Origin of the sequence: Micromonospora sp. WMMD998 (genome assembly GCF_029581235.1) — a bacterium.
In the GTDB taxonomy this organism is placed as follows: domain Bacteria; phylum Actinomycetota; class Actinomycetes; order Mycobacteriales; family Micromonosporaceae; genus Micromonospora.
Window position 1 is genome coordinate 527672 of sequence record NZ_CP120740.1, and the last position, 57671, is coordinate 585342.

At 72.8% G+C, this 57671-nt stretch carries 43 protein-coding genes (2 of these 43 running past the window's edge); 21 read left to right on the forward strand and 22 right to left on the reverse strand.

Annotated elements, in window-relative coordinates; translation table 11 throughout:
• The 4 genes from O7619_RS02505 to O7619_RS02520 all read left to right on the forward strand — a co-directional run.
• Positions 1-306, forward strand: partial view of an ABC transporter ATP-binding protein gene (locus tag O7619_RS02505; RefSeq protein WP_282285416.1) — the end only. It extends 582 nt beyond the left edge of the window; only the last 306 of its 888 coding nucleotides appear in the window; its start codon lies off the left edge, out of view; its stop codon occupies positions 304-306.
• Complete coding sequence (locus O7619_RS02510; RefSeq protein ID WP_282285417.1) at positions 303-1895, forward strand: hypothetical protein; 1593 nt, start codon at positions 303-305, stop codon at positions 1893-1895. The genes O7619_RS02505 and O7619_RS02510 overlap by 4 nt, the downstream gene beginning before the upstream one ends.
• Before the next feature lie 155 nt (positions 1896-2050).
• Entirely contained in the window at positions 2051-3412 is a 1362-nt protein-coding gene (locus tag O7619_RS02515; RefSeq protein WP_282285418.1) for a potassium transporter TrkG, read from the forward strand.
• Positions 3405-4088: a TrkA family potassium uptake protein gene (locus tag O7619_RS02520; RefSeq protein ID WP_282285419.1), complete on the forward strand. Its 684-nt coding sequence runs from the start codon at positions 3405-3407 to the stop codon at positions 4086-4088. The genes O7619_RS02515 and O7619_RS02520 overlap by 8 nt, the downstream gene beginning before the upstream one ends.
• A 46-nt stretch (positions 4089-4134) precedes the next feature.
• On the opposite strand, the gene O7619_RS02525 is transcribed toward O7619_RS02520, so the two are convergent.
• On the reverse strand, positions 4135-4929 hold the full coding sequence (locus O7619_RS02525) for a potassium channel family protein (protein ID WP_282285420.1): 795 nt from the start codon (positions 4927-4929) through the stop codon (positions 4135-4137).
• Positions 4930-5041: 112 nt separating this feature from the next.
• Positions 5042-5494 carry a MarR family transcriptional regulator gene (locus O7619_RS02530; RefSeq protein ID WP_282285421.1) on the reverse strand — a complete coding sequence of 151 codons (453 nt, stop codon included), beginning with the start codon at positions 5492-5494 and terminating at the stop codon, positions 5042-5044.
• Between the two features lie 84 nt (positions 5495-5578).
• On the opposite strand from O7619_RS02530, the gene O7619_RS02535 reads away from it, so the two are divergent.
• Both O7619_RS02535 and O7619_RS02540 read left to right on the forward strand, forming a co-directional pair.
• Positions 5579-6493 (forward strand): ABC transporter ATP-binding protein, encoded by a 915-nt coding sequence (locus O7619_RS02535; protein WP_282285422.1) that lies wholly within the window; start codon positions 5579-5581, stop codon positions 6491-6493.
• Positions 6486-7274 carry an ABC transporter permease subunit gene (locus tag O7619_RS02540; protein WP_282285423.1) on the forward strand — a complete coding sequence of 263 codons (789 nt, stop codon included), beginning with the start codon at positions 6486-6488 and terminating at the stop codon, positions 7272-7274. The genes O7619_RS02535 and O7619_RS02540 overlap by 8 nt, the downstream gene beginning before the upstream one ends.
• A 130-nt stretch (positions 7275-7404) precedes the next feature.
• Here the strand turns inward: O7619_RS02540 and O7619_RS02545 are convergent, their stop codons facing one another.
• The 7 genes from O7619_RS02545 to O7619_RS02575 form a co-directional block, all read right to left on the reverse strand.
• Positions 7405-7965, reverse strand: coding sequence for a DUF5666 domain-containing protein (locus O7619_RS02545; protein WP_282285424.1), 561 nt, complete (start codon positions 7963-7965; stop codon positions 7405-7407).
• A 21-nt stretch (positions 7966-7986) separates the two neighbouring features.
• Positions 7987-9180 carry an ABC transporter permease gene (locus O7619_RS02550; protein WP_282285425.1) on the reverse strand — a complete coding sequence of 398 codons (1194 nt, stop codon included), beginning with the start codon at positions 9178-9180 and terminating at the stop codon, positions 7987-7989.
• A complete protein-coding gene (locus tag O7619_RS02555; protein ID WP_282285426.1) occupies positions 9177-9917 on the reverse strand; it encodes an ABC transporter ATP-binding protein in 741 nt (246 codons plus the stop codon). The genes O7619_RS02550 and O7619_RS02555 overlap by 4 nt, the downstream gene beginning before the upstream one ends.
• Positions 9917-11134, reverse strand: a complete 1218-nt coding sequence (locus O7619_RS02560) for an efflux RND transporter periplasmic adaptor subunit (RefSeq protein WP_282285427.1) — start codon at positions 11132-11134, stop codon at positions 9917-9919. The genes O7619_RS02555 and O7619_RS02560 overlap by 1 nt, the downstream gene beginning before the upstream one ends.
• A gap of 45 nt (positions 11135-11179) precedes the next feature.
• A complete protein-coding gene (locus tag O7619_RS02565) occupies positions 11180-12847 on the reverse strand; it encodes a HAMP domain-containing sensor histidine kinase (protein ID WP_282288650.1) in 1668 nt (555 codons plus the stop codon).
• Between the two features lie 14 nt (positions 12848-12861).
• The gene (locus tag O7619_RS02570; RefSeq protein ID WP_282288651.1) at positions 12862-13614 is read right to left on the reverse strand and encodes a response regulator transcription factor; all 753 of its coding nucleotides are present in this window, start codon (positions 13612-13614) and stop codon (positions 12862-12864) included.
• Between the two features lie 70 nt (positions 13615-13684).
• Positions 13685-14977, reverse strand: a complete 1293-nt coding sequence (locus tag O7619_RS02575; protein WP_282285428.1) for an efflux RND transporter periplasmic adaptor subunit — start codon at positions 14975-14977, stop codon at positions 13685-13687.
• A gap of 193 nt (positions 14978-15170) precedes the next feature.
• Between O7619_RS02575 and O7619_RS02580 the strand changes: the two genes are divergently transcribed.
• Positions 15171-15749, forward strand: coding sequence for a hypothetical protein (locus tag O7619_RS02580; RefSeq protein ID WP_282285429.1), 579 nt, complete (start codon positions 15171-15173; stop codon positions 15747-15749).
• 45 nt (positions 15750-15794) lie between these two features.
• Here O7619_RS02580 and O7619_RS02585 read toward each other — a convergent pair whose 3' ends face one another.
• The 11 genes from O7619_RS02585 to O7619_RS02635 all read right to left on the reverse strand — a co-directional run bounded on the left by O7619_RS02585 (position 15795) and on the right by O7619_RS02635 (position 29032).
• A complete protein-coding gene (locus O7619_RS02585; protein WP_282285430.1) occupies positions 15795-16667 on the reverse strand; it encodes a Gfo/Idh/MocA family oxidoreductase in 873 nt (290 codons plus the stop codon).
• 13 nt (positions 16668-16680) lie between these two features.
• Complete coding sequence (locus tag O7619_RS02590) at positions 16681-17733, reverse strand: NAD-dependent epimerase/dehydratase family protein (protein WP_282285431.1); 1053 nt, start codon at positions 17731-17733, stop codon at positions 16681-16683.
• Positions 17730-18980, reverse strand: a complete 1251-nt coding sequence (locus tag O7619_RS02595; protein WP_282285432.1) for a class I SAM-dependent methyltransferase — start codon at positions 18978-18980, stop codon at positions 17730-17732. The genes O7619_RS02590 and O7619_RS02595 overlap by 4 nt, the downstream gene beginning before the upstream one ends.
• On the reverse strand, positions 18977-19465 hold the full coding sequence (locus O7619_RS02600) for a cupin domain-containing protein (protein ID WP_282285433.1): 489 nt from the start codon (positions 19463-19465) through the stop codon (positions 18977-18979). Before O7619_RS02600 ends, O7619_RS02595 begins: the two co-directional genes overlap by 4 nt.
• A gap of 25 nt (positions 19466-19490) precedes the next feature.
• The gene (locus tag O7619_RS02605) at positions 19491-21059 is read right to left on the reverse strand and encodes a GMC family oxidoreductase (RefSeq protein ID WP_282285434.1); all 1569 of its coding nucleotides are present in this window, start codon (positions 21057-21059) and stop codon (positions 19491-19493) included.
• Positions 21056-21706, reverse strand: coding sequence for a hypothetical protein (locus tag O7619_RS02610; protein WP_282285435.1), 651 nt, complete (start codon positions 21704-21706; stop codon positions 21056-21058). The genes O7619_RS02605 and O7619_RS02610 overlap by 4 nt, the downstream gene beginning before the upstream one ends.
• Positions 21700-23157: a glycosyltransferase gene (locus O7619_RS02615; RefSeq protein ID WP_282285436.1), complete on the reverse strand. Its 1458-nt coding sequence runs from the start codon at positions 23155-23157 to the stop codon at positions 21700-21702. The genes O7619_RS02610 and O7619_RS02615 overlap by 7 nt, the downstream gene beginning before the upstream one ends.
• Positions 23147-24418 (reverse strand): serine hydroxymethyltransferase, encoded by a 1272-nt coding sequence (locus tag O7619_RS02620; RefSeq protein ID WP_282285437.1) that lies wholly within the window; start codon positions 24416-24418, stop codon positions 23147-23149. The genes O7619_RS02615 and O7619_RS02620 overlap by 11 nt, the downstream gene beginning before the upstream one ends.
• Before the next feature lie 75 nt (positions 24419-24493).
• Positions 24494-25828 (reverse strand): glycosyltransferase, encoded by a 1335-nt coding sequence (locus tag O7619_RS02625; RefSeq protein WP_282285438.1) that lies wholly within the window; start codon positions 25826-25828, stop codon positions 24494-24496.
• Positions 25829-25912: 84 nt separating this feature from the next.
• On the reverse strand, positions 25913-27781 hold the full coding sequence (locus tag O7619_RS02630; protein WP_282285439.1) for an FAD/NAD(P)-binding protein: 1869 nt from the start codon (positions 27779-27781) through the stop codon (positions 25913-25915).
• A 45-nt stretch (positions 27782-27826) separates the two neighbouring features.
• Positions 27827-29032, reverse strand: coding sequence for an ROK family transcriptional regulator (locus O7619_RS02635; RefSeq protein ID WP_282285440.1), 1206 nt, complete (start codon positions 29030-29032; stop codon positions 27827-27829).
• Positions 29033-29134: 102 nt separating this feature from the next.
• Between O7619_RS02635 and O7619_RS02640 the strand changes: the two genes are divergently transcribed.
• Together O7619_RS02640 and O7619_RS02645 are read left to right on the forward strand one after the other, a co-directional pair.
• Entirely contained in the window at positions 29135-30631 is a 1497-nt protein-coding gene (locus O7619_RS02640; protein WP_282285441.1) for an MFS transporter, read from the forward strand.
• The gene (locus tag O7619_RS02645) at positions 30631-31383 is read left to right on the forward strand and encodes a sugar phosphate isomerase/epimerase (protein WP_282285442.1); all 753 of its coding nucleotides are present in this window, start codon (positions 30631-30633) and stop codon (positions 31381-31383) included. Before O7619_RS02640 ends, O7619_RS02645 begins: the two co-directional genes overlap by 1 nt.
• A 6-nt stretch (positions 31384-31389) precedes the next feature.
• Here the strand turns inward: O7619_RS02645 and O7619_RS02650 are convergent, their stop codons facing one another.
• Positions 31390-32520 (reverse strand): ROK family protein, encoded by a 1131-nt coding sequence (locus O7619_RS02650; protein ID WP_282285443.1) that lies wholly within the window; start codon positions 32518-32520, stop codon positions 31390-31392.
• 73 nt (positions 32521-32593) lie between these two features.
• Between O7619_RS02650 and xylA the strand changes: the two genes are divergently transcribed.
• Together xylA and xylB are read left to right on the forward strand one after the other, a co-directional pair.
• Positions 32594-33778 (forward strand): xylose isomerase, encoded by a 1185-nt coding sequence (xylA, locus tag O7619_RS02655; RefSeq protein ID WP_282285444.1) that lies wholly within the window; start codon positions 32594-32596, stop codon positions 33776-33778.
• A gap of 2 nt (positions 33779-33780) precedes the next feature.
• Positions 33781-35187, forward strand: a complete 1407-nt coding sequence (gene xylB / locus O7619_RS02660) for a xylulokinase (RefSeq protein WP_282285445.1) — start codon at positions 33781-33783, stop codon at positions 35185-35187.
• 97 nt (positions 35188-35284) lie between these two features.
• Here the strand turns inward: xylB and O7619_RS02665 are convergent, their stop codons facing one another.
• Positions 35285-36217 carry a sulfite exporter TauE/SafE family protein gene (locus O7619_RS02665; protein WP_282285446.1) on the reverse strand — a complete coding sequence of 311 codons (933 nt, stop codon included), beginning with the start codon at positions 36215-36217 and terminating at the stop codon, positions 35285-35287.
• 826 nt (positions 36218-37043) lie between these two features.
• On the opposite strand from O7619_RS02665, the gene O7619_RS02670 reads away from it, so the two are divergent.
• From O7619_RS02670 to cysD, 10 genes are all read left to right on the forward strand, one after another.
• Positions 37044-44615 (forward strand): type I polyketide synthase, encoded by a 7572-nt coding sequence (locus O7619_RS02670; protein ID WP_282285447.1) that lies wholly within the window; start codon positions 37044-37046, stop codon positions 44613-44615.
• 55 nt (positions 44616-44670) lie between these two features.
• On the forward strand, positions 44671-49620 hold the full coding sequence (locus O7619_RS02675) for a type I polyketide synthase (protein WP_282285448.1): 4950 nt from the start codon (positions 44671-44673) through the stop codon (positions 49618-49620).
• Between the two features lie 57 nt (positions 49621-49677).
• Positions 49678-49986 carry an acyl carrier protein gene (locus O7619_RS02680; protein ID WP_282285449.1) on the forward strand — a complete coding sequence of 103 codons (309 nt, stop codon included), beginning with the start codon at positions 49678-49680 and terminating at the stop codon, positions 49984-49986.
• Between the two features lie 2 nt (positions 49987-49988).
• Complete coding sequence (locus O7619_RS02685) at positions 49989-50810, forward strand: alpha/beta hydrolase (protein WP_282288652.1); 822 nt, start codon at positions 49989-49991, stop codon at positions 50808-50810.
• Between the two features lie 26 nt (positions 50811-50836).
• Positions 50837-51799 (forward strand): sulfotransferase domain-containing protein, encoded by a 963-nt coding sequence (locus tag O7619_RS02690; RefSeq protein WP_282285450.1) that lies wholly within the window; start codon positions 50837-50839, stop codon positions 51797-51799.
• A 131-nt stretch (positions 51800-51930) separates the two neighbouring features.
• Complete coding sequence (locus O7619_RS02695) at positions 51931-53676, forward strand: hypothetical protein (RefSeq protein ID WP_282285452.1); 1746 nt, start codon at positions 51931-51933, stop codon at positions 53674-53676.
• 132 nt (positions 53677-53808) lie between these two features.
• Positions 53809-54897, forward strand: coding sequence for a PHB depolymerase family esterase (locus tag O7619_RS02700; RefSeq protein ID WP_282285453.1), 1089 nt, complete (start codon positions 53809-53811; stop codon positions 54895-54897).
• Between the two features lie 65 nt (positions 54898-54962).
• Positions 54963-56150, forward strand: coding sequence for an ABC transporter ATP-binding protein (locus O7619_RS02705; protein WP_282285454.1), 1188 nt, complete (start codon positions 54963-54965; stop codon positions 56148-56150).
• Entirely contained in the window at positions 56147-56980 is an 834-nt protein-coding gene (locus O7619_RS02710; protein ID WP_282285455.1) for an ABC transporter permease, read from the forward strand. Before O7619_RS02705 ends, O7619_RS02710 begins: the two co-directional genes overlap by 4 nt.
• 44 nt (positions 56981-57024) lie before the next feature.
• Positions 57025-57671: the 5' portion of a sulfate adenylyltransferase subunit CysD gene (cysD, locus tag O7619_RS02715; RefSeq protein WP_282285456.1), read on the forward strand. The gene runs 325 nt beyond the window's last position; the window shows 647 of its 972 coding nt (coding positions 1-647); it begins with the start codon at positions 57025-57027; its stop codon lies off the right edge, out of view.

The window sequence follows — 57671 nt, forward strand, 5'->3', positions numbered from 1 at the left end:
GCCGTCTGCGACCGGGTGGCGATCCTGCGTGCCGGCCGGCTCGTCGACGTCGCCACCGTCGGTGAGTTGCGCCGCCTGCACCGTACGGAGGTGACCGCCGGCTTCACCGGCCCCGCACCCGAGCTGCGCGACGTGGCCGGTGTCGAGATCGTCGCCCAGGACGGCAGGATGCTCCGCTTCACCATGACCGGGCCGCCGGCACCGGCGCTGAGCGCCCTCGCCGCCGCTGACCTCACCGCGCTCACGGTCCGGGAACCGAGCCTTGAGGAGATCTTCCTCGACTACTACGGCGAGTCGGCCCGATGACCGCCACCGTTGGCCGGGCGGTCACCCGACTCGCCGTCCGGCAGGTACGCCGAGGGGCGTTCATCGTGCTCACCCTGACGGTCGGCATGTCGGTGCTGGTCGTCGCCACGTACGCCAGCACGATCGCCGAGGGGGGCGGCGCGGAGGCCCTCGCCGCGCTGGCCGGCAACCCCGCGATCCGCACCCTGTTCGGCGAGCCGGCCGCCCTCGACACGGCCGGCGGTTTCACGGTCTGGCGCACCGGCGTCGTCCTCGCCGTGCTGCTGTCGGTCTGGGGGACGCTCGTCACCACCCGGGTGACCCGGGGCGAGGAGGAAGCCGGTCGGTGGGATCTCCTGCTCGCCGGCCGGCTCAGCCGGCCGGCGCTGCTCGGCCGGCATCTCGCGGTGCTCACGGCCGCGATGGTCCTGACCGGGGTCACGCTCGCCGCCGCGCTCACCGCGGCCGGCACCCCGGGCCGCGGGGCGGTCGTGCACGCCGCCGGTCTGACGTCGGCCGGCGTGGTGGCGGTCGCGGTGGCGGCCCTCGCCGCGCAGGTCTTCCCGACGCGATCGGGGGCGACCGGGGCCGCGGTGGCGTTCCTCGGCGTGGGGCTGATGGCCCGCATGGTCGGCGACGGCGTCACCGCCCTCGGCTGGCTGCGCTGGCTGCCTCCGTACGGCCCACTGGCGTTGCTCCACCCCTACCGGGACGACCGGTGGGCACCCCTGATCGTGCCCGCGCTCACCGCCACCGCGCTGGCTCTCGCCGCGCTCGCCCTGGCCGGACGACGGGACGCCCGCGACGGGCTGCTCGCCCCCGCCGCCGGCCGGCCGCCCCGGCTGCGGCTGCTCCGCTCACTGGACGCCTTCGCCGTCCGGCGGCTGCTGCGACCGCTGGCCGGTTGGTCGGCCGCCGTCGGCACCTACTTCCTGCTGATCGGCATGCTCGCCGAATCGCTGACCGGCTTCCTCGCCGACAACCCCCGCTTCGCCGACCTGGCAGCGCAGGCGGGTTTCGGCGGCCTCGGCACGGTCCGCGGGTACGCCGCGACACTGTTCGCCCTCCTCGCCGTCCCGGTCGGCGCGTTCACCGCCGTCCGGCTCGCCGCGCTCGCCGCCGCCGAGACCAGCGGACGCCTGACCCTGCTGCACGCCGGACCGGTCACCCGCACCCGACTGCTCGGCGCCGAGATCCTCACCACCGCGGCCGGCGCGGCGATCCTCACCACGGTCGCCGCGGCGGCGACGTGGCTCGGCACCGCCCTGGTCGGCGCGAACCTGCCGCTGCCGGCGGCACTCGCCGGCACCTGGAACGCGCTACCGGTCGCGCTGCTCAGCCTCGCCGCCGCGGCCCTCGCCCACGGCCGCGCACCGCACGGCGTGGTGGCGTGGGGCATGGTGCCGACCGCCGGTGGGTTCCTCCTCATGGTCCTCGCCGACAGCATCCACGCGCCGGGTTGGGTGAGCGCGCTGTCGCCGTACCGCCATCTCGCGGCCGTGCCCCGGACGGCGCCCGACTGGCCCGCGCTGGCCGTCATGGGCGCGGTGGCGGTCGCGGCGGTGACGGCCGGTCTGTACGCCTACCGGCGACGCGACCTGCGGCCGTAGGCGACGCACGGCCTGGACGCGACGGCCGGGGACGGTGACCGTCCCACCCGGCCCGGCCAGGCTCGTGAGAGCATGCGGCTCATGACCCGGACCGGCCAACGGACCACGCTGCCAGCGCGCACCGCGGATGGCAGCCGTCTCGGTGTGGGTGGCTCGTGATCGGTCGAGCACCGGCGTGGCAGCGACGCAGCGGCCGGCTACGGCACCCCGCGCAGGTGATCGCCGTCGGCTTCGGTACGGCGGTGGTGGTCGGCACCGGCCTGCTGTCCCTGCCGGTGGCCACCCGCTCCGGCGAGCGGACCGGCCTGGTGGACGCGCTGTTCACCGCGACCTCCGCGGTCTGCGTGACCGGGCTGGTCACCGTCGACACCGGCAGCTACTGGTCCGGTTTCGGGCAGGCGGTGATCCTGCTGCTCATCCAGGCCGGCGGGCTGGGGATCATGACCCTGGCGACGCTGTTCACCGTGCTGCTGTCCCGCCGGCTCGGCCTGCGGGCCCGGTTCCTGGCCCAGGCCGAGACGAAGAGCCTCGACCTCACCGACGTGCGCGCGGTGGTCCGCCGGATCGTGCTGTTCAGTCTCGCCGGCGAAGCGGTGGTCGCGGTGGTGTTGACCGCCCGGTTCGCCACCGCCTACGACGAACCGTTCGGCGAGGCGGTGTACGACGGGGTGTTCCACGCCGTGTCGGCGTTCAACAACGCGGGCTTCTCCACCCACGCGGACAGCCTCGTCGGCTACGTCGCCGACCCGTGGATCTGCCTGCCGATCGCCGCCGCCGTCATCCTGGGCGGGCTGGGCTTCCCCGTCGTGTTCGAACTGCTCCGCTGCTGGCGCCGCCCCGCGCTGTGGTCGGTGCTGACCCGCCTCACCCTCGCCCTGACCGGCGCGCTGCTCGTCCTCGGCACCGTCGTGCTCACCCTCGCCGAGTTCACCAACCCGCGTACCCTCGGCCCTCTCGGCGGGTGGCACAAGCTGCTGGCCGGGTTCTTCGCCTCCACCATGACCCGCACCGCCGGCTTCAACAGCGTCGACATCGGCGCGATGCGGCCGGAGAGCCTGCTCGCCAGCGACGTGCTGATGTTCATCGGCGGCGGCAGCGCCGGCACCGCCGGCGGTATCAAGGTCACCACATTCGGGCTGCTCGCCTTCGTCCTCTGGTCGGAGATGCGCGGCGAACTCCACGTCAACGTCGGCCGGCGGGGCATCCCCGCCAGCAACCAGCGCCAAGCCCTCGCCGTCGCCCTGCTCAGCGTCGGCGCCGTCGTCACCGCCACCTTCGCGCTGCTGGCCACCACCCCGTACCGGCTCGACGTCGTGCTGTTCGAGGCGGTGTCCGCGTTCGCCACCGTCGGCCTGTCCACCGGCATCACCGCCTCCCTGCCGCCGCAGGCCGACCTGCTCCTGGTGGTGCTGATGTTCGCCGGCCGCGTCGGTCCGCTCACCCTGGCATCCGCGCTGGCGCTGCGCGACCGCAACCGCCGCTTCGAACTACCCGAGGAAAGGACGATCGTTGGCTGAGACGCGCACCGAACCCGTCGTCGTGATCGGGCTGGGCCGCTTCGGCTCCGCACTGGCCCTGGAACTGCTCAACCGGGGCAGCGAGGTCCTCGGGATCGACCACCGCCCGAAGGTCGTCCAAGCCCTCGCCGGACAGTTGCCGCACGTCATCACCGCCGACTCCACCGACATCGAAGCCCTGCGGCAACTCGGCGTCGCCGAGTTCCGCCAGGCCGTGGTGGCCATCGGCACCGACATCCAGGCCAGCATCCTCACCACCAGCCTGCTGTCCGAACTCGGCATCCCCGACATCTGGGCCAAAGCCATCAGCGCCCAGCACCGCAACATCCTCACCCGCGTCGGCGCCCACCACGTCGTCGCACCCGAACACGACATGGGCGAACGTGTCGCCCACCTGCTCTCCGGACGCATCCTCGACTACGTCGAGGTCGACGCCGACTTCGCCGTCATCAAGACCACCCCACCCCGCGACATCGTCGGCGTGCCCCTGCGCGAGTCCCGCGTCCGCGGCAAGTGGGGAGTCACCGTCGTCGCCGTCAAACCCCAGGCGGCTCCACCCGGGGGCAAACCGCGCGCCTTCACCTACGCCACCCCCGACACCGTCCTCGCCTACGGTGACCTCATCCTCGTCGTCGGCACCGTCGACAACGTCGAACGCTTCGCCACCGCCGACTGACGCGACACCGCCGCCGGCATCCGCGACCGGTCTCCACGGTGAGCGGTCACGGTGACGTCCTCGGTGCGGGCGCCCGCCCCTCCGGCTCCGTCGCGAACCCGTTCGGCGCGGCCGTCTCGATGTGCTGGCGCAGTGCCGCGATCTCCGCCCGCAGCGCCGCGACATCCGCACTCGTCGCCGCGCTGGGCTGCTCGGAGGACGCGGAGACCCGCTCCACGATCCAGGTCGCCAGCGAACCGGTGACGAAACCGATCAGACCGATCCCTCCGATCATCAGCCCGAGCGCGACGAATCGTCCCATCGTGGTGACCGGGTAGTGGTCGCCGTACCCGACGGTGGTGATGGTGACCGTCGCCCACCACAGGGCGTCGCCGAACGACGCGATGTTCGCGTCGGACCCGGACCGCTCGGCGTCCAGTACCGCCAGCGCGGACACCAGGACGAGCAGCACGGTGGTGGTGGCGACGTAGACGGCGAGACGGCCCCTCGCCCAGACCTCGGTGCGCCGGCTGATCGTCAGCACCACCATGATCAGCCGCACGGCGCGCAACGGTCGGAGCATCGGGAGCACCAGCACGACGAGGTCGAACAGGTGGGTGCGCAGGAAGCGGCGCCGGTCGGTCGCCAGTTTCAGGCGCACCAGCATGTCGCCCCAGAACAGCAGCCAGATGACGACGGATGTCACCGCGCAGGCGTCCCGCCACACCTGCGGCAGCCCGGTGTGCAGGATCGGTGCCGCGTACACCCCCAGGAAGACCACCGACATCACCGTCAACGGGACGGCGGTGTATCGCTCCCACGTAGCCGACCGATCCGTACGCTCGCCTGCCTCACGCTGCATATGTGACTCCGCCCCACGATTCTGGCCCCCGCACCGCGACAATGATCGTCCCCCCGCCCCGGCGAGGATAGGTGAGCCAGCGGTCAGATCCACCTGGTCGGCATGGGGCGACTCAGCGAGCACGCCGGTCCGCACGCCACCTGTCGATCAATGCCGGCAGTTCGCGCCAGAGGTAGTCGTAGAAGTCGCGCATCTCGGCGAGGCGGGCACCGGCGAGGCTGCCCTCGCCGGCCACGGTGATGCCCTCCTCGGCCGCCTCCCGCATGCTGCCGATCATCGCGTTCTGGCCGGACATGAGCGTGGCCCACGCGCCGTCGCGGATCCGGAAGTGCTCCCGGCGGCTCCCCGGGGCGGGCACCCGCTCGATCAGGCCGACGCTCGCCAGGGACTTGACGGCGGTGGACACACTGCCGGAGCTGATGGTGAGCGTCTCGGCGATCTCGCCGGCGGTCATCGTCTCGTGTTCGGTGAACAACAACGCCGCCAGCACGCGGGCGGTCATCCGCTGCAAGCCACCCTCGGCGAGGGTCAGCGCCAGCTTCTCCGCCGGAGCACTCAACGCCATCCGGGCCCTCCCGCACTCGATCATCCGGAAGCCTAACATCTTCCAGTCTTCAGAAATCTCTGAAGGTTGGATACTCTTCAAGACATGAGAGCGGTGATCGAGACGGAGAAGCTGACCAAGACGTACGGCCGCCGCCGCGGGCTGGTCAACCTGGACCTCGCCGTGGCCGAGGGCGAGGTGTTCGGCTACCTGGGGCCGAACGGCGCCGGCAAGTCGACCACCATCCGCGTGCTGCTGGACCTGATCCGACCCACAAGCGGACGCGCGCTGCTGTTCGGGCACGACCCGCGCCGCCACGCGGTCTCGCTGCACCGGCGCCTCGGCTACCTGGCCGGTGACTTCGTCGTCAACCCGCGGCAGCGGGTCGGGGAGTGCCTGGCCTTCCTGGCCGACCTGCGCGGCGGCGTACCGAAGGCGGACGTCGCCGAACTGGCGGAACGGCTGGAGTTGGACCTCACGGCGAGGATCACGACCCTGTCCAAGGGCAACCGGCAGAAGGTCGGCCTGGTGCAGGCGTTCATGCACCGCCCGGACCTGCTGATCCTCGACGAGCCGACATCGGGGCTGGACCCCCTGGCGCAACAGACCTTCCTCGATCTGGTCCGCGAAGCCAGAGCCGCGGGCCAGACGGTGTTCATGTCCTCGCACATCATCAGCGAGGTCGAGGCGGTCGCCGACCGGGTCGGCATCATCCGCGACGGCCACCTCGTCGCGCTCGACACCGTGGCCCGCCTCCGCGACTGCAACGTCCACCAATTCCAGGTCACCTTCGCCGGCCCGATCGACGAAGCCGCACTCGTCGCCCTGCCGGAGGTGTCCGACCTGGCCGTCGACGGCCCGACCGCGGTGTTCCACCTCGCCGGAAGCCCCGACGGACTCATCCGCATACTCGCCGGGCACCGGATCACCGCGCTGCGCGCCACCGAACCCGACCTGGAACACCTGTTCCTCACCTACTACCAACCCGACGCCGCGAGCAGGGAGACCACGCATGCCTGACGTCCTGACCAAGACCCTGTGGGACGGCCGGCGCGCCCTGGCCGGGTTCGCCGCCGGCACCGCCCTGGTCGGTGCCGCGTACGCCGGCTTCTACCCGCAGGTCTCCGACGGCGCGATGGGACAGACCGTGCAGGGCTTCTCCCCCGCGCTGCGCGAGGCGCTCCGGATGGAAGACCTCGCCTCCGCCGCCGGCTACCTCGGCTCCAGCGTGTTCGGCATCATCGTGCCCCTGATCGCGGTCATCTTCGGCATCGCCACCGGCACCCGCGCCATCGCCGGCGACGAGGAAGCCGGCTACCTCGACCTGCTCCTCGCCCACCCGGTCAGCCGAACCCGGCTGCTGCTGCACCGCTTCGCCGCGCTCACCGCCGGCGCCACCCTCGTCGCCGCCGTGGTCCTGCTGGCCATGCTCGCCGTCCGGCCCGGCGCCCGACTCGACAGCATCAGCATCGGCCAGTTCACCGCCCAGTGCCTCGCCCTGGCGCTGCTGATCATCGTCTTCGGCGCCGTCGCCGTCACCATCGGCGCCGCCACCGGCAGCCGGGCCGCCGCCCTCGCCGGCACCGCCGCCATCGCCGTGCTCACCTACGCCGCCAGCACCGCCGCCACCCAGATCAACGCCGACGCCCTCCGCTACGCCTCCCCGTTCCACTACTACATCGGCGGAGAACCACTGCGTCACGGCTTCCAATGGGCCGACCTGAGCATCCTGACCGCCACCACCGCGGTGCTGCTCACCATCGCCGTGCTGGCGTTCAACCGGCGCGACCTGACCACCTGAGCCCGACGTGACAAACGCCCGGCGTCATTCACGTTGCGGCGGGCGGAACGGACGCGATCTGCCGATTCAGCGGCGGCCGGTCGAGGCGCCGGGCAGGACCGGTGCCGGACCAGGCGTTCGTTTGCCCGGGTCAGCCGGTGGCGGTGACCGTGGTGGCGGTGACCGTGCCGTCCGCCGACCGGTCGCCCTGCACGCTGACCGTCTGCCCGGCCTTGATCTTCGCCAGTTCGCTCTTCCGGCTGGTCTGCACCGTGGTGCGGTCGTCGGTCCGCACAGTGACCACGGTGCCGTCGGCGGTCTCCACGTACAGGACACCGGCGTCGATCAGCTTCGCCTTCCCGGTGGTCACCGCCGCGGCGGATGTCGGGGTCGACCCACTGCCCGGCTCTCCGCGCCCCGAACCCCCGCCGGGAAACCCGCTGGGCAGCGCCCCCGGGAAGCCCCCCATGCGGCCGGGTCGCGCTGCGGCCGGGGCATCCCCCCAGCGCTGCTGCACCTGCGTCCCGGCCAGGAAGCCGACCAGCACCAGCAACAGGCCGGCCAGCACGAAGGTGCCCCGGTTCCACAAGCGGCGTGGCGCGGCGGCGGCGAGCGCGGCGGAGAGGTCACCGTCGGGCTCCGCCGCGCGGTCCGGAGGCCCCGTCGCTCCGTCTCCCGCCCGTTCGAAGATGACGGTGTCGGTGTCGTCCATGTCCTCGCCTCTCCGGATGGGCTACTCGTAACGCAGGGCGTCGATGGGGCGTAGTCGGGCCGCCCGGGCCGCCGGCAGGCCGCCGAAGAACAGCCCGATCGCGACCGACACGCCGAGGGCCAGCACGACGGAACTCGGCACGATCACCGGCCGCACGCCCACGATGGAGAACCGGGAACCGGCCAGCGCGGCGGCCACCCCCAGCGCCCCGCCGATCAGGCTGAGCAGGGTCGCCTCCGTCAGGAACTGGATCAGAACGGTCCGGCGCCGGGCGCCCAGGGCCTTGCGGATGCCGATCTCCCGGGTCCGTTCGGTGACGGTGACGAGCATGATGTTGGTGATACCGATACCGCCGACGAGCAGGCTGATCGCGGCGACCGCGCCGAGCAGGACCGTGAACGTGTCGGCCGTCTCGGTCTGCGTCTGGAGCAGTTGCGCGGCGTTCTGGATCCGGTACGGGGTGCTGCCGGAGCCGGTGCCCGGCAGGCGTTGGGCGAGCACCGTGCCGATCTGCGCCTGCACCTCCTCCACCTGCTCCGGGCTTCTCGCCTCGACGAGAATCGAGCTGAGCGTCCCGTAGCCGGTCAGCACCTCGCGTACGGCCCGCAGCGGAGCGACCACCAGATCGTTGGGGTCCTGAAAGCCGGTCGCGGACTTCGGGGCCAACGTGCCGACCACCGTGAACAGCGCACCCCCGACGGTGACCTGCTTCCCGATCGGGTCGGCCCCGGCGAACAGCTCTTCGACGACGGTGCTTCCGACGACCACCACCCGACGACCCTGCGCCTCGTCGTCACGGCTGAACGCCGTGCCGCTGGCGACCGGCGAGTTCGAGGCGTCGAACCAGCTCGGCCGGGTGCCGACGAACTGGCCGACCTCGTGCTCCGCGCCGTGGTAGGTCATCGTGGCCGCGGCACTGACCAGCGGAGACACCGACCGTACGTCGGGAGCGAGCACCGGGTCGGCCAGCGCGTCGGCCACGTCCACGGTGAGCCCGCCGCCGCCCCCGCCCCGGTTGGTGCCGGTCACCGTGAGGGTGTTGGTGCCCAGCGCCTCGATCCGGCTCGTGATCGCCTGAGCTGACCCGTTGCCCACCGCGACCAGCAAGATGACCGCCGCCACGCCGATCAGGATGCCGAGCATCGTCAGCGCCGAGCGCAGCTTGTTGGCGGTCACCCCGCGCAGCGCGAAGCGGAGGTTCTCGACCAGGGTCACCTCGGTACTCCCGCCGTGTGCCGCCCCGGCACGTCCTGCCGGTTGTCGACGCGGACCTGACCGTCGAAGAGCCGGACGAGACGCCGGGCCCGGGCGCCGACCTCCGTTTCGTGGGTGATCAGCACGATCGTCCGACCGGCGGCGTTGAGCTGGTCGAGAATGACCAGGATGTCCTCGGTGGAGTGGCTGTCGAGGTTGCCGGTGGGTTCGTCGGCGAGCAGCAGAGCCGGCTCGGTGACCAGCGCCCGGGCCACGGCTACCCGTTGCTGCTGCCCGCCGGAGAGCTGGTTGGGGTGGTGGTCGGCCCGGTCGGCGAGTCCGACGGCGTCCAACGCGGCCATCGCCCGCCGCCGACGCCGGGTCGCGCGGACGCCGGCGTACGCGAGCGGAAGCTCCACGTTGGCCAGCGCGCTGGTGCGGGGGATGAGGTTGAAGGCCTGGAACACGAAGCCGATCAGCCGGTTGCGGACCAGCGCGAGCTGCCGGTCGGCGAGGCTGCTCACGTCCACCCCGTCGAGCAGGTACCGCCCGCCCGACGGGACGTCGAGACAGCCGAGGATGTTCATCAGGGTGGACTTGCCGGAACCCGACGAACCCATGATCGCCACGTAGTCGCCTGCCTCGACCGAGAGGTCGACGCCACGCAGTGCGTGCACCGCCGCGTCCCCCTCGCCGTACACCTTGGTCAGCCCGCGGACGTCCAGGACCGGACGGTGCGGCGTGTCCCGGAGGTCCATCAGCGGCCCGCGTTCCCGGCCTGCCGCGGGCCCTGGCCGCCACCCGGGAACCCGCCGCCGGGAAAACCGCCGCCGGGAAGGTTCGCGCCGCCCCGGGGGCCGCCGCCGGTGTTGCCGGTCCCGGCACTGCTCTCCGGCAGGACGACCCGCTCACCCTCGGCAAGCCCGGAGGTGATCTCGTACGCCTGGTTGCCGGCGAGTCCGACCTGCACCCGCCGCGTCTCCTCGCCGGTCTCCGTGACCACGGTGACGGTGTGCCGGTCACCGCTGCCGCTGACCGCGGTCGAGTTGACCAGGAGGACGTCCTGGGCCGTGCCGGTGACCACGCTCACCGTGACCGTCTGCCCCGGCTTCGCGCCGACCGGCAGCTCGCCCAAGCCGATCGTCACGCCGTAGGTGACCACGTTGTTGCTGGTGGTGGCCTGGGGGTCGATGGCCGTCACCTTCCCGGCGGCCCGGGCGCCGGACAGCGCGTTCCAGGTGACGGTGGCGGTCTGCCCGCTCTTGAGCCGGGTGGCGTCCGCCTCGGCGACCGCCGCGCTGACCTGCAGGTGGGTCAGGTCGGCGAGGTCCACGAACCCGGTGGCCGTGCTCGACGTGCCGGCGTCCTGCTGGCCACCGGAACCGCCGGGGGAGCCACCACCCGGGTTGCCGGTCGATCCACCGCCGGACGAGCTGCCCACCGTGCCGTTGACGGCGACCACCGTGCCGGCCATCGGCGCGGCGAGTCTCGTCCCGGCGACCCCGGCCTCGGCCTCGTCGACCGCGAGTTCCGCCTGGGTCACCGCGTTCTCGGCGGAGGAGGTGTCGCCGTCGGCGGCCCGGGCCCGGTCCAGCGCGTTCTCGGCGGCGTCCAGGTTCGCCCGGGCCAGCTTGAGCGCCCGCTCGGCCGCGGCCGGATCAACAGTGGCCAGCAACTGTCCCTTCTTGACGGTCTGCCCCACCCGCACCCGGATGTCGGTGACCGTGCCGGCGGTGACAAAGCCCGCGCTCGCCGTGGTGGCGCTCTCGATCGAGCCGTCCGCCGTGACCGTGGCGGTCACCGTGCCCCGCGACACCACGACCGACCGGGCGGACCGGCCGGGCTCCACCTGTGCGGCGGAGTCACCGGTCACCGACGACCACGCCCAGTAGCCGCCGCCGAGCAACAGCAGGGCCAGTGCGGCGTTCACCGCCACGGGAGGCCGGTGCAGGAGAGCCGGCAGGCGCACACGCATGGCCGAAGCCTTCACCGGCCGGCTGGGAGAACGTTCCAGGGAAGCTCAGAGCTGGCTCGGAATCGCCGTCCGCAACTCGGGCTGGTCGGCCGGGCCACCGCCGCCGGCGTGTACCCCGGCGGTGGGACGCCCGGCAGCCTGGTCGGGTGCGGTGGGCAGCAGCACCCGGAACGTCGTTCCCGCGCCCGGCGCGGTAACCAACTCGATGCAGCCGCCGTGGGCGTGCACGATCGAAGCGGCGATGGAAAGCCCCAGGCCGGAGCCGCCGCCGTTGCCCCGCCCACGGCTGGGATCCACCCGGTAGAGCCGCTCGAACACCCGACCGGCGTGCTCCACGGGTATTCCCGGCCCGTCGTCGTGCACCTCCAGCACCGCAAGCCCGCCGGCCGGCGCGGGCGGCGGGGCGGACCGGACAACCGGGTCGTCCGGTGGCGCGGGCAACCGCCCGATCCGGACGGTGACCTGCACGTCCGGCCCCGTGTGCTGGAGTGCGTTGCCGACCAGGTTCGCCGCAACCTGGCGGAGCCGATGCTCGTCGCCGAGCACGCTCGGCGGCTCGAACGAGTCGTCGCGGTCGGCCAGGGTGGTCAGCCGGACACGCCGCCTCGGCGTGCGGGCGTGCGCGTCACGGATGGTGTCGGCGGCCACCTCCAGCAGGTCGACCGGACACCACACCGGAATCCGCTGCTGGTCCAGCCGGGCAAGCAGGAGCAGATCCTCGACCAGCACACCCATCCGGGCCGCCTCGCCCTCGATGCGGCTCATCGCCTCGTCGAGGGGCGGCCCCGGTGGAGCGCCGCCGCGCCGGTACAGCTCCGCGAAACCCCGGATAGAGGTGAGCGGGGTACGCAGCTCGTGCGAGGCGTCCGCGACGAACTGACGCAGCCGCCGTTCGGAGGCGGCACGGGCGGCCATCTCGGCGCCGATCCGGTCCAGCATCAGGTTCACGGCCGCGCCGAGCCGCCCCGGCTCGGTGTGCGGGTCGGCACCGTCGACCCGGCGGGTCGGCTCACCGCCGCTGATACCCGCGACGATGCCCTCCATGGCGGTCAGCGGGCGCAGCCCCAACCGGACCACCGAGGCCGCAAGCAGGCCCAGCCCGAGCAGTACGGCGCCGGTGACCGCCCCGTCGATGAGCAGCAACCGTTCGGCGGTCCGGTCCACCTCGCCCAGGGACACGCCGAGGACCACCACCGCGCCCTCCTGCCCGACCGGCACGGCCAGCAACCGCCAGTCGTCCCCGCCCGCACCGGCCGGAGCGGTGTACGGACGCCCGGTCGCGGCTCGCGCCGTCACCTCGGCGAGCGTGGCCGGATCCGGGCCCCCCGTCGCCGGTGTGCTGCTGCGTGCGGCGTCTCGGGTACCGTCCGGGCGATAGACCAGGACCAACTGGTCCTGTCCCAGACGGGCGAACCGGCCGGGCAGACCACGCGCGGCACCGGACGTCGGTTCGGGCTCCGCCCGGGAGGCCGGACTCGCGGAGGGCCCGACCCCCGGCGGTGTGGAGTCACCGGGCCTGGGCACCGCCCCCGGCCCGCGGCCGGCGTGCAGCGGACGGGCCTGGGCCGTCAACTGGTCGTCGATCCGCTCCAGCAGATAGCCACGGAGCAGGAAGAATCCGGCCGTGTTCGCACCGAGAAGGGCGACCGTGGTGAGCGCGCCGATGACGAGGACGAGCCGGGAACGCAGCGTCCAGTGCGCCCACCGGCGCATCCCCAGTCGGCCGTTCACTCGTCCCCGGTCGGCAGCCGAAGGGTGTACCCCACGCCGCGAACCGTGTGGATGAGTGGTGGGCCGAGCCGGTCGACCTTGCGCCGCAGGTAGTACACGTACGACTCGACGATCCGCCCGTCACCGCCGAAGTCGTAGTTCCACACCCGGTCGAGGATCTGCGCCTTGCTCACCACCCGGCCGGCGTTGACCAGGAGGTAGCGCAGGAGCCGGAACTCGGTCGGTGACAGCTCGACCAACTGGCCCGACCGGCGCACCTGGTGCGCGCCGTCGTCGAGCTCCAGGTCGGCGTAGCGCAGCGTCGAGGTCTCCGGCACCGCCGAGGGCTCAGGTTGGCTGCGTCGCAGGATGGCCCGAATCCGCAGCACCACCTCTTCGAGGCTGAACGGCTTGGCGACGTAGTCGTCCGCGCCGACGACCAGCCCGGCCACCCGGTCCTCCACCGTGTCCCGGGCGCTCAGGAAGAGCACCGGCACCGGCCGCCCGGCCGCACGCAGCCGCCGGGCCACTTCGAATCCGTCGAGGTCCGGCAGCATCACGTCGAGGACGACCAGGTGGGGATCGAACTCCTCGACGCTGGTCAGGGCCGCCCGGCCGCTGGCGGCCACCCGCGTGTCGTACGCGACCAGACGCAGCGCGGCGGCGAGCAGCGTGGAGATGTTCGGCTCGTCGTCCACCACCAGGACCCGGGCGGCGCCGGTCGTGCCGGCGGAAGCGGGAGCCGGGCCGCCCCCGGGCGGTCGGGGGATGTCGATCTGCACCGATCCTGCCTACCGGGCCCGCCTCGGAGCGGCCTGTGCCGGACCTGTGTCCCAGCTGTCACCAGGACCGCAGGACGACGTCGCCGGCAGCCAAACCCTCGATGATCTGGGTGTACTGATCACCACGTAGACCGACGGCGACCGTCCGCGTCTCACCGGAGGCGCCGAACCGCACCCTGCCGTGGCCGTCCGTCACATCGTGCACCGCGGTGGAGGGCACACGCAGCGCGTCGGCCACCGACCCCGTACGCACGGTCGCCGCCGCGGTCTGCCCGATCAGCAGGTTCTTCGGGGCCTCGGTGAACGAGAGCACGACGCCGTAACGGACCAACTGGCCGTCGGCGGTGCCGGCCGGGTCCACCTGCACGACGGTGGCCCCGAACGTCTCGCCGGCCCGGTCGGCGAGGCCCACCGTGGCGGTCTGCCCGACGGCGATCGCCGCCGCGTCCGCCTCCGGGAACTTCGCCTCGACCTGCATGCTGAAGGTGTCCGCCAGGGTGATGAAGGTGGTTCCTCGCCCGACCGCGCTGCCCACCTTCCCGGCGACCGCCAGGACGGTGCCCCGGATCGGCGCGATGATGGTCACGCCGGACCGCGTGCTCTCCGCCTCCGCCACGGCTGCCTCGGCCTGGTTCACCCGGCGCTGGGCGTCAAGGATCCGGTCGCTTCCGCCCGATGATCCGCCGGCGCAGGCGGGCACCCGCGTCGCCTCGGGCCGCACGGCGCCCGAGCTGGCGGGCGCCGTGCGGGTGGGAGCGGGGTGGATGGGGGAGGTGGGCGGCGCGCTGGGGGAGGTCGGCGTCGGCGTCGCGGATCCCGATGCCGCCGGGGCAGTCGGAGTCACCGTCCCGCTGGGCTGTGGCGACATCCACGCGACGGTTCGGGAGGCCCGGCTGGCGGAGCCGACCGCGCGGACAGCGGCGGTCGGGCAGTCCGACGCCGCGCTGGCCGACTCGCGCGCCTCGGCCAGCGCGCCGCGGGCATCCGCGAGATCCTGCTCGGCACGGTCGACCGCACCGGCCGCTGTGGCGACGTCCTCGTCGGAGAGCGTGGCAAGCTGCTGCCCGGCCTGCACCACCGTGCCGGGCCGGACGGCAACGCCCGCCACCGTGCCGGAGACCGTGAAACTCAGCGCCCGGGTGGTCGTCGTCTGGACCGTGCCCGTGGTGGCGACCTCGATCTCGACAGGTCCACGGTCGACCACGACGGTGACCGGCCGGGCCGGCACCTCGTCGGTGCCCCCCGTGAACACCAACGCCCCGGCGGCGGCGAGCACGAGCGCGGCACCGGCGGCAGCGGCCCCCCAGCGGCCCCGTCGAGTGCGCCACAGTCGGGTCTGGCCGTCTCCCATGACGGGTCAGTCTGCCGGGCGCTCCTCTCCGGCGGCTCGGTCTCAGCTCGGAGTTGCCTCAAAGGAGCGGCTCCGACGACGGGTCGGCGCGGTGTCGCCGGGAAGCTCCGAGGCAACTCCCAGCCGGGTCCGAGGCGCCCCGGAGCTGAGGCAGCTTGCCTGGGCGGGCCCCGGAAAAGGCTGAGGAGTTTCCGTGTCGAAGACTGGAAGAAGTCGCCTGCTGGCGGCCATCCTGACCGCCGCCGCGTCGGCGCTGCTGACCGGCTGTGGCGGGGACAGCGCCCCCACCGCCACCGCGACCGCGACCGACGGCGGGGGGAACAACGCCTTCGTCGCGTACCGCAACTGCCTGCGCGACAACGGCGTCGTCCTGCCCTCAGCCGACCCGGACCGCTCTCCCCGGGCCCGCCCCACGGCCCGCCCGTCAGGCTTCTCCACGGCCCGCCCGTCCGGTTTCCCGACGGCCCGCCCGTCCGGCGGTGCGGGACGCCGGTTCCCGGGGATGGGCCGGCCAGCGGATGTCGACGAGGCCACCTGGCAGAAGGCGCAGGAGGCGTGCTCCTCGCTGATGCCGACCGAACGGCCCGGCGAGCGGCCCGGCGGGCGGGGCGGGCCCGGCGGGTCGGACGCGCCGGGCGCCGGACGTGACGTGGCCTACCGCACCTGCCTCAACGGGCGTGGCGTCGACCCGGACAGTCTCGACCCGTCGGACGCGAAGGCGAAGGAGGCGCTGACTGCCTGCGCGCCGGTCAGCCCGCCGGCACCGAACTGACCTCCACCACCGGGTGGTCGGCCGGAGGACCGACAGCGCCACAGATCAGACGTCGGCGCCGGCCGGGGTCGCACTGAGGCTGGTGAGCGCCTCGGCCACCCGCACCGCGAGCGCCAGATCGGAGGTCCTCGACGGGACGCCGTCCCCGCGGACGGCCGCGACGAACGCCCGTATCTGGTTGTCCAGCGGCAAGGTGTCCGCGACGTCGATCGGGACGTCGTCGAGGGTCAACCGGTGCGGGGCGAAGTCGTCGTACCGGTACTCGCCGCCGTCGCTCAACCGCACCCGGAAACGATGGTGTCGGGCCGTCGCGGCGTTCGTGAAACGGAACCTGACCGGCGTTCCGCCGACGCGGACGCCGACCTCCCAGTCCTGCCGGCCCGGCGCCGGGACCTCGCACCGTGCGTACTCCCGCGTCACCGGCCCCTGGTCGCCGAGCAGGTCGAGCGCCATGGCGAAGTCGTGCGGACCATAGTCCCAGAGCACGTCGCAGTCCGCGCGCACCGGCCCGTCGCCGCCGAACGTGCCGGATATCGCCCGCACCGACCGCCCCGCGATCCGCTCGCGCAGCTCCCGGAAGGCCGGGGCGTGCAGGTGCTGGTGGCCGACCATGACCGTGCCTCCGCGCGCCTCCGCACGGTCCCGGATCGACAGCGTCTCGCTCAGCGTGGGCGCGAGCGGCTTCTCGACCAGCACGGGGACGCCGGCGTCGAGCGCCTCCATCGTGATCGCGTGGTGCGTCGCCGCCGGTGTGGCGACGATGACCCCGTCCACCGCGGCGCTCCGGATGAACGCCCCAGGCGAATCCCGGCGCCCGGCCACGTCCGAGATCAGCACCTCTCCTTCCGGCCACAGGCGGGCGACGGTCTCGACGTACCGTGACCCCCACCGCCCGGTGCCGACGATCCCCAGCCTCATCGGCGGCACGGGATCACCGGTAGTACTCCTGGGACCAGGTGATGAACTTCCGCAGGCCGTCGGTGAAGGGCACGGTCGGCTCGTAGCCCAGGTGGTCGAACGCCTTGACCAGGTCCGGGCAGCGCCGCATCGGCTCGTCACCGGGGTAGCTGTCCGGATAGTCCCGCACGGTGTATTTGAGGTCCGGCGCCGGCACGGCGTCGCGTACCAGCTCCAGCAGGTCGATGACGGAGACCTCCGGACCGGACGCGCCCACGTTGTACGCCTCGCCGGGGCGCCCCCGCAGCAGCGCCAGCAGGAACCCGACGATCGCGTCGGTGGCGTAGCAGAACGTGCGGGTCTGGGTCCCGTCGCCGTAGACGTCGATCGCCTGTCCGGTCGAGAGACGGACCGCGATGTTCGGCATGATGCGGTAGTCCTCACGACTCAGGCCGGGCCCGTAGACGTTGAACGGCCGGACGATCACCGCCTCCACGCCGAACTGCTGGACGTAGACCTGGAGCAGTGTCTCGCCGAATCGCTTCGACTCGTCGTAGCAGCTACGCGGACCGAGGCAGGAGACGTTGCCGTTGTAGTCCTCCGCGGTCGGCACGTGGGCGGCGTCGGGATTTCCGTAGATCTCCGACGACGACAGGAACAGCAGCCTCGCCCCGTCGGCACGCGCGACGTCGAGCATGTTCCGCAGGCCGTGGGTGGCGACGTCCATGGTCTCCAGCGGGAACTTGCGGTAGTAGTACGGGCTGGCGATGCCGGCCGCGTGCACGACGAAGTCGACCTTCCCGCCCGGGCGGTACGGCAGGACGACGTCATGCTCGACGAAGGTGATGTGCGGGTCCTCCAGCGGTGCGGCGCCGCCGTCGGCGGGCGTCCGCAGGTTGTCCATCGCCAGGACCTGGCAGGGCTCGCGCAGGTATTTCGCGTTGAGCCTCCGGAAGACGGCCGTCAGGTACTGGCCCACGAACCCGCGGGCGCCGGTGATCAGGACCCGCCTGCCGTCGAACCGCTGTGCGTACTCCCCGAGGCCGACGCAGATGTCGTCGATATCCGAATCGATGAGGGTGCTCATTCGACTGCTCTCCCGTCCAGCCGTGCCAAGGTCAGCGGATTCATCCAGAGACCGGACCAGTCCGCGTGGCCGGCGACGATGGTGTCGTAGTAGTTCCAGGCGAAGACGAGTGCGCAGTACCGCTGACCGGACACCTCCGCGAGCTTCTCCGGACCGACCACGGGGATGTGCGTGCCGGGTGTGAAGAGGCCACGCTTGAGCGGACTGTCCTCCACGATGAACTCGACGTCGTCCGCGTCGAGTGCGAAGGAGTACATGAGGGTCGTCAGTTTCGCCGGCGCGCCGTAACCGCAGAAGCGCCATCCGTCGTGCTTCAGGGCCGCGATCTGCTCCCGCAGCTTCTGCCCCCGGGTCCGGATGCGCTCCCCGAACTCCTCGTACGTCCGGGCGGAGAAGAGCGCCGCCTCCTCCTCGGATTTCACGAGTTCCGCCACCCGCGGGCTGACGGCACGGTCGTCGTTCGCCACGTGGACCCGGATCGAGCCGCCGTGGGTGGGGACCCGCTCCACGTCGAACAACGTCATCCCCATCCGGTCGAAGAAGCGGACCAGCGGGCGGACGGCGTGGTAGGCGACGTGCTCGTGGTAGATCGTGTCGAACAGCAGGCCCTCGACGACATCGGCGAGGTAGGAGACCTCGAAGACGAACACCCCGCGCGGGCCGAGCAGGGAGCGCACGGCGGAGGCGGCCTGCGCCAGGTCACCGATGTGGGCGAAGACGTTGTTCGCCGTGACCAGGTTCGCGGGCCCGAACCGGTCCCGCAGGTCGCGCGCGAGGGCGGAGTCCAGAAAGGCCACCGTCGTGGGTACGCCTCGCGATTCGGCGATCTCGGCGATCCCCCGTGCCGGCTCGATGCCGTGCACACCCGTCACACCCCGATCGACGAACTGCCGCAACAGCGTTCCGTCGTTCGACCCGACGTCGACGACGAACGACTTCTCGTCCAGGCCGAGCAGGTCGATCGCCCGCTCGGCGTAGTTCCCGAAGTGCCTGACGAACGACGGCGACGTGCCCGAGGCGTAGACGTAGTCGTCGAACAGGAGGGACGGGCTGACCACCGCGGCGAGTTGGAGGTGCCCGCACTCCGGCGCGGGGCAGAGTTGCAGGTCCAGGGGGAAGCGCTCCTGCTCCTGCGGCTTGTCCACGAAACCGTTCGCGCACGGGGTGGACGGGAGTGACAGGACCACGTGCCCGGCGGTCCCGGTGCCGCACAACGCGCACGTGCGGCGTTCCCGCACCGCGGTCACGACGGCGATCCGGTGGCGACGGTGTACTCGTACCGCCCGGCGAAGGACGACCAGGTGAGGTCGAACATCGGCGGTACGCGGACCACGTCGCTCTCGTGGGATTCGTGGTCGCGTCTGTTCCGGGCGAACGTCATGAACCTGGTCCGCTCCGGGAAGTACATCACGTGCGCCACCAGGGGTGGGGTGAAGAAGAGCTGGCCCGCCTCGAACGTCCGTACCTGGATGCCGTCCGTGCCGTCCGCGGGCCGCCAGCCGTACACGACGCTGCCGGACAGCACGTAGGCGTAGTGCCAGTCGGTCTTGTGATAGTGGTTGGCGCGCACCGCGCCGGGGTGGCTCTCGATGAGTGCCACCGACGTGAACCTCTCGAGAAGCACGTTCAGGATGCTGCCCGCGGCGTTGACGAATGGCTCGTCCAGGGGAACGTGCGGGTCGTCGGGGTAACGCTCCTCGTCCACCCTCTTCGTGTACTCGGCGTGGTTCATCGTTTCCTCCCAAGCGGAACCATGGTCAGTACGCCTTGTCGCGTAGCAACCCCACCGCGATCCGTGCCGCTCGCACCGCGATCGCCATGATGGTGAGGGTCGGGTTCTGCCAGCCGCCGGACGGGAAGCAGGACCCGTCGGCGACGAAGACGTTCGGTGCGTCCCAGCAGCGGTTGTCCGGATCCACCACGGAGTCGGCCGGCGACCGGCCCATCCGCGCCGTACCCAGGTCGTGGACGTTGCGGCCGGGCGCGGTCAGCGTGTCCGCGACGTCGGTGAGCCGCAGGCCGGCGACCGACGCGGCCCGCTCCACCTCGCGCCGCATGGCGTCGTAGAGCCGGTCCTCGTGCGGCCCGTAGCCGCATTCGATGACCGGCACGGGCACGCCCCACCGGTCCCGGGTGTCGCCGAGCCGTACCCGGTTGTGCCGGTACGGCAGCATCTCCCCCTGCGCGTCGATCCCGCCGCACGCCGGGCCGGAGCCGCCGCGTTGCAGTGACACCCAGAGCGCGAACGGGCGGATGTCGCCGGTCTGCGGCTGCGGCGGCGGGACGAGCAGACCGCTCTGCCGGCCGGCGGACGGGTGGGTGGGCATCGGCGGGTGACCGTCGAGGACGCCGGACGAGGTGACGAGCGGATGGTCCATCAGGCCACGGCCGAGCCAGCCGCTGCTGTTGCCGAGCCCGTCCGGATGGCGGGGGCTGTGCGAGTTGAGCATGAGCCGGGCGGTCTCGATGGTGCCACCGCAGAGGAACACGACCCGGGCGCGGGCGTGGTGCCGGGTGCCCGGGACGGCGGCGTCCACGTAGCTGACGCCGGTCGCCCGGCCGTCGTCCGGGTCGACGGTCACCGACGTGACCCGGGCGTCCGATCGCAGCGTCACCCGGCCGGTCCGTTCCGCCCGGGCGAGGGCGGTGGCCTGCATGGTGAACTCCGGCCAGCCGCCCTCGCCCCGCTCGGCCGAGACGAAGCGCACCGGGATCGGGCGGGTGTTCCCCCGGCGGTAGGCGTGCTGGAACGCCGCCTCGGCGGGGGTGAGCGCCGGCGGCTTGCCACGGAAGTGCCCGTCGGGGAGCTGTGCCAACTCCTCGGTGGTCCCGCGTAGATCGACCAGGTCTTCCACGACGTCGTACGCGGCGGCCAGGTCGGCGTACCCGATCGGCCAGCGCAGCGCGCAACCGTCGACGTCGCCGGCCGCCATCTCGAACGTCGACAGGCGCAGCGCCGACCCGCCCCAGAGCAACGACCGCCCACCGACCTGCATGCCGCGGATCCAGGTGTACGGCTTACCCGGCGGCGTCTCGTACGGGTGCTCCACGTCGTCGACGAACAGGTGGGGGCCGCGCGGACCGAAGTTGAAGTGGGTGCGTTGCACCGGCTGTCGCGCCCGGGTGCGCTCGTCGTGGTCGCCGGCGGTGACATCCGGGGCGGCGCGGTCCGGGAGGTCCCCGGCGCGACGGACCGGACCGGCCTCGAGGACGAGGGTGCGGAACCCGGCCTCGGCCAGTTCCTTGGCCGCGCAGGAGCCGGCGAACCCGGACCCGACCACGATCGCGTCGTACGCCGGACCGGGATCGGCGCCGGTCCCGGTCACGTCCGCGTCCCTCCGGTGCGCGACGGGTGCCATTCGATGGGGCCGTCGATGCCGGTGTGGTGCGGCGTGGCGAGTCCGTCGTGGAAGACGGACGCGGGGACCACCCGGAAGTCGAAGCTGACCCGGGTCCGGTCGGAGGCGTTGCGGACGTTGCCGTGCATCAGGTTGGCGCTGTCGAACGCGAGCATCTGCCCGTAGCGCATGGGATGCGGCCGGAAGTCCTCGGCGCCCTCGCTCGACTCGACCCACAGGCAGTTCTCCGACGTCACGTCGGTGAGCGGGAGCCAGAACGTGATCTCGCAGGGGTTGTGACCGCCGCTGCGGTCGCGGTGGTACGCGCCGACGCCGTGTCGTCCCGGCAACTGGATACGCCAATTCGGCACGTGCTGGTAGCGGACGTCCTCGCCGACCATCTCGGTGATCACCGTCTGGACGAACTCGTGGTACAGCGCGGAGATCTCCTCGATGCGGTACAGCTTCTGGTGCATCGCGGAGGCCTGGTCGCCGAAGCCCGGAGTCTCCTCCGCCTCGGCGGGTGCGTGGTGGCGATGCCACATGGCGAGGTCCGGCACACCGCTGGCGGCGCTGATCGCGCGGGCGAAGTCGAACCGCCTGTTGTCGTACGGAACGATCAGCTTGTTCAGCAAGGGCTTCCGCCTTCCTCGTCGGGGGAGGTGATGGTGAAGCGTGGTTCGAAGCCGATGAGGTGACTCAACTGGAGGTCGACGCCGCCGATGTTGGTGAAGTCCTCGCCGTGGAACAGGCTCTTGCGGACGAAGGAGGCGGTCTTGCGGCGGTAGCCGGAACGCGCCAGCAGCATGGCGAGGGTGCCCAGGTGCTGCGGGGTGCGACTGCGGTGCAGGGCGGTGAACGACCGGCGCAGCCTGCGGATCATCCGGTCCGCCGCGGCGGGATCGGCCGGCACCGTCAGTCCGCGCATCCGGAGCCGGTCGAGGAACGCCCGCTGGACCGCGGTGGGCGCCGGGTCGGCGGACGGGTCCGGGGCCTCCCCGCGGATCAGGTCGAGCAGGAGCCGGTCGTGGTCCGCGTATGCGGCGTGTCCCCGGCCGGCGGGAGGGATGGTGCCGGCGACGAGCAGGTCGGCCGCGTGCGCGACGTCGACGTCACCGAGTCGCGCGGCCAGGTGGGTGGTGAAGTCGACGTCCGCGCGCAGGGTGGTGGGCAGCAACGACTCGCTCGGCAGCAGTTCGGACGCCGCCGCGTGCGTGGAGGCCAGCACCGGCGTCCCGACGTACGACGCCTCGACCAGCACACGTCCGAACGTCTCCAGCGACGACGTGCTGGGGAAGAACAACACGTCCATGTCGCGGTAGTCCTGCCACAGGCGGGCCCGGTCCACGGGTGGCCGGCACGAGTAGCCCGGGACCACTGATCCGCCGGCGGTCGCGCTCTGCCCGCCCTCGCCGATCGCCACCGTCCGGAAGGCGCCGGGAGCGCGCCGGTTCAGCTCCCGCTGGAGGCTGATCACCTGCGAGTAGTTCTTGTCGTCGGTGAGCCGGCCGACGAAACCGATCTGCGTGCCGTCGCCGCCCGAGCCGGTCCACGACCCGGCGAGTTCCGCCGGGAACCAGCGCAACAACGGATAGCAGACGGCCTGCCGGGAGCGCGCGAGCCCGGGGAACAGCATCGTGTAGAGCGCCAGCGAGTACCGCGACGAGTGGTAGAGCACGTCGTCGGGGCGGAGGTAGGGGGCCGAGAGCGCCTCCTGTTGCAGGTAGCCGTTCCACAGCGCGGTGCGCGCGTCGCGGACGATGCGGAAGTCGAGCCCGAGTCGTTCGCGCAGGTGGAAGTAGAGGTAGGCGTGTGGGCCCACGGTCGCCACCACGACGTCGCAGCCGGCCAGCGCCGCGCGCGCCGCCTCGTCGCTGCGGAACAGTTCCACCACGTCGTGCGGTTTGGGCCGGACCTCGGCGCTGTCGGAGAGAAGCCGCGCGACCTCGGTGTAGGCGAAGTTCGCGCCGTCCTTGCCCGGGTGACCGGCGTAGCTGCGGAACGTGTGGAAGCCCACGACCGGGCCGGGCCGCCGGAGCGTCCCACCGCTCGCCGCAGCCGGTGCGGGCTTCGCCTCAGCGCTCATCGTCGGCGGCCGAGGCGACCAGGTCGCGCAGCGCGTCGTCCGGGCGTGCCCGGGCGCGCAGGACGTCCACGCGCTTGCGCAACAGGGTCACCTTCGAGGCGTCCCAGTCCTCCGCGCGCAGCGCCGCCAGCACGATGTCGGAGAGTTCGGTGACGTCCTCGTCGTCGTACCCGCGTGAGGTGATCGTCGGCGTGCCCAGCCGCAGACCGCTGGCGACGAACGGCGGCCTCGGGTCGCCGGGCAGCATGTTGCGGTTCGACAGGATGCCCAGGTCCTGGAGCCGGCCCTCGGCGTCCCGCCCGGTCAGTGCGGTGCGGGTGAGGTCGACGACCAGCAGGTGGGTGTCGGTGCCGCCGGTCAGCAGGTCGAGCCCGCCGTCGAGCAGCAGCCCGGCCATCCGCCGCGCGTTGCTCACCACCCGCTCCTGATAGGCCCGGAAGGCCGGACCGGCCGCGTCCCGCAGGGTGGCCGCGAGCGAGACCAGCCCGGCCATCCCGACCGAGGACTGGAGACCGGGGAAGATCGCCGAGTCGATCCGCGCCCGCAGCGACGCGGGACACAGCACGATCCCGCCGCGGGTACCGCGCAGCGTCTTCTCCACCGAGGTCGTCACGACGGTGTCCGGGTAGGCGGCCGGGTTGTCGTGCAGCCCGGCCGCCACCAGGCCGGCGATGTGCGAGATGTCCGCGATCAGGGTCGCGCCCACCCCCCGCGCGATCGCGCTGAGCTGCGCGAAGTCGACCACCCGCGGGTACGCGGAGTAGCCGGCGACGATGACCAGGGGGCGCTCCCGTTCCGCGATCCGCCGGATCTCGTCGTACGCCAGCAGGCCGGTCCCGGGGTGGACGCTGTACGGCACGACGCGGTACAGCTCGGAGACGATGTGCTTGGGATGGCCGTGCGAGAGGTGCCCGCCGGCGGTCACCGCCATCGCCATCATGGTGTCGCCCGGCTTCATCAGCGCCCGGTAGGCGGCCAGGTTCGCCAGCGAGCCGGAGACGGGCTGCACGTTGGCGTGCTCGCCGCCGAACACGGCGCGGGCCCGCTCCACCGCCAGTCGCTCCACCTCGTCGAAGATCGCGGTGCCGGCGTAGGGCTTGTTTCCGACGTGCCCCTCGGCGGAGCGGAACTGGGCCACGCCCCACCCGTGGTTGTCCCGGGTCGCGGCGATCGGCGCGTTCGAGGCGGCGATCAGGTCGATGCTGTCCAGATAGTGCCGGTTCTCCCGGCTCAGCAGCCGTTCGAGTTCCAGGTCATGCATATGGGGTCACCTCAGGGTGTCCAGCGGATGGAAGGCAGCGCGGAGTGCCCGCCCGGCTCGGGACGAGGACGAGGATCAGTTGGCGGGTACGACCCGCAGCAGGGTGCCGGCGCCGGTGACCTGCTGGCTCGTGACCTGGTAGACCGGCTCCACGAGCTCGGCGAAATACCGCAGGTCCACGAGCGGGTCGAGGCCGAGCGCCGGCCCGCGGGCGACCATGTCCTCGGAGGCGCCCAGGTACAGCTCGTCGGCGACGATCAGCGCGGTGGTGACGAAGGCCAGGAGATCCGGCATCCGCAGCAGGCGCCAGAAGTCGAAGGAGAACGCCGAGCGGAACGTGCCCTCGGCGAACGGCACGTCGACGCCGAGCAGGTGCAGGTTGTCCGCGTCCGCGTCGCGCCCGTAGTCGAACGTGACGAGCCGCCGCCGGTCGAGCTGGTCGGTGTCGTAACCGATGACCAGGTCGGGACGTTGCGGGTCCCGCTCGCGCAGCGGGTCGACGGCGGCACGCCACGGCCCGACCGAGCACAGACCCGCGTCGCCGCACACCGCCATGACCCGGCGGTAGTCGGTGACCCGTTCCGCGATGTCGGCGAGCGAGCCGGCCAGGACCTCGGGCAGCCCGGCGATGAGTTCGACCTCGTAGTGCCGGAACTTGTCGCGCAGCAGCGCCAGGCTGGCGAAGTGGTCGCCGAAGGACTTGCGGAGGTTGCGGTAGTGCGGCACGTGCCACACACGCAGCGTGGGCTCGTAGTGGAACCGCGACCGGTCCCGGTCGAAGTGCCGGTAGAGCTTGTAGGAGATGTCCAGGTCCTCGCCGCCCCACCGGGCGTCGTAGTCCACGTCGAACATGCCGACCGCGAGCGCGTCCGACCGGCTCAGGCCGTAGTTGTTGGTGAAGCCGTACATCCACGGCTCGGAGGGCGCGGATCGGGCGCGCACGTCGTGTTCCACCGGGAACGTGTCGAGGACGCCCTTGCCGTTCATCACGGCGTGCAGCGCGGCCCAACCCTGGACGCCGAGCTCGCCGCGACCCCCCATCACGACGCTGCGCGGGTCCTTCTCGGCCAGGTGCCAGTGCCGTTCGAGCAGGTCGGGCGGGCAGAGCGAGTCGTTGTCGAGCAGCAGCAGCCGCTCGGCGGTGGCGGCCAGGATGCCCGTGTTACGCGCCCGCGACCAACCCTTCGGGGAGGTCAGCTCGCGCAGCAGATAGGGCGTGCTCGCGCGCAGCTCGGCCAGCCGGGCCGGCGGCTCGCAGCCGTTGTAGACGACGATGACCTCGAACTTGTCCGCCGGCATCGTCTGGTGGGCCAGCGACTGCAGCACCAGCTCCAGGCACTGCGTGTTGAAGTAGCTCGGGATGACCACGCTGAGCGCGATCTCCTCCTGACGATGGGCGGTGTCGTCCAAGGCGTCCCCCGTTATTAAATCCAGATGTTGTACTAATCGGAGCACGCACTGATCCATCTGTCAACGTCGAAGTCTTGACGTCCGTCAGGCCCGTTCGGACAGTCCGGTGAGGACGGCGCGCGCCACCAGATCCCCGTGCCGGAACGTGGCCGCGTCGGTGCCGGGGATGGCGAACGCGCGCGTCCCGCGCAACGAGGTGTTCCAGCCCAGCGCGTACCGGGCCGGATGCGCCGCGCCGTCGGCGGTCACCATGCGCCCCCGGTCGTCGACGGCGATCCGCCCGGTCGGCGTGCGATAGCCGGTCGCCGGGTCGGTCAGGAACTCCTCCGACGCGGCTCCGGAGGCGTGCAGCGCCCGCAGCAGGTGGTCGGCCGAGCCGTCGAGCGTCGGCTCGGGCAGCCGGGCGTCGATCAACGCGGCGGCGGGGCACTCCTCGTCGAGGTTCGCGCTGCCCGCCCGGTAGCGGCCGGTCGATTCGTCGAGACGCACCCGCATCCCCGAGCCGAGCGGCTGCACCACCCCCGCCCGGCACAGCGCCAGCAACTCCTCCGTCCGGAAGGCCGGCGGACCGCTCGCCACGAGGTTGAACAGGGTGAACCAGGCCCCGTCGAGTTCCTCGACCTGGTCCCGCGGGGACAGGCGGGGCCGCAGGCGCGCGAGGCGCTCGAAGAACAGCAGTTGGGCGCCGTAGACGGCCGAGTCGGCGGACCGGGCCGGGTCGTGGGCGCGCCGCAGCTCCTGCTCCAGCAGCGTGCCGAAGCGCGCGCGGAAGTCGTCGACGTTCCGCGGCTCGACGTGGCGCAGCGGCGCGCGCAGCTCGTCCATGTTCCACCTGTGGGCCGGGTTCGGCACCGCCTTCTCGGCGAGCGCGTCCAACTCGCCGACCGCGGCGGCGTCGTGCAGCCGCGCGAAGTCCGGCCACGGCATGGCGGTGTGCCGCGGGGCGGCGGCGAACAGCTCGCGGTGGTACGCGAAGCTCAGATCCTTCCGGATCAGCGGCCAGAGGTCACGCCTGAAGTCGAGCATCCCGTCCCCGGCGAGCGACTGTTCCAGAGCCGGCGGGAAGTAGCGCAGCTCCCGCACCGGTCCATGGACCAGCCGATGGCTCGGTTTGCACCGGTAGGGCAGGCCGCGGCGGGAACCGGCCAGCAGCCGTGGCTCGCGCCCGGAGGGCAGGTAGCGCAACCGGCCGTCGCGCTCGCGGACGTACCGGCCGCCGCGTCCCTCGGTGACCAGGGCCATCAGGTCGAAGAACGCCAGGCCCATGCCCCGGACCAGGACATCGGCGCCGGCCGGCAGCACCGACAGGTCGGCCTCGGCGATGAAGCCGGGCGGCAGGTACACGAGACCGTGCCGTTCCGCGAACCCGGCCGCCTCCGACTGCTCGCCCTGCGGCCGGGCCTCGAGGTGGCCGAGTGCGAGGACCACCGCGTCGGCGTCGATCCGGGAGCCGTCCGCCAGGTGCACCCGCTCGGTGCCGTCAGGTGCGCCGGTGAGTGCCACGGCACGCCCCCGACGCACGGTCACCCGCACGCCGGGCGGCGCCTGGCCGATCACCTCACGGAGGAACCAGGACAGGTAGGCGCCCTGGACCCGCCGGGTCGCGAACGACACCGGGGAGATCTCGCGCACGTCGTCCGCCAGCTCGGGATCGACGGGCGGGAGACGCCCGGCGACGGTGGCCGCCGCCCACTCGGCAAGCGACGGTCCCGGACGCGGCGGGCCGACACAGCGCACGGCCTCGCCGGGAAAGAGCGTGATGTCCTTGGCGAGCGAGTTCATCCGCATCAGCGGCGACTGCCCGTCCCGCCAGATCCGTCCCGGACCGGCCGGATGGGGATCGATCAGCATGATCTCGATCGGACGGCCCGGCGCGAGATCGGCATTGGCCAGCAGCCGCTCCACCAGACCGACACCGACCGGACCGGCACCGAGCACTGCGATGCGAGCCATGGAGACACACGGTAAACCACAATGGATGACGCCGGGTGACAGTCGTCAGCGGAGCAGGACCGCCGGATCGGCGTAGATGTCCTCGATGACCTGCCCGGCCGCGCCGAGCATCACCGCGTCCCCGCCCAGCGGCGAGATGACGACCGTGGGCGTCTGCTCGTACAGCGCGCCGGCCCGCAGCGCCGCCTCGGTCGGCTCCAGGATCCACGGCGCGAGCCGGGAGAAGATGCCGCCCAGCACGATCGCGCCCGGGTCCAGTCCCTTGACGACACAGGTCAGCGCGCGCCCGAGAGCGTCACCGGCACGCCGCACCGCCGAGATGGCGTCGCGGTCCCCGGCCTTGAGGAGTTCGATGAGCGCGGACATCCGTTCGTCCAGGCCGGACCAGGCGGCCACCGGCTTGAGCCCCACCGCACCGAGCATGGCCTCCCGGCCGGCGACGAGTTCCAGGCAGCCGCGCGCGCCGCAGGCGCACCGCGGCCCGTCCGGATCGACCTGGATGTGGCCCAGCTCGCCGGCGAACCCGTGGACGCCCCGGAAGATCCGGCCGTTCAGCATGATGCCGGCGCCGATGCCGATCTCCCCGGACACGTGCAGGAAGTCGCTCAGCGGGCGGCCCGCGCCGAGCCACATCTCGCCGAGCGCGGCCAGGTTCGCCTCGTTCTCCACCTTGGTCGGCAGGCGCAGCGCGCGAAGGCCACGGTCGACCAGCGCCGCGGCCGGCACGTCACGCCAGCGGAAGCTGGGCGCGCGCAGCATCCCGGAGCGGTCGACCAGGCCGGGCACCGCCACGACCGCCCCGGCCACGGTCAGGCCCTGCTCCCGGGCGGAGTCCACCGCCTGGTCGGCGAGCACGGACAGCGCCGCAGCGATCTCCTCGGGCCGGCGGTTCCGGTTGTCGGTCGTCACCAACTCGCGGTGGCGCACCCGGCGGCTCATGTCGAGGACGCACGACGCCAGGTAGTCGACGGTCACCTCCAGGCCGAGCCCGGCGGCGCTCGCGCCGTCGACCAGGACACCGGTGCCCGGGCGCCCGCGGTCGCCGCCGTGGACCACCCCCCCGTTGTGCACCAGGCCGGCGTCGGCGAGCACCGCGATCAGGTTGGACACGGTGGTCTTGGTGAAGCCGGTGAGCGCGGCGAGCTGCGCCCGGGTAGCCGGTTGGTGTTCCGCGATGACGCCGAGCAGAACGGCCAGATTCCGTTCGCGCATGGTGGCGTGGCGCATGGGTGCACCGACATCGATCGGCATGGGTGCACGCTACAGGCAGGCATGGATGGACCGGCTCTTGGCAGGCCGCCGTCCGGCCACTAGTTTGGTCCAGATCGTTGCCTAAATAGCTGAAGGGTGGCCGTGCCCGCCGTGTCCGCGATGGCGCAACCCGGCCTGCGTGCCGACTCCTCCGCACCACCCCGGGGCGCCTGGGCGGTCCTGTTCACGGTGCTGGGCGCGGCGATGATGGACCTGTTGGACGCCACCGCGATGAACGTCGCCGCCCCGGCCATCCGCAACGACCTCGGCGCGTCGAACGCGCAGTTCCAGTGGATCAGTGTCGGCTACGTGCTGACGTTCGCGGTGCTTCTGCTCGCCGGTGGCCGCCTCGGCGACATCGTCGGCCGCCGCCGCATGTTCCTCGTCGGACTCGCCGGGTTCGCGCTCACGTCGGCGGCATGCGCGACGGCGCAGGCCCCGGCCCCGCTGATCGTCGCGCGGCTGGTGCAGGGCGGCGCCGCGGCGATGATGGTCCCCCAGTGCGTCAGCATGATCCGCGAGAGCTTCGGTCCGGAGCACAGCGCGAAGGCGTTCGCCATCTTCGGGCCCTTCATGAGCCTCTCCTCCGCCGCCGGCCCGATCCTGGGCGGCACGCTGATCACGTTCGCGTCGTGGCACTGGGTCTTCATCATCAACATCCCGGCATGCCTCGTCGTGTACCTCTTCGCACTCCGTACGCTTCCCGCCGACCGCCCCTCCGCGAACCGCCCGAAGCTCGACGGCACCGGCATGATCCTGTGCTCGGTCGCAGTCGGGCTGTTCGTCTATCCGGTCATTCAGGGCCGTGAACATCAGTGGGCGTGGTGGACCCAGGCGATGATGGCCTCGTCGGTGCTGGTTCTCGCGCTCTTCGCGGCGCACGCCCGCAGCCGGCACGGGCGGGGGCTGGACACGTTCATCGAGACGAGCCTGTTCCGCAAACGGTCCTTCACCGGCGGCTCGGTGGTCGTCTTCCTGTTCTTCGGCGCCTGTTCGGGAGCCTTCATCGTCTACCCCGTCCTGGTCCAGTTGTACGTCGGCTGGTCACCGGTCCGCAGTGGGCTGACCGGCACCTGGTGGCCGGTGGGCACGATCGCCGCGATGGGCATCGGGCATCTGCTCGCGAGGCGGCGACCGCGCCTGGTGCTCCAGGCCGGCATTCTGTGCCAGGCGGTGGGTATGGGCCTGGCCGCGGTGACCGTGGCGATCACCGCCCGCACCACCACCTACCCGGGGCCGGACGGCCTGCGGTACGACTCCGGCCTCACCAGCTTCAACCTGGCACCCGCATTTCTCGTCGCCGGCGTCGGGACCGGCCTGTTCTTCGGGCAGTTCCTCAACCTGGTCCTGTCCCGGGTTGACGACCGCGAACTCGGGTCGGCCACCGGCGCCGTCAACGCCCTCCAGCAACTGGGCGGCGCGGTGGCGACGGCGATCTTCTCCACGGTGATCTTCGATCAGATCGGCCGGGGCGCGTCGCCGTTCGCCGCGAGCGAACTCGCCTACTGGTTGTGTGCCGCCCTGCTCGTGGTGACCTGGGTGTCGTCCTTCGCGCTTCCGGACATCCCCGCGACGGCCACCGGAAAGGGCACGGACTGATGTCGAACTCGCCAGCGGTCAACCTGTGGACCATCCGGGACGAACTGGTGGCCGACCGTTCCGGCGCGCTACGGCGCCTGGCCGGCCTCGGCTATCGCGGTGTCGAGCCCTTCGAGGCCCTCGACGACCCGGCCGGCCTGCGTGTGGCGGCCGAGGACGCCGGCCTCGCCGTCTGCAGCGCCCACTCGCACCGGTTCTTCACCGCCGACCGCGACGCGGCCCTCGAAGCGGTGGCGACCCTCGGCACCGACCTGGCGATCGTCGGAACCGGCCTCCCCGACGACGCCTTCACCGGCCGTGCGGCACTGGAGCGCACCGCCGACGCGCTGAACGCGCTCGCCGAGCGGGCCGCCGGGTACGGCCTGCGGATCGGTTACCACAACTACTGGTCCGAGTTCACCGCCCGGGTCGACGGCCGGCACGCCCTGGAGGCCCTGGCCGACCTGGTGACCCCGGATGTCCTCTTCGAGATCGACACCTACTGGGCGGCCGTCGGCGGCGCCGACGTGCCCGCCGTCCTCCACCGGCTCGGCGCGCGGGTGCCGGCCGTACACCTGAAGGACGGTCCGATCACCGCGGACGCCCCGCACGTCGCGCTTGGGCGAGGCGCGATGCCGACGGCGGAGATCCTGGCCGCCACCCCGGCCGGCGCGCTGCGCATCGTCGAGATGAAGGCCAGCGACGGCGACGTCTTCGCGGCGCTCGCGGCGAGCCACGCCTACCTGAACCCGTCTTCGGCCCGGCCCGGATAGGTGCCCTCAGCCGACCCGCCGCAGCCAGGCCGCCGGATCGTCGCGCACGCCCCGTACCACCGCGTCCGCCGCCCCGCGCACCGCGGCGTTGGTGCCCAGCCGGGCGGCCCGCAGCGTGACCGGCGCGAGCCTCGCGGTCAGCACCCGGCGCCGCAACTCGGCCTCGATGCCGTCGCGCAGCCGGTCGAAGTAGGTCGCGTAGGCCCCGCCCAGCACGATCACCGGCACGTCCAGCAGGTTGACCACCGCGGCCAGCGCGATGCCGAGCGCGGCGGCGGCCTGCGGCTCACCCGCGCCGAGTGCTTCCTGACCGGCGTACTGCTCCAGGCAGCCGTTCGAGCCGCAGCGGCAGGCCCGCCCGCCCGGGTGGACCGTCACGTGACCGATCTCGCCGCTCCAGCCGCGCGCGCCGCGGTACAACTGGCCGTCGATCACCAGCCCGGCGCCGATGCCGATCTCGCCGGAGACGTACAGGAAGGTCTGCTCGCCCCCCGCGACCCGCAACTCGCCGAGGGCGGCGAGGTTGGCCTCGTTGTCGACGACGATCGGCAGGTCGGCGAGCTCCGGCACGCCACGCAGCAGCGCCAGCGCGTCCACGTTCTGCCAGCCCAGGTTCGGCGCGTCCAGGACCGACCCGGCGGAGACCAGGCCGGGTACGGCGAGCGCGGCGCCGGCCACCACCAGCCCGTCGGCCTCGGCGGCGTGCCGGGCGCGGGCGGCCAGACGACCGAGTGCGGTGAGCGCGTCGGCCGCCACGGCGGGACGCTGGTCGGCGTGCTCGACGAGGCGCTGCCGGACCACACCGGTCAGGTCGACCACGCAGACGGCCAGGTAGTCGACGTTGATCTCCAGGCCGAGCCCGGCCGGACCGGTCGAGGCGAGCGCGAGCCCGGCCGCCGGGCGCCCGGCTCCGGTGCGCGGCGGCGGGTCCAGCTCGGTCAGCAGGCCGCCCGCGATCAGGTCGTCGACGAGCGCCGAGACGGTGGCCCGGGTGAGGCCGGTGACGGCCGCGACCGCGGCCCGGGACGGCGGATCCGCGCTCTCCGCCACGGTGCTCAGCACCAGCGCGAGATTGTGAGCCCGCACGCTGGACTGCCGGACGGGGGCGCTCGATGCGGAGGTCAACCGAGCCGTCACGCCTTGACAATGCCACACCCCCGGCAAATAATTCAACTCACAAACAAATCCAGCACGTTTCCCGGAGGTAACCGTGTCTGTGCAGCCCACACGTGAGGACAAGTTCTCCTTCGGTCTCTGGACCGTCGGCTGGCAAGCGCGTGACCCGTTCGGTGAGGCCACCCGTCCCGCGCTCGACCCGATCGAGACCGTGCACAAGCTCGCCGAGCTCGGGGCGTACGGTGTCGGCTTCCACGACGACGACCTGGTGCCGTTCGGCGCGGACGCCGCGACCCGCGACCGCATCGTCGCCAGCTACAAGAAGGCGCTCGACGAGACCGGTCTCATCGTCCCGTCGGTGACCACCAACCTGTTCCAGCAGCCCATCTTCAAGGACGGCGGCTTCACCAGCAACGATCGCAACGTCCGGCGCTACGCGCTGCGCAAGGTGCTGCGCCAGATGGACCTCGGCGCCGAGCTGGGCTCCAAGATCCTCGTGCTGTGGGGCGGCCGTGAGGGCTCGGAGTACGACTCCGCGAAGGACGTCCGGGCCGCGCTCGACCGCTACGCCGAGGCGTTGAACCTGCTCGCGCAGTACTCGGAGGACCGCGGCTACGGCTACCGCTTCGCCATCGAGCCGAAGCCGAACGAGCCCCGCGGCGACATCCTGCTCCCGACCGCCGGCCACGCCATCGCGTTCACCTATGAGCTGGACCGGCCCGAGCTGTTCGGCATCAACCCCGAGGTCGGCCACGAGCAGATGTCGAACCTCAACTTCACCCACGGCATCGCCCAGGCGCTGTGGCACAAGAAGCTGTTCCACATCGACCTGAACGGTCAGCACGGCCCGAAGTACGACCAGGACCTGGTCTTCGGTCACGGCGACCTGCTCAACGCGTTCTCCACGGTCGACCTGCTGGAGAACGGCCTCGACGGCGCCAGCCCCTACGACGGCCCGCGGCACTTCGACTACAAGCCCTCGCGCACCGAGGACTTCGACGGCGTCTGGGAGTCGGTCAAGGCCAACATCCGGATGTACCTGCTGCTCAAGGAGCGGGCCAAGGCGTTCCGCGCGGACCCCGAGGTGCAGGAGGCGCTGGCCGCCGCGAAGGTCGGCGAGCTGTCCACCCCGACCCTGAACCCGGGCGAGAGCTACGCCGACCTGCTCGCCGACCGCAGCGCGTTCGAGGACTTCGACGTGACCGCCCCCGGCGCCCAGGGCTACGGGTTCATCCGGCTCAACCAGCTTGCCGTCGAGCACCTGATCGGGGCCCGCTGACCATGGCGCTGGTGGCCGGGATCGACAGCTCGACGCAGTCGTGCAAGGTCGTCATCCGCGACGCCGAGACGGGGAAGCTGGTCCGGCAGGGCCGGGCCGCCCACCCGGACGGCACCGAGGTGCATCCGGACGCCTGGTGGACCGCGCTGCGGCAGGCGATCGAGGAGGCCGGCGGCCTGGACGACGTGGCCGCCGCCTCGGTGGCGGGTCAGCAGCACGGCATGGTCGTGCTGGACGAGAACGGTGCGGTGGTCCGCCCGGCGCTGCTGTGGAACGACACGCGCAGCGCCGGCGCGGCCGTCGACCTGATCACCGAACTGGGCGGCGGGGACAGGTGGGCGGAGGCGGTCGGGATCGTGCCGGTCGCCAGCTTCACGCTCACCAAGCTCCGGTGGCTGGCCCGCAACGAGCCGGAGAACGCGGCCCGGGTCGCCGCGGTCTGCCTGCCGCACGACTGGCTCACCTGGAAACTGTCCGGATCCACCGACATCGCGGACATCAGGACCGACCGCAGCGACGCCAGCGGCACGCTCTACTGGTCGGCCAGGACCAACGAATACCGCCCCGACCTGCTGGAGCTCGGTTTCGGCCGGGCCCTGCGAACGCCGGACGTCCTCGGTCCGACCGGGGTCGCCGGGCACCTGCCCAACGGCGCCCCGCTGGGCCCGGGAGCCGGGGACAACGCCGCCGCCGCCCTCGGGACCGGCGCGCTGCCCGGCGACGTGATCGTCTCGATCGGCACGTCCGGCACGGTGTTCGTCTCCTCGGAGACGGCACCCGTCGACCCCAGCGGCACGGTGGCCGGTTTCGCCGACACCACCGGCCGCTTCCTGCCGATCGTGGTGACGCTCAACGCGGCCCGGGTGCTGGACGCGGCGGCGAGACTGATCGGGGTCTCGCACGACGAGTTGGCCCGGCTCGCGCTGTCCGCGCCCGCCGGTGCGGACGGCCTGGTCCTGGTGCCGTACCTGGAGGGTGAGCGGACCCCGAACCGGCCGGATGCCACGGGCGCGATCCACGGGCTGACCCTGAAGACGTCCGACCCGGCGCACCTGGCCCGGGCCGCCGTCGAGGGCATGCTCTGCGCCCTGGCGGACGGCCTGGACGCGCTCGTCGACCAGGGCGCCCAGGCGAACCGGATCGTCCTGGTCGGCGGCGGGGCGAAGAACGAGGCGGTGCGCCGGATCGCGCCCGCCCTGTTCGGCAAGCCGGTGCTCGTACCCCCGCCCGGCGAGTACGTCGCCGACGGCGCGGCCCGGCAGGCGGCATGGGTCGTCGCCGGTGGGGACACCCCGCCGCGGTGGTCGGCGGAGACGCCGGAGACGTACGAGGACGATCCCGTCCCGCTGATCCGCGAGCAGTACGCGACCGCCCAGCACGCCGTGCTGGACCGGCCCCGCGTCGGCTAGCGCTGCGCCGGCCGGCTCCCCGGAGCCGGCCGGCGCACGCGACGATCGAAACCCTGGCCGGTTGAGTCGCACCGCGCCCAGCCGGCCCGCCGTCCGGTCAGCTCGACGTGGTGGCCGGTTCCCCGGCGCTTTCCCCCTGGCCCGTGGTGACCGGTGCGGCCACCTGCCGGTCGGCCAGGTGCCGGCGCAGTGACCAGCTCACCGCCGCCACCCAGAGCAGCGCGGCGAGCAGATAGCAGGCGTACCGGACGGCGTCCGGGGCGGAGATCCAGTCGCTGAGCAGCAGGGTCCGGGTGTTGGTCAGGACGATGACCCCGCCGACGGCGGAGCCGAGGACCCGGGGCGGGACCAGCCGCACCAGCCAGGCGGCGATCGGCGCGGCGATCATGCCGCCGAGCAGCAGCGCGGCCACCCAGGCGAAGTTGATGTTCGCCGAGCCGATGCCGACCAGGAATCCCACGCTGGCGGCGACCGCCACCAGGAACTCGCTGGTGTCGATCGACCCGATCACGCGGCGGGGTTCCAACCGGCCGCTGGCCAGGATGGCGGGGGTGCCGACCGGCCCCCAGCCGCCACCGCCGGTGGCGTCCACGAAGCCCGCGACGAGTCCCAGCGGCCCGAGGAAGCGCTTGCGCAGGGGCAGCCCGACGCGCTCCCGGGGCAACCCGGAGACGGTGAACCGGATCAGGACGTAGAGGCCGAGGGTGAACAGGATCAGCGACATGATCGGGGCCGCGGTCTCGGTGGAGAGGCGGGAGAGGAACGTCGCGCCGGCGAACGCGCCGACGGCGCCGGGAACGCCGACCCGGCGGACCACAGTCCAGTCGACGTTGCCGAACCGCCAGTGTGCGGCGCCGGAGACCAGGGTGGTGCCGATCTCGGCCAGGTGAACGGTCGCCGAAGCGCTCGCGGCCCCGGTGTTGAGAGCCAGCAACAACGTCGTGGATGTCACACCGTAGGCCATCCCGAGGCTGCCGTCGACGAGTTGGGCACCGAGGCCGACGAGGGCGAGAAGAAGCAGGCTACGCACAATTACCGCCGATCCGAAAGGGAAATGGGGGAGGATGGCCCGGCCGGGACGGTGATGTTGACCGTCTCACCTGGTCGGGAGCCCGGGTAGGGCTGCGGTGCTGCCGGAAATCAGCGGGCGGCATATCCGACGCCGGATCGGCTGACCGCCCGGCGGACAGCTCATGAAACGCTCGTTAAGTGAGTACGTTGACCATCACCAAAGGCCAGAGTGTGACCGGTTCAACACCGGGGTCGGCGGCGTACTCGGGGTGCCCTCGCCTCCGTGGGTAACCAGCCGCACGGTCAGCGGCGACGGGTGGAGCGGCGACACGGAGGGCAAGGAGACCCATCACCACCAGGGGATTTAATGATCGAAACGGATTCCACCTCGCCTCGGGAATTCCACAGCTAATCGATGGGTAATGATGGCGTGGATGCCGATACGGATCTTTAATCGTCGATGCAATCCATGGCAAGACCTGTTCCACATAGTGGGATACGTGATGAGTTGATCTCCCGCCACCAGGATCTTCCCAATCGACGTAAAACAGCTTGGAAATAAGTCTGAAAATGAACAGGCAACCAACTGGGGCATGATTTGGCGACAACGTCGACGCATCGACGATCATCTCGCCTGCTTAACCCGAAGACATATCCCCCGACGTAGGTAGGAAATCTTCACGCAAACGGCCTTGGCGGTTGGATTTAACCGAGATGTAACTGGGCGAAGCTAGGCTGTGACGCAACGCGACATTGACTGTCGCAAATCAGCCCCGTACTCGCCGGTGTCCGGCCGGCAATCCGCCCGTCACCACGCGATCCTTCGCGACCGAAGTGGGAGCCCGATGAGTAGCGCACCGTACACGCGTGACCTGATCCTGGTCGTCAGCCCCGTCGGCGTCCTGGAACCCAGCCCACGGATCACGGCCGCCACCGCCGCCGGTGGTGGGCAGGGCATCATCGACCTGGCCACCGGCGACGACTGGTCGCTACGGGCACTCGCCCGCGCCACGGGCTGGTCCACCACGCCGATCGGCGTCCGGGTGCCGGCGGGCTGCCGGGCCACCCCCGCCCAGTTGGCGCAGGCCGCGAACGACCGGGTGGACCTGGTCGTGGTCGAGCCGGCGAGCCCCTGGCCGCTGGCCGAGATCACCCCGCACTACCGGGTGCTCGTGGAGGTGACCAGCCGGGCCGAGGCGCGCGCCGCGGCGGCGGCCGGGGCACACGGCCTGATCGCCCGGGGCATGGAAGCCGGTGGCCGGATCGGCGAGCTCAGCTCGTTCGTCCTGCTCCAACAGCTCGTCGCCGACGACACCGTCGACCTGCCGATCTGGGTGGCCGGCGGGATCGGCCCGCGCACCGCGGGCGCCTGCCTGATCGGCGGCGCGGCCGGCGTCCTGCTGGACACCCAGCTCGCCCTGATGCCCGAGTCGGACCTGCCGGCCGACGTCCGGGCCGTGATCCGGCGGATGGACGGCTCGGAGACCGTCCTGCGCGACGGCGTACGGGGCATCCGCCGGGGCGGCCCGCAGGGCGCCGACACCGAACTGCTGCCCGTGGGGCAGGACGGTTGGCTGGCGGCCTCCTTCGCCGATCGCTGGCCGGACACCTCGGCCGCCGTCCGGGGGATGCGCGCGGAGATGCTCGACGCCGTCGACGGCCCCGACGCCGCCGACCTGCTCCAGCCCGGCGCTCCCCTCGCCGCGGCCCTCGGGGTGCGGGTGCCGGTCGCCCAGGGCCCGATGACCCGGGTCAGCGACGAGGCGTCCTTCGCCGCGGCGGTCGCGGACGGCGGCGCGCTGCCGTTCATCGCCCTCGCCTTGAACTCGGCCGACCAGTGCCGCCGGATGCTCGCCGAGACCGCCGCACAGCTCGGCGACCGCCCCTGGGGTGTCGGGGTGCTCGGCTTCGCGCCCGAGGAACTACGCGCCGCGCAACTGGACGTCATCCGGGAGATCCGACCCGCCTGCGCCATCATCGCCGGTGGCCGGCCACCGCAGGCCCGCGCCCTGGAGGAGCAGGGGATCAGCACCTTCCTGCACGTCCCCTCACCCGGCCTGCTGCGCCAGTTCCTGCGCTCCGGCGCCCGCAAGTTCATCTTCGAGGGCGCCGAGTGCGGCGGGCACGTGGGCCCCCGGGCGAGCTTCCCGCTGTGGGAGGCCCAGCTTGCGGTGCTCGACGAGCATCTGGACACCGACCCGGCCGCCGGCGCGCAGCTACAGATCTTCTTCGCCGGCGGGGTGCACGACGCCCGCTCGGCGGCGATGGTGGCCACGATGGCCGCGCCGCTGGCCCGCCGGGGCGCCCGGGTCGGCGTGCTGATGGGCACCGCGTACCTGTTCACCGCCGAGGCCGTGAGCCACGGCGCGGTCCAGCCGCTGTTCCAACGTGAGGCGCTCACCGCCGAGCACACCGCGCTGCTGGAGACCGCCCCCGGGCACGCCACCCGTTGCCTGCACACCCCGTTCGTCGACGACTTCCACCAACTGCGGACCCAACTGGAGGGCGCCGGGGTGGAGAACCGCGAGGTGTGGGAGCAACTGGAACTGCTCAACGTCGGCCGGCTGCGCATCGCCAGCAAGGGCCTGCGCCGCTCCGGCGACGTCGTCGAGGCCGTCGACGAGAGCGTCCAGGCCAGCGACGGGCTGTTCATGGCCGGCCAGGTCGCCGTGCTGCGCGACCGCGCCACCACCATCGCCGCGCTGCACGACACGGTCACCACCGAGGTACGGGGCCTGCACGCCGACCGGCTCGACGCGCTGCGGGCCCGGCTCGCGCCGCCGGCCGCCGAGACCGACCAGCCGCCCGCCCCGCTCGACATCGCGATCGTCGGGATGGCCTGCATGCTGCCCGGCTCCCCCGACCTGGACAGCTTCTGGCGTACCGTGCTCAGCGGCGCCGACACCGTCACCGAGGTCCCGGCCGACCGCTGGGACACCGAGCACTACTACGCCCCCGCGGTCGGACCGGGGCAGACCGGCCGGGTCAGCGTCTCCAAGTGGGGCGGGTTCATCGAGCCGGTGCCCTTCGACGCCATCGGCTACGGCATCCCGCCGGCCGCGTTGAGCAGCATCGACCCGACCCAGTTGCTCGCCCTGGAGGTCTCCCACCGGGCCTTGGTCGACGCCGGTTACCCGTACGACGCCCCGGGGGCCGACCACGCCCGCACCGGCGTCGTGTTCGGCGCGGAGGCCGGCAGCGACATGGGGCACGCGCAGACCCTGCGCACCATGCTGCCGGCGTACCTGGGTGAGGTGCCCGAGCAGATGCAGGAACTGCTGCCCACGGTCACCGAGGACAGCTTCCCCGGCGTGCTGGCCAACGTGATCGCCGGTCGGGTCGCCAACCGGCTCGACCTGGGTGGCCCGAACTACACCATCGACGCGGCCTGCGCCTCGTCGCTCGCCGCCATGGACGCCGCCTGCAAGGAACTGGTCAGCGGCGACAGTGACCTGATGATCTGCGGCGGCGCCGACCTGCACAACGGCGTCAACGACTACCTCATGTTCACCTCCGCCCACGCGCTGTCCCCCACCGGCCGGTCCCGCCCCTTCGACAGCACCGGCGACGGGATCGCCCTCGGCGAGGGCGTCGCGTGCGTCGTCCTCAAGCGGCTGGCCGACGCCGAACGCGACGGCGACCGGATCTACGGCGTGATCAAGGGGCTCGGCGGGGCCAGCGACGGCCGGGCCCTCGGCCTGACCGCGCCGCGCCCCGACGGGCAGCGGCGGGCCCTGGACCGGGCCTACCACCGCACCGGCATCTCCCCGCGGGAGGTCGGGCTGGTGGAGGCGCACGGCACCGGCACCGTGGTCGGCGACCGCACCGAACTGGAAACGCTGACCCGGATGTTCGTCGAGGCCGGGGCCGCACCGGGTGGCTGCGCGCTCGGCTCGGTGAAGTCCCAGATCGGGCACACCAAGTGCGCCGCCGGGCTGGCCGGCCTGATCAAGGCGACGCTCGCGCTTCACCACGGCATCCGGCCCCCCACCATCCACCTGGAACGGCCCAACCCGGCCTGGCACCCGCAGCAGAGTCCGTTCGTGTTCTTCACCGAGGCCCGCCCGTGGCCGGTGCCGGCCGCCGAACGGATCGCCGGGGTCAGCGCGTTCGGCTTCGGCGGCACCAACTTCCACGTGGTGCTCAGCGCGTACCCGAACGCGCCGGAACCCCGGCACGCGCAGCGGATCTGGCCGGCGGAGCTGTTCTGCTTCCGGGGCACGGACCGCGCCGCCGCCCACCAACCGATCCGGCAACTGCTGGAGAGCCTTGCCGGCGACCGGGGACGGGACCGGCCGGGGCGACTCGCCGAGCTGGCCGCTTCGGTCGCCACCAAGGCGGCCAACCGGTCCGGTACGACCCAGGTCGCGGTGGTCGCCCGGGACCTGGCCGAACTGGAGGCCCTGCTGCACCGGGCCCTGGCCGGCGAGCACGACCCGGCCCGGGGCCTGGTCCAGCCGACCGGGACCGACCCGGTCGGGCCCGGTCAGGTGGCGTTCCTCTTCCCCGGCCAGGGCAGCCAGCGCCCCGGCGCCCTCGGCGAACTCTTCGTCGCCTTCCCCGAGCTGCGGCACTACCTCGAACTCGACCGGCCGGCGGCGGAGCTGCTCTTCCCACCGACCGCGTTCGACCAGGAGTCCCGACGCGCCCAGGAGGACCGGGTACGCGACACCCGGGTCGCCCAACCGGTGCTGGGCATCGGCGGCCTCGCCATGGACCACCTGCTGCGCCGGCTCGGGGTCCGACCGGACATGACCGCCGGCCACAGCTACGGCGAACTCGTCGGACTCTGCGTCGCCGGGGCGTTCGACGCGGCCACCCTGCTCGACCTGAGCCGGGAACGGGCGGCGGCCATCCTCGGAGCCTGCGGTGAGGACCCGGGCACCATGGCGGCGGTCAACGCCACCGCCGACCAGGTCGCCCAGGCGCTTGCCGGAGCCGGCCTGGCCAGCGAGGTGGTGCTGGCCAACCGGAACGCCCCGCAACAGGTGGTGGTCTCCGGCCCGACGGCGAAGGTACGGGCGGCGGTGGTCGCGTTCAAGAACGCCGGCCTGTCCGCCCGGACCATCCCGGTGGCCTGCGCCTTCCACAGCCCGGTGGTGGCCGGCGCGGTGGAGACCTTCGCCGAGGTGCTCGCCGCCCGGTCGATCGCCGAGCCCCGCATCCCGGTCTGGTCGAACCTGACCGCCGCGCCGTACTCCGGCGACGCCGGCCAGGTCCGCCACCACCTCGCCGAACAGATCGGCGCACCGGTCCGCTTCGTCGAGCAGATCGAGGCGATGTACGCCGCCGGCGCGCGCCTCTTCGTCGAGGTCGGCCCCGGCCAGGTGCTCACCCGGCTGGTGCAGGCGGTGCTCGGCGACCGGCCGCACCGGACGGTGGCCTGCGAGCGCGGCCCCTCCGACGGGCTGCGCGGATTCCTCATCTCGGTCGCCGAACTCGCCTGCGCCGGCGCCCCGGTCCGTCCCGACTGGCTCTTCCACGGGCGGGTCGCCGACGGCAGCACCACCGCACCGCCCCGTCGTCCGCTCTGGACGGTCGACGGCCAACTCGTCCGGGACCAGCACGGCAACTGTCTTCCCGGTGGCATGACCCCTCCCCGACGGATCAAGGAGTTGTCGATGACCTCTGCCAATGGCACCGCCACCACCCCCGGCGCCGCCACCGGCACCCGCAACGGCCCCGAACCCGTGGCCGTCCGGACCGTCCGGACCGTCAGCGACCCCGAGCCGGCGGCCGTCCGGGACATCCGGGGCGAGTTGCTCCGTGAGTACCTGCGCACCACCCGGGAGATGATCGCCACCCAGCGGGACGTGATGCTCGCCTTCCTCGGCGAATCCCCGGACGCGGGCCCCCGGCCGACCGGCCAGCCCACGGGGGCCTATCCGCAGGAGTACCCGGCGCTGCCCGCCGGACCGACGACACCCTCCCCGGAGCCCCGACCGGCGGTGGTCCCGGCCACGACACCCGCCCCGGTCGCCCACCCCGCGGCCACCCCCGCCGCGTTGCCCGCGGCGTCGATGTCGAACGGCGGCACCGCGCTGGCCACGGCACCGGCACCGGCGATCAGTCGGCCCGTTCCGGTCACCCCGGACGTCATGCCCGTCTCGCCCGCGGTCGGCGGCGTCGTCGCGGCCACCGCCGTGGTGTCCGCCGGAACCCCGACCGGCCAGGTGGCGGCCCCCGCGCCGGCCGCGCCGGCCGGTCCGGGCGTCGCCGAGTTCCAGCAGGCGATCCTCGCCGTGATCAGCGAGCGCACCGGCTACCCGGTCGACCTCATCGAACTCGACCTCGACCTCGAAGCCGACCTGTCCATCGACTCCATCAAACGCGCCGAAGTCGCCGGCGAAGTCGCCCAACGCCTCGCCCTCAGCGTCGAAGGCGACGAAAGCGAACTCGAAGACCTCGTCAAGGCCCGCACCGTCCGCGCCATGGTCACCTGGCTCGACCAGAAGATGAGCGCCACCATCCACGTCTCGGCCACCACGACCGGCCCGCTGGCGGTGGCCCCCGCCGGGGCGCTCCCCGCCGCCCCGGTCGACCCGCCCGCCCCGCCCGCCGGGGCCGCCGCGCCCGCCGGCGTCTCCCTCGCCGAGTTCCAGCAGGCGATCCTCGCCGTGATCAGCGAGCGCACCGGCTACCCGGTCGACCTCATCGAGCCCGACCTCGACCTCGAAGCCGACCTCTCCATCGACTCCATCAAACGCGCCGAAGTCGCCGGCGAAGTCGCCCAACGCCTCGCCCTCAGCGTCGAAGGCGACGAAAGCGAACTCGAAGACCTCGTCAAGGCCCGCACCGTCCGCGCCATGGTCACCTGGCTCGACCAGAAGATGAGCGCCACCATCCACGTCACGGCCACCACCGTGCCGGCGACCGCCGCCACGCCGGCCGCCGTCACCGCCGCACCCGCACCCGCACCCACACCCGCTCCGGATCCCGCCGGGGCCGGTACGGGAGTGGGGATCGCGCCGAAGCGGCTGGTCGCCCGGGAGAGCGTCCAGGCCGGGCAGAGCGCCGACCCGGCTGCCGCCCTCACCGGAATGCGCTTCCTGATCACCGGCGGTGGACCGGTCGGGGCGTACCTGGCCGAACTGCTCGGCGCGTACGGCGCCGGCGGCCAGTTGGGTGTGCTCGACAGCGCGCAGGCCGGTCAGGGTTTCGACGGGGTGCTGGTGCTCGACGGGCTGACCAACCTCGACGAGCCGCTGCTGCCCGACGTGTTCCCGCTGTTGCAGCGGGTCCTGGCCGCCGGGCCGCGCTGGCTGCTCGCCGCCGGGGCGCAGGACGTCGCCGGCGCGGCCGACGGCATGCCCGGACTGTTCCGCACGATCGCCCGCGAGTATCCCGGACTGGCCGCCCGCTTCGTGGCGGTGGATCCGGCGGCGACGCCGGAGACCATCGCCCGGCAACTCGTCGACGAACTGCTCACCGTCGCCGACGCCCCGGTGGTCGCCCGGCGCGGCGCCGACCGGTACGTCGCCGACCTGGTCCCGGTCGAGCTGGGCGCGCTGGCCGCCGGGGGCGCCGGACCGGCCGGCGACGGGGTGTCCGAGGCCGCCGCGATCGGCCTGGAACGCGACTCGGTGGTGGTGCTGATCGGTGGGGCGCGGGGCATCACCCCGTGGTTCGCCCGGGCGCTCGCCTCGGCCACCGGCTGCCGCATCGAGCTGGTCGGTCGGACCCCGCTGCCGGCCGGCCCGGAGGACCCGGAGCTGGCGAGCGCCGGGGACCGGGCCGCGCTGGTCGGGGTGCTGGCCCGGCGCGGGGCCTCCACACCGGCCGAGATCGCCCGGACCGCGCAGGGCATCCTGGCGGCGCGGGAGGTGACCGCGACCATCGCCGAGCTGACCGAGCTGGGCGGGGAGGTCCGCTACCACGCCCTGGACGTACGGGACGCCGCCGCCACCCGGCGGCTGCTCGCCGAGATCCACGCCGAGCACGGCCGCCTCGACGGGGTGGTCTACGCCGCCGGGATCATCGAGGACAAGCTGATCGCCGAGAAGGACCCGGCGTCGTTCACCCGGGTCTTCGACACCAAGGTCGACGGGGCGCGCGGGCTGCTGGCGGGCCTCGACGCGCTGCCCACCGCGCCGCGCTTCGTGGTCTTCTTCGGCAGCATCGCCGCCGCCTACGGCAACCGCGGCCAGGCCGACTACGCGGCGGCCAACGACGCCCTGGACTCCATCGGCACCAGGTACGCGGCCCGGACCGGGGTGCGCTGCCTGACCGTGCACTGGGGACCGTGGGCCCCGGGCGCCGGGCACGGCGGCATGGTCACCGCCGAGCTGAGCCGGGAGTACGCCCGGCGCGGCATCGGCCTGATCGACCCGGAGGAGGGCGCGCTGGCCCTGTTGCGCGAGTTGGCCTGGGCCGATGCGTCGGTCACCTCGGTCGTCTACACCGCCTCGGGCTGGTGAGCGCGTCGATGTGCGGTCCCACCCCTGCCCGCCTCACCAGTCGTCGGAGGAACCGATGAACAACGGCGCCACCGCGCCCGACCGGATCGCGATCGTCGGGATGGCCGCCCTGATGCCCTCGGCCGGTGACCTGGAGAGCTACTGGCGCAACCTGATCACCGGGGTCGACGCGATCACCGATGTCCCCGTCCATCGCTGGGACGAGGAGTTCTACGACCCGGAGCAGGCCCACCGGGCCGACCGGATGTACTGCCGGCGGGGCGGCTTCGTCGACGAGTACGCGACCTTCGAGCCGCTGCGCTTCGGGGTGATGCCCGCCTCCGTCGGGGACATCGAGCCGGACCAGCTCATCACGTTGGAGGTGGCCGCCGCGGCCATCGACGACGCGGGGGGCGACGACCGGCTGCCGGCCCGCGACCGGATCGGGGTGATCCTCGGCCGGGGCGGCATCCTCAGCCCCGCCCAGGCCCGGTACGCCCAGCGGGTGCGGATGTCCAGCCAGGTGGTCAGCATTCTGCGGGAGCTGATTCCGGACGTCGACCCGGCCCGGTTGGAGCTGCTGCGCAAGAAGTTCGACGAGCGGCTCGGGCCGTACCAGCCGGAGGGGACCATCGGCCTGGTGCCGAACCTGGCCGCCTCCCGGGTGGCCAACCGGCTCGACCTGCGCGGCCCGGCGTACACCATCGACGCGGCCTGCGCGTCGTCGCTGATCGCCGTGGACCAGGGCATCACCGAGCTGGTCAACGGCCGGTTGGACGCGGTGCTCGCCGGTGGCGTGCACCACGTGCACGACATCAGCTTCTGGTCGGTGTTCAACCAGCTCCGGGCGCTGTCGCGGCAGGGCGAGATCCGGCCGTTCGACGCCGCCGCCGACGGGTTGCTGATCGGCGAGGGCACCGGCGTGGTGGTGCTCAAGCGGTACGCCGACGCGGTGCGCGACGGCGACCGGGTCTACGCGGTGATCCGGGGCAGCGGGGTGTCGAGCGACGGCAAGTCGGCGAGCATGTTCAACCCGGCGGTTCCCGGTCAGGTGCTGGCGATCAGACGGGCCTGGGAGTCGGCCGGGCTCGACCCGACCGCCCCGGACGCGCTGGGGCTGCTGGAGGCGCACGGCACCGGAACCCCGACCGGGGACGCCGCCGAGCTGACCACTGTGGCGCAGGTGTTCGGCCCGTACGCCGGGGGTCCCCGGCCGGTGATCGGCTCGGTGAAGTCGATGATCGGGCACACCATGCCGGCCGCCGGGGTGGCCGGTCTGATCAAGGCCGCGCTCGCGGTGCACCGGGGGGTGCTGCCACCGACCCTGCACTGCGAGACGCCGCGCGCGGAGATGGCGGCGACCCGGTTCGCGCCGATCGACACCGCCCGGCCGTGGGAGAGCGACGGGCCCCGACGGGCCGGGGTCAACGCGTTCGGCTTCGGCGGGATCAACGCCCACCTGATCATCGAGCAGCCGCCCGTGTCGGTGGGCGAGCCGGTGGTCGCGCCGACCGCCCCGGCCGCCGGCCGGGCCGTGGTCGACGAGCCGGACCAGGTGCTCTGGCTGGCCGCGCCGGACCCGGCCGGGCTCGCCGAGCTGCTGGCCCGCGACGACCACGAGGTACGCCGACTCGGCGTCGAGCTGGCCGCCCGCTCCGGCGGGGACGCCCCCGCGCGGACCCGGCTGGGCGTCGTCAACCCGACGGACAAGCTGCTCGCGGTGGCCCGCAAGACGGTCGCCCGGGGCCAGGCGTGGCGGGGCGGACGGGACATCTGGTTCAGCCCCCGGCCGCTGCTCGGCGCGGGGGCGGGCAAGCTCGCCTTCGTCTTCCCCGGCCTGGAGGCGGAGTTCGCTCCTCGGACCGCCGATCTGGCCGCCCACTTCGGCCTGCCGGACCGGGACTGGTCCGCCGCCGACCTGGGCCGGCACGGCGCCGGGCTGATCGAGGTGGGCAAGCTGCTCGACGAGGCGCTGGCCCGGATCCGGGTACGGCCCGACGCGGTCGCCGGGCACAGCATCGGCGAGTGGACCGCCGCCGCGGTCAGCGGCCAGATCAGCACCGCCGCGATGGACGAGTTCCTCGACCTGTTCAACGCCGACTCGGTGGAGGTCTCCGGCTACGTCTTCGCCGCCGTCGGGGCCGGCGCGGACCAGGTCACCCCGCTGCTCGGCGACTATCCCGGGGTGGTCCTGTCGCATGACAACGCCCCGGCACAGTCGGTCGTCAACGGCCCCGAGCCGCAGGTCGACCGGCTCGTCGAGGCGCTGCGTACCCGTAACGTCCTGTGTCAGAAGCTGCCGTTCCGGTCGGCGTTCCACACCCCCGCCTTCGCCGACGGGCTCACCTCGATCGGCGCCGCCCTGGGCCGCTGGGAGGTGCACCCGACCCGGATGCCGGTGTGGTCGGCGACCCTGCACGCACCGTTCCCCGCCGACGAGGACGAGGTCAACCGGATCTTCGTCCGGCACATGATGGAGCCGGTCTGGTTCCGGCAGACCGTCGAGGCGATGTACGACGCCGGGTTCCGGGTGTTCCTCCAGGTCGGCGCGGGGCAGCTCGCCTCGCTCATCGGTGACAACCTGCGCGGGCGCGACCACCTCGCGATGCCGGTGAACACCGCGCACCGCAGCGGGCTGAACCAGCTACGCCGGGTCGCCACCGCGCTGTGGGTGGAGGGGGCCGCACCGGACCTGCGGGCGCTGGACACCGGGGACCGTACCCGGGCACCGGGCAACGGCCGGATGCCGGCGGCGGGCGCCGACGGCGGCCCGGCGAAGCCGCGGGGCGGCGCCGCCCGGCGTGGCCCACGGATGAAGCTCGACCTCGGCGGGCCGCTGGTCCGTCTCGGCGCGGACGCCGCCGGCCTGCTCGGGGTGACCGCGTCGCCCGAACCGGCGCTGCCGACGCCGGGCAACGGCAACGGTGCGCCCCGGCCCGTCGTCACCATGATCGGCCGCACCGCCACCGGACAGGGTGGCGCGCCGACGCCGGCCGCCGCACCACCCCCGGCGGCCCGACCACCCGCCGCACCGGCACCCGCCGCCGCACAGACGCCCGCCGCACAGGCACCCGCCGCACAGGCACCCGCCGCCGCACAGACGCCCGGCACACAGACGCCCGCCGCACAGGCACCCGTCGCACAGGCGACCGCCGCACAGGCACCCGTCGCACAGGCGACCGCCGCCCGGTCGACCGCCGCGCTGGACGCGCTGCAACGGCTCGCGGGCGGGTCCAGCGCGGCGGCCGAGCTCGCCGCCCTGCTGCGGGAGAACACGTCGGGCCCGGCGGCGCTGCGGACGGCCACCGGCGGCAGCGGCACGGCTGCACCGACCCGTCCCGCCCGGCCGGTGACCCCGACCGCGGCGGCACCGGCCGGCACCACGCCCGCGCGGCCACCGGTGACCACCACCGGCCCGCTGCGTCCGGGGACCGGGGCCGGTGCGGAGATCGGTCGGATCACCCGGCGGGTCTCCCTGGAGACCATGCCCTACCTGCTGGACCACTGCTTCTTCGTGCAGCCCGACGACTGGCCGGACCCGGAGGACCGGTGGCCGGTGGTGCCGGCGACCGCCCTGGTCGCGCACATGATGGAAGCGGTGGAGCAGCTCGTGCCCGGTGTCCCGGTGGTGGCGGTGCACGACGCCAAGTTCAACAAGTGGCTGATCGCCGAACCGGCCACCGACGTCGAGATCGTGGTCCGGGCCGCCGGCCCGAACCGGTATTCGGTCGCCTTCGCCGGATATGCCCGCGCGACCATCGAGGTCGGCCCCGCGTACCCGACGCCGCCGCCGGTCTGGACCCACGACCCGGCCACCGAACGACCGCCGACCCTCGGCGCCGCCGAGATGTACGCGGAGCGGCTGATGTTCCACGGCCCGCAGTTCCAGGGCGTGACCGAGGTGCACGCGCTCGGCGACATGCACGTGCGCGGCGTCGTCACCGCCCCGGAGCCACCCGGGGCGCTGCTGGACAACGCGCTCCAGCTCATCGGCAACTGGCTGATCACCACGCAGCCGTTCCGGACGGTCGCGTTGCCGGTGGGGCTCGGGCAGGTGCGGTTCTACGGGCCACCCCCACCGGCCGGCCGGGCGTTCGAGTGCGTCGCCCGGGTCCGCGTCATCGACGACGGCAAGCTCGTCGCCGACACCCAGCTCAGCTACCACGGACGGGTCTGGGCGGAGATCGAGGGGGCGGTGGACCGCCGGTTCGACAGCCACCCGCAGGCCCGGGTCGCGGAGCGGTTCCCCGAGCGGCACCCGATGTCGCTGTTGCAGCCCGAGGGTTGGACGATGGCCTTCGACTGCTGGACCGACCTGGTCACCCGGGGCATGGCGGCCCGGGGCATCCTCGGCGGCGCCGGTTACGCCGAGTACGAGCGGCAGCCGGCGAAGACCCGCAAGCAGTGGATGCTGGGCCGGATCGCGGCGAAGGACGCGGTGCGGGCCCGGCTGTGGGAGGACGGCCACACCGACATCTACCCGATCGAGCTGACCGTCGGCAACGACCCGGACGGCCGGCCCTGGGTCCGTGGTCGGCCCGGCCGCGACCTCGGCGACTGCGATGTCTCCCTGGCCCACTGCGCGGAGATCGGGGTGGCGATCGCCCGCCGCCGGGCACCGGGCGCGACAGCCGGCGGTCCGGGCGTCGGCATCGACGTCGCGGAGGTCACCGACCACCCGGCGAGCACCTTCACCTTCGCCCTCACCCCCGCCGAGTTGAGCCTGCTGTCCTCCCTGGCCGGCACGGACGCCGGGGCCCGGCGGCTGTGGTTCACCCGGTTCTGGGCCGCGAAGGAGGCGGTCGCCAAGGCCGAGGGCACCGGGCTGGACGGCTCACCGCGCCGGTTCCGGGTCTACTCGGCCACCGACTCCGGGCTGACCGTCGAGATCGGCGGGCGGGCGTACCGGGTCGGTCACCGGGACGTGGCCAACCCGGAGGACCTGCCGCCCCGCCGGTACGTCGTCGCCTGGACCTGGGGGCCGGAGCCGTCGCCGGCGACCCCGCCCGGGGTGTCCGGGCCGTGATCCGCGACCCGCTGCGCAGCACCGCCCATCCGACCGACAAGCAGAAGGAGCACCGCCATGCCCGCCGCCCAGGACACCATCCTCGCCGAACTCACCGAGATGATCGACGCCGTGCTCGGTGACTTCGCGGACGACCAGGTGGTCACCATGGACACCACGTTCTCCGACGACCTGGGAATGGAGAGCATCGACGTCGTCGCGCTCGCCGGCCGGCTCCAGGCCCGCTACGGCGACACGGTGAACTTCGCCCACTTCGTCGCCAAGCTGGATCTGGAGACCGTCCGTGAGCTGACGGTCGGGCAGCTCGTCACGCACATCGCCGATTCGTTGGCGAAGGCCGACGAGGTCGGGGCGGGCAGCCGGTGACCATGGTCCGGGCGAACGGGATCACGCTGCACACGCAGCGGCTCGATCCCCCCGGTCCGGCCGCCGCCGGCCGGACCGGGGCGCCGACCGCCGTGCTGATCCACGGGATGGCCTCGGACACCATGGCGAGCTGGTACTTCACCCTGGCCGAGCCGTTGTCCCGGGCCGGTGTCCCGACCGTCCTGTACGACCTGCGCGGCCACGGGCGCAGCGAGCGCCCCGCCACCGGGTACGCCCTGGACGACTTCGTCGACGACCTGGCGGCGTTGCTGACCGGCCTGGACGTCACCGGTCCGCTGCTGCTGCTGGGCAACTCGTTCGGCGGGACCATCGCCTTCGGCTACGCCGCCCGGCATCCGGGGCGGGTGGTCGGCATCGTGGCCGTGGAGTCGGCCCCGCCGGTCCCGGAGTGGATGCGCCGGGTCCGTGAGCGACTCGCCCGGGTCGCCGCCCGGCTGCCCCGCGACGGGGCGGTCACCGAGATCGGGGCCCGGCGGGGCCGGGTGGCCGCCCAGCGCGCCGCGGAGACACAGCGGATGCTCGCCGACACCAGCCTGGCGCGGGAGCTGCCGGCGAGTCCGCTGCCGACGGCCGAGGCGCTGGCCGCCATCGGCTGCCCGGTGCTCTGCCTCTACGGCGGCGACTCGGCGGTGGTGGAGCTGGCCCCGACGGTATGCGGGCTGCTGCCGCAGACCCGGGTCACGGTGCTGCCCGACCAGAAACACACGGTGCTCATCGACCGGCCGGAGGATGTCCGCCGGCTCGTCTTCGCCTGGCTGGCCGAGGACTGCTCACTCGACCTGGCCCAACCCACCACCGCATGACGGCGCGACACGCAGGAGGTCTTCCGATGGACACCCCGATCACCGGGCGGTCGATCATCATCAGCAACGGTCGGTGCGGCTCCACGCTGCTGTCCGACCTGATCCACGAGGAGCCGGACACCCTGTCGGCCCAGGAGTTCTTCATGTCGGTGGCGCCCTGGGCGCGCAGCGCCGAGGTGCTCACCGGCGCCGAGTACTGGGCGGTGCTGGCCAGCCCCAAGGCGGAGCTGTCCACCCTGTTCCGGATCGGGTTGCCGCCGAAGGAGGTCCGCTACCCGACCACCGGCCGGTGGGCCGACCGGTTGACCGAGCTGCCCCGCATCCTGGCCATCACCCTGTCGAAGCTCACCGCCGACCCGGACGCGCTGTTCGACCAGCTCGCCGCGCGGGTGCCGCAGTTCCGCACCCAGACGGTGGCCCAGCACCACCACGACTTCCTGGACCTGCTCGCCGCGCTGACCGGCAAGACCCGCTGGGTGGAACGCTCCGGCGGCTCCAGCCACGTGGCGCCGTACCTGCTGCGGGGCTTTCCGGACTGCAAGGTCGTCTACCTGACCCGCAACTGGGACGACACCGCCCGGTCGATGAGCCGGCACTCGTCGTTCCAGCTCATCCAACTGCGGGTGGAGTTCCTCGGCCGGTGCGGCCTGGACCCGTTCCGGGTCGATGCGGACGAGTCGGTGCCGGAGGATCTCCGGCCGTACCTGCCGGACCGGCTGACCGCCGACGCGCTGCGGGAGCGCGGCGAGGACCTGCGCCGCTACGTGGGCCTGTGCGCCTTCATGAGCAGCCAGGCCGACCAGGCGCTCCGGGACGTGCCGCCGGAGCACCTGCTCCGGATGTCCTACGAGGACCTGGTCGCCGACCCGGTCGGGGAGCTGACCGGCCTCGGTCGGTTCCTGGACTTCCCCGACCCGTCGGGCTGGGCCGAGCGGGTGGCGTCGCGGGTGGTCGCTCCGGCGCCCCGCAGGCAGCCCGCCGCCGTCTGACCTGTCCCCGTCAGTCCTCCCGCCCGAAACCGGGTCGGGTGTCCCCTCCCTAGAAAGAGAGACAGTTGAATCCACTCCGGATCTCCGCGCGGCGGTTGATGGCCGTCGTCGCCGTACTCGGACTCGGGCCCGTGCTTGTGGCTCCGTCGGCGGCGCTCAGCGCGCCGCCTGCCGCCGCCGACACGGCCGGCACGCACCAGAGCAGCCCGCAGTTGCTCGCCAAGGCCCAGCCGGACGAGTGCTTCGCCGGGATCGGGCTGGCGTACCCGGCCGGACCGCCGTGCGCCAGCGGGCAGTCGAAGGTGAACCAGGCGTACCTGTGGGGGATGACCCGGGCCGGCCGGACGCTGTGGTTCGGCACCGGAGCGAACGTCAACTGCCTGACCAGCGGGCGGGCCCTGCGCAACACCAAGCCGACGGTGAACGACGACTGGGTCTGCGAGTACGGCGAGAGCCAGGTCGCCAAGCGCAACCCGCAGTTGCCGCCCATCCTCGGTGACCACCGGCAGCCGCGCCTCTACACCTACGACACGTGGACCAGGAAGCTGACCGAGAAGACCGACCTGGTGAAGGCGGCCTCCACCGAGGACGCCAACCGGTTGCAGACCACGGCGGGCATCCGGGCGGCCGGCAACTTCGGCGGGGTGGCGCTGCTCGGCGGCCCGGCGTTGGGCACAAGCGTCAACCTGTTCGCGTTCGACACCGACACCGGCGCGTACCTGGGCTCCCGCAACTTCCCGATGTACGGCAACATCCGGCACTTCACCGTCGCCGGTGACGCGCTGTACGCCGGGGTGGGTGTCGGCGCGAACGGCGGCGAGCGCGGCAACGTGCTGCGGTGGGCGGGCAGCAAGTCGGATCCGTTCGCGTTCACGGTGGTGGCGAACCTGCCGGCGCAGGCCGCCGATCTCACCGTGCACCAGGGGCGGGTCTTCGTCACCACCTGGCCGGGCTCGGACGACGAGTTGGCCGGCCCGACCGCCGGCGCCGCGGACCCGCCGGCGAGCATCGCCGCGGTCTGGATGAGCCCGCCGCTGGCGGCGGGTGCCCCGGGGCTCAACCCGGAGGACGCCGACGGCTGGCAGCAGGTGTGGAACGTGTCCGCCTACGAGCCGGACCCGGTGGTGGCCCGCGCGTACGCCCTGGGCGGGCTGGCCTCCTACGGCGGCTTCCTCTACTGGGGCACGATGCACGTGCCGATGAAGGCGACCACGGTGCACCTGGCGGTGTACCCGCCGGCGGACGAGACGGCCCTCCAGGCCACCATCCAGAACACCCAGCGGTCGATCAGCATCTACCGGGGCCGCAACTTCGGTTCCCACTTCCAGAAGATCGACCTGTTGTACGGCTCGACGGAGCTGCCCGCGTACGACCCGGCGGCCAACGACGGGGCGGGGGCGTGGGCGTTGCAGTCGACGCACCAGACGCCGAAGTTCGGCCCGGCCGGTTTCGGCAACCCGTACAACAACTACACCTGGAAGATGGTGGTGGCCGGCGGGAAGCTGTACGTCGGCACGATGGACTGGAGCTACCTGGCCAAGGAGCTGGGCAAGGAGACGGCCGCCGAATTGGGCCTGTCACCGGAGCTGGCCGACGACCTGGCCGAGGCCCCGATGGAGGCGGCCGGGATGCGGGCGAGCGCCCTGCCCGAGGCGGTCTACGGCGGTGACCTGTACGCGTTCACGTCGCCGACGAAACCGGCGACGACGATCGACAAAACCGGGTTGGGCAACTACCTGAACTACGGCATCCGCAACATGGTCGCCGACGGTCCCACCGTCTACCTGGGCATGGCGAACCCGATGAACCTGCGGACCGACCCGAGCGACGACGTCCCCGAGGGCGGTTGGGAACTGATCCGGCTCCGGGGCTACTGAGGGCCGGGGGCCGGTCCGGTGACAGCGCCGTCGCCGGGCCGGCACCCCTCCGCTCCCGGCCGGTTACCGCTTGCCGAGTCCTGGCACGTCCTTTACCCGGCTCGAACATTCGCGGGCGAAAGTATTCATATGATGCCTTTTACCGTTATTCGGTCTGATGTCGGGGCGGAGCCTCGCCGCTCCCGCCGGCCGGCGGCTCCCGCCCCGGCCCACCTCGCCGGGACGCTCGCGCTGCTCGTCAGCCTGAGCACCGTCACCGGATGCAGCCTCGGCCGGCAGGACGACGGGCCCGCCGACGGCGGATCACGCCCGGCGGCGAGCGCCCCCTCCTCCGGCGCGGCACGCCCGGCGCCGGACGTCCCCGTCGGCAGTTCCACCCACACGATCACGGTGGACGGGCGGGAACGCAGCTACCGGTTGTACCGGCCCGCCTCGGCCGATCTCGCCGCGCCGGTCCCGCTCGTGGTGATGCTGCACGGCGCGGCCGGCACCGGCGAGCAGGCCGAGCAGGCGTACGGCTGGACCGGCCAGGCCGACCGGGACGGCTTCCTGGTGCTGTTCCCCGACGGGCTGAACCGGGCCTGGGCCGTCGGCCCGCAGTGCTGCGGCGCGCCCGCCCGCGAGGGCGTCGACGACGTCGCCTTCATCACCGAGCTGGTCGCCAGCGTCGGGCGGGACCTGCCGGTCGACCCGGCCCGCCGGTATGTCACCGGGATCTCCAACGGCGGGCTGCTGGCGTACCGGCTCGTCTGCGACACCACCACCTTCGCCGCGATCGGGGCGGTGGCGAGCACGCTCACCGGGCAGTGCCCCGACCCGAAACCGGTCTCGGTGCTGCACATCCACGGCCGGCAGGACCAGACCATGCCGTACGGCGGTGGCCCCGGCCGCCGCGACAACGGCGGCACCGGCCGCAACCCGGTGAAGATCGACGGACCGCCCACCCCCGAGCTGGCCGCCCGATGGCGGGCCGTCGACGACTGCGCCGCGCCGAAGACGACCACCGACGGTCCGGTCACCCGGTCGACGGCGACCTGCGCCGAGGGCCGCGCCGTCGAACTGATCACCATCGCCGACGCCGGCCACCAGTGGCCCGGCGGTCGCCCCAACCCGCCCCGCGCGGAGAAACTGCTCAACCTCGATCCCCCCTCCACCGCGCTGAACGCCACCGACACGATCTGGCGGTTCTTCGCCGCACACCCCAAGCCCAGCGGCGGCTGACCGGCACGTCGCCCGCCGCCGGCTCCGGCATTCCGGCATTCCGCACCCGCAGAACAGGAGTTGAGATGCCCAGCAGAGACGGGCCGGCCGTGGTCGAGGTCGACGACCTCGTCAAGCGTTACCCCCGCACCGACACCAACGCGGTGGACGGGCTGTCGTTCACCGTCGCGCCGGGCGAGATCTTCGGGTTGTTCGGGCCGAACGGGGCCGGCAAGTCCACCACCGTCGGCATCCTGACCACCCGGCTGCGGGCCACCGGCGGCCTGGCCCTCGTCGGCGGGGTCGACGTGGGCCGGGATCCGGCCGCCGCCCGCGCCCAACTGGCCGTGGTGCCCCAGCACAACAACCTGGACCGGGCGTTGACCCCCCGGCAGAACCTGGTCTACCACGCCACCTACCACGGGGTACGGCGACGCGAGGCGCAGGCCCGCGCCGAGGAGTTGCTGGACCGGTTCGGCCTCACCGAACGGGCCGACCGGAGGATCGAGGCGTACTCCGGCGGGATGGCGCAGCGGTTGATGATCGCCCGTGCGCTGGCCCACGAACCGGCGGTGCTCTTCCTCGACGAGCCGACGAACGCCCTCGACCCGCAGACCCGCCTGCTGATCTGGGGCCAGCTCCGGCAACTGCGCGAGCGCGGGGTGGCCATCGTGCTGACCACCCACGCGATGAACGAGGCGGCCCGGGTGGTCGACCGGGTCGGCATCGTCGACCACGGCCGGCTGCTCACCCTGGATACCCCGACCAACCTGGTCCGGGGCCTGGCCGGCGACGCGCTGCTCGACCTGACGGTCACCCCGGCCGGCGGCGACGACCCGGACGGGCTCTGCGCCGCCCTCGGCGAGCTGACCGGCGTACGCAAGGCGGAACGGTTGGCGGCCCCGGCCGTGCCGGCCGGGTGGCGGCCCGGTGCCGGCGGGGCCGGGCTGGCCGGGGTCGGCGGTGCCGGGATGCTGGCCGCGCTCGCCGCCGGGGGCGGTGGCGGGCGGCCGGGCGCCGGCCGGCTGGCCGCCCTGGCCGGCGGGCGCGGCAGCGCGGGCCTGCTCGGGCGCGGCGGTGGTGGCGGCGCGGCGGGCAACGGCGGTCGCGGCCGGGTGCGCATCCGCCTGCACCTGGCCACCGACCCCGCCGCGCTGCTCGGACCGGCGGTGACCGTGCTCGCCAACCGGTCGGCGGCGATCAACGCGATCGACATCGGCGAACCCAGCCTGGAGGACGTCTTCATCGAACTCACCGGAAGGCAACCGCGGTGACCGCTCTCGACACCCCGACCCCGACCCCGCTGCGCCCGACCCCCCAGCCGCGCCCCCGCCCCGGGACCGGGCGGGTGTTCGCCGCCGTGCTACGCCGCGACCTGATGGTCACCGGCCGGGAACTCTGGATCATCCTGGTGCAGGTCGGGTTGACCCCGCTGTTCATGCTCTTCGTCTTCGACACCGTCCTGGGCAGCCAGGGCCTGGTCGGGCGGGGCTTCGCCGACGTGTTCCTGCCCGGCATCATCGCGCTGGCCGCCCTCACCACCGCGTTGCAGAGCGTGGCCCTGCCGCTGGTCAAGGAGTTCGGCTTCACCATGGAGATCGAGGACCGGCTGATGGCGCCGCTGCCGACCGGGTACGTCGCGATCGGCAAGCTGGTGATCGCGACCATCCGAGGACTGCTCGCGGCCGTGCTGATCTACCCGCTCGGGGCGCTGATGGTCGGCTCCGCGCCGTGGCGGCCGGCGGGGCTGCCGCTGGCGTTCGTGGTGGCGCTGCTCGGCGCGTGGATCGGCGGGGCGCTCGGGATGAGCCTGGCCACCACCCTGCCGGTGCAGCGGATCAACGTCACCTTCGCGGTGATCCTCACCCCGATCATCTGGACCGGCTGCATCCACTACCCGTGGCCCCGGCTGTCGTCGGTCCCGTGGTACCAGGTGGTCACCGCGCTCAACCCGATGACCTACGTGTCGGAGGGGGTACGCGGGGCCCTGCTTCCCGGCGTGCCGCACCTGCCGGCCTGGGTGTGCCTGACCGTGCTGACCGGGGTGGCCGCCGTGCTGACCTGGGTCAGCGTCCGCTGCTTCGGCCGTCGGGCGATCCAGTGACCACGTCTGTCCCGTACCCACATCCGACCGGTCGAGGAGTTGCCATGGCAGACCCCACCCCCGCCGCATCCGACCCGGCGCCCGCCCGCCTTCCCGCCGCCCACGCCGGTGCGCTGCCGGACCTGCTGCTCTCGCAGCTCGACGAGTTGGAGGCGGAGAGCGTCTTCGTGATGCGTGAGGTGGTCGCGGAGATGGAGCGGCCGGTGTTGCTGTTCTCCGGTGGTAAGGACTCGATCGTGATGTTGCGGTTGGCGCAGAAGGCGTTCGCGCCGGCGAACATCCCGTTTCCGGTGATGCATGTGGATACGGGGCACAACTTCGCTGAGGTGTTGGAGTACCGGGATCGGCGGGTGGCGGAGTTGGGGTTGCAGTTGATCGTGGCGAGTGTGCCGGAGGCGTTGACCGCGGGTGTGGTGCGGGAGGCGGCGGATGGTACGCGGAACCGGATCCAGACGCCGGTGTTGCTGGACGCGGTGGAGAAGCATCGGTTCGATGCGTTGTTCGGTGGGGCGCGGCGGGATGAGGAGAAGGCGCGGGCGAAGGAGCGGGTGTTCAGCTTCCGGGACGAGTTCGGGCAGTGGGATCCGAAGAACCAGCGTCCGGAGTTGTGGTCGTTGTACAACGGTCGGCATCATCCGGGTGAGTCGATCCGGGTGTTCCCGTTGTCGAACTGGACCGAGTTGGACGTTTG

Bases quoted from the DNA above. Each gene is read 5' to 3' on its own strand.
- O7619_RS02510 (WP_282285417.1), top strand. From the start codon at position 303: ATGACCGCCACCGTTGGCCGGGCGGTCACCCGACTCGCCGTCCGGCAG.
- O7619_RS02525 (WP_282285420.1), bottom strand. From the start codon at position 4,929: ATGCAGCGTGAGGCAGGCGAGCGTACGGATCGGTCGGCTACGTGGGAG.
- O7619_RS02530 (WP_282285421.1), bottom strand. From the start codon at position 5,494: ATGGCGTTGAGTGCTCCGGCGGAGAAGCTGGCGCTGACCCTCGCCGAG.
- O7619_RS02535 (WP_282285422.1), top strand. From the start codon at position 5,579: ATGAGAGCGGTGATCGAGACGGAGAAGCTGACCAAGACGTACGGCCGC.
- O7619_RS02540 (WP_282285423.1), top strand. From the start codon at position 6,486: ATGCCTGACGTCCTGACCAAGACCCTGTGGGACGGCCGGCGCGCCCTG.
- O7619_RS02545 (WP_282285424.1), bottom strand. From the start codon at position 7,965: ATGGACGACACCGACACCGTCATCTTCGAACGGGCGGGAGACGGAGCG.
- O7619_RS02555 (WP_282285426.1), bottom strand. From the start codon at position 9,917: ATGGACCTCCGGGACACGCCGCACCGTCCGGTCCTGGACGTCCGCGGG.
- O7619_RS02560 (WP_282285427.1), bottom strand. From the start codon at position 11,134: ATGCGTGTGCGCCTGCCGGCTCTCCTGCACCGGCCTCCCGTGGCGGTG.
- O7619_RS02565 (WP_282288650.1), bottom strand. From the start codon at position 12,847: ATGCGCCGGTGGGCGCACTGGACGCTGCGTTCCCGGCTCGTCCTCGTC.
- O7619_RS02575 (WP_282285428.1), bottom strand. From the start codon at position 14,977: ATGGGAGACGGCCAGACCCGACTGTGGCGCACTCGACGGGGCCGCTGG.
- O7619_RS02585 (WP_282285430.1), bottom strand. From the start codon at position 16,667: ATGAGGCTGGGGATCGTCGGCACCGGGCGGTGGGGGTCACGGTACGTC.
- O7619_RS02590 (WP_282285431.1), bottom strand. From the start codon at position 17,733: ATGAGCACCCTCATCGATTCGGATATCGACGACATCTGCGTCGGCCTC.
- O7619_RS02600 (WP_282285433.1), bottom strand. From the start codon at position 19,465: ATGAACCACGCCGAGTACACGAAGAGGGTGGACGAGGAGCGTTACCCC.
- O7619_RS02615 (WP_282285436.1), bottom strand. From the start codon at position 23,157: ATGAGCGCTGAGGCGAAGCCCGCACCGGCTGCGGCGAGCGGTGGGACG.
- O7619_RS02620 (WP_282285437.1), bottom strand. From the start codon at position 24,418: ATGCATGACCTGGAACTCGAACGGCTGCTGAGCCGGGAGAACCGGCAC.
- O7619_RS02630 (WP_282285439.1), bottom strand. From the start codon at position 27,781: ATGGCTCGCATCGCAGTGCTCGGTGCCGGTCCGGTCGGTGTCGGTCTG.
- O7619_RS02635 (WP_282285440.1), bottom strand. From the start codon at position 29,032: ATGCCGATCGATGTCGGTGCACCCATGCGCCACGCCACCATGCGCGAA.
- O7619_RS02645 (WP_282285442.1), top strand. From the start codon at position 30,631: ATGTCGAACTCGCCAGCGGTCAACCTGTGGACCATCCGGGACGAACTG.
- xylB (WP_282285445.1), top strand. From the start codon at position 33,781: ATGGCGCTGGTGGCCGGGATCGACAGCTCGACGCAGTCGTGCAAGGTC.
- O7619_RS02670 (WP_282285447.1), top strand. From the start codon at position 37,044: ATGAGTAGCGCACCGTACACGCGTGACCTGATCCTGGTCGTCAGCCCC.
- O7619_RS02675 (WP_282285448.1), top strand. From the start codon at position 44,671: ATGAACAACGGCGCCACCGCGCCCGACCGGATCGCGATCGTCGGGATG.
- O7619_RS02680 (WP_282285449.1), top strand. From the start codon at position 49,678: ATGCCCGCCGCCCAGGACACCATCCTCGCCGAACTCACCGAGATGATC.
- O7619_RS02685 (WP_282288652.1), top strand. From the start codon at position 49,989: ATGGTCCGGGCGAACGGGATCACGCTGCACACGCAGCGGCTCGATCCC.
- O7619_RS02690 (WP_282285450.1), top strand. From the start codon at position 50,837: ATGGACACCCCGATCACCGGGCGGTCGATCATCATCAGCAACGGTCGG.
- O7619_RS02700 (WP_282285453.1), top strand. From the start codon at position 53,809: ATGCCTTTTACCGTTATTCGGTCTGATGTCGGGGCGGAGCCTCGCCGC.
- O7619_RS02705 (WP_282285454.1), top strand. From the start codon at position 54,963: ATGCCCAGCAGAGACGGGCCGGCCGTGGTCGAGGTCGACGACCTCGTC.